Origin of the sequence: Phaeodactylibacter luteus, from assembly GCF_007993045.1 — a bacterium.
Taxonomy (GTDB): domain Bacteria; phylum Bacteroidota; class Bacteroidia; order Chitinophagales; family Saprospiraceae; genus Phaeodactylibacter; species Phaeodactylibacter luteus.
Genome location: NZ_VOOR01000003.1, coordinates 57388 through 115058, shown reverse-complemented (window position 1 = coordinate 115058; position 57671 = coordinate 57388). Strand labels below are relative to the sequence as shown.

At 54.2% G+C, this 57671-nt stretch carries 40 protein-coding genes (1 of these 40 running past the window's edge); 16 read left to right on the top strand and 24 right to left on the bottom strand.

Going from position 1 to position 57671, the window contains the following annotated elements:
- The 8 genes from FRY97_RS02230 to FRY97_RS02195 all read right to left on the bottom strand — a co-directional run.
- On the bottom strand, window positions 1–966 hold the 5' portion of the coding sequence (locus FRY97_RS02230; protein WP_170254463.1) for a lamin tail domain-containing protein. The gene continues 132 nt to the left of window position 1, outside the view; 966 of the gene's 1098 nt are visible here — the first part of the coding sequence; it begins with the start codon at window positions 964–966; its stop codon lies off the left edge, out of view.
- A gap of 142 nt (window positions 967–1108) precedes the next feature.
- Entirely contained in the window at window positions 1109–3823 is a 2715-nt protein-coding gene (locus FRY97_RS02225; RefSeq protein ID WP_147165792.1) for a valine--tRNA ligase, read from the bottom strand.
- Between the two features lie 93 nt (window positions 3824–3916).
- Window positions 3917–5173: a diaminopimelate decarboxylase gene (gene lysA / locus FRY97_RS02220; RefSeq protein ID WP_147165791.1), complete on the bottom strand. Its 1257-nt coding sequence runs from the start codon at window positions 5171–5173 to the stop codon at window positions 3917–3919.
- A 105-nt stretch (window positions 5174–5278) separates the two neighbouring features.
- Window positions 5279–5752, bottom strand: a complete 474-nt coding sequence (locus FRY97_RS02215) for a helix-turn-helix domain-containing protein (RefSeq protein ID WP_170254462.1) — start codon at window positions 5750–5752, stop codon at window positions 5279–5281.
- 488 nt (window positions 5753–6240) lie between these two features.
- Window positions 6241–6552 (bottom strand): GNAT family N-acetyltransferase, encoded by a 312-nt coding sequence (locus tag FRY97_RS02210; RefSeq protein ID WP_147165789.1) that lies wholly within the window; start codon window positions 6550–6552, stop codon window positions 6241–6243.
- Between the two features lie 17 nt (window positions 6553–6569).
- Window positions 6570–7934, bottom strand: a complete 1365-nt coding sequence (locus tag FRY97_RS02205) for an NAD-dependent succinate-semialdehyde dehydrogenase (protein ID WP_147165788.1) — start codon at window positions 7932–7934, stop codon at window positions 6570–6572.
- 47 nt (window positions 7935–7981) lie between these two features.
- Complete coding sequence (locus FRY97_RS02200; RefSeq protein WP_147165787.1) at window positions 7982–8860, bottom strand: mechanosensitive ion channel family protein; 879 nt, start codon at window positions 8858–8860, stop codon at window positions 7982–7984.
- A gap of 18 nt (window positions 8861–8878) precedes the next feature.
- The gene (locus FRY97_RS02195; RefSeq protein ID WP_147165786.1) at window positions 8879–9262 is read right to left on the bottom strand and encodes a hypothetical protein; all 384 of its coding nucleotides are present in this window, start codon (window positions 9260–9262) and stop codon (window positions 8879–8881) included.
- A 754-nt stretch (window positions 9263–10016) separates the two neighbouring features.
- Here FRY97_RS02195 and FRY97_RS02190 point away from each other — a divergent pair.
- A complete protein-coding gene (locus FRY97_RS02190; RefSeq protein ID WP_147165785.1) occupies window positions 10017–11648 on the top strand; it encodes an ArnT family glycosyltransferase in 1632 nt (543 codons plus the stop codon).
- A 322-nt stretch (window positions 11649–11970) separates the two neighbouring features.
- Here the strand turns inward: FRY97_RS02190 and FRY97_RS02185 are convergent, their stop codons facing one another.
- The gene (locus FRY97_RS02185) at window positions 11971–12687 is read right to left on the bottom strand and encodes a glycosyltransferase family 2 protein (RefSeq protein ID WP_147165784.1); all 717 of its coding nucleotides are present in this window, start codon (window positions 12685–12687) and stop codon (window positions 11971–11973) included.
- Window positions 12688–13231: 544 nt separating this feature from the next.
- Here FRY97_RS02185 and dnaG point away from each other — a divergent pair.
- Window positions 13232–15256 (top strand): DNA primase, encoded by a 2025-nt coding sequence (gene dnaG, locus FRY97_RS02180; RefSeq protein ID WP_211356789.1) that lies wholly within the window; start codon window positions 13232–13234, stop codon window positions 15254–15256.
- Between the two features lie 513 nt (window positions 15257–15769).
- On the opposite strand, the gene fbaA is transcribed toward dnaG, so the two are convergent.
- On the bottom strand, window positions 15770–16852 hold the full coding sequence (gene fbaA / locus FRY97_RS02175; protein WP_147165782.1) for a class II fructose-bisphosphate aldolase: 1083 nt from the start codon (window positions 16850–16852) through the stop codon (window positions 15770–15772).
- 155 nt (window positions 16853–17007) lie between these two features.
- Window positions 17008–17952, bottom strand: a complete 945-nt coding sequence (gene trxB / locus FRY97_RS02170) for a thioredoxin-disulfide reductase (protein WP_147165781.1) — start codon at window positions 17950–17952, stop codon at window positions 17008–17010.
- Window positions 17953–18173: 221 nt separating this feature from the next.
- Here trxB and FRY97_RS02165 point away from each other — a divergent pair, with 221 nt between their 5' ends.
- On the top strand, window positions 18174–19787 hold the full coding sequence (locus tag FRY97_RS02165; RefSeq protein ID WP_170254461.1) for an ArnT family glycosyltransferase: 1614 nt from the start codon (window positions 18174–18176) through the stop codon (window positions 19785–19787).
- Here the strand turns inward: FRY97_RS02165 and FRY97_RS02160 are convergent.
- A complete protein-coding gene (locus tag FRY97_RS02160; protein ID WP_147165779.1) occupies window positions 19784–20554 on the bottom strand; it encodes a YdcF family protein in 771 nt (256 codons plus the stop codon). The genes FRY97_RS02165 and FRY97_RS02160 overlap by 4 nt on opposite strands.
- A gap of 81 nt (window positions 20555–20635) precedes the next feature.
- Window positions 20636–22141 carry an XRE family transcriptional regulator gene (locus FRY97_RS02155; RefSeq protein WP_147165778.1) on the bottom strand — a complete coding sequence of 502 codons (1506 nt, stop codon included), beginning with the start codon at window positions 22139–22141 and terminating at the stop codon, window positions 20636–20638.
- A gap of 160 nt (window positions 22142–22301) precedes the next feature.
- On the opposite strand from FRY97_RS02155, the gene pckA reads away from it, so the two are divergent.
- Window positions 22302–23918, top strand: a complete 1617-nt coding sequence (gene pckA, locus FRY97_RS02150) for a phosphoenolpyruvate carboxykinase (ATP) (protein WP_147165777.1) — start codon at window positions 22302–22304, stop codon at window positions 23916–23918.
- A gap of 450 nt (window positions 23919–24368) precedes the next feature.
- Window positions 24369–25028, top strand: coding sequence for a DUF2461 domain-containing protein (locus FRY97_RS02145; protein ID WP_147165776.1), 660 nt, complete (start codon window positions 24369–24371; stop codon window positions 25026–25028).
- 13 nt (window positions 25029–25041) lie between these two features.
- Here the strand turns inward: FRY97_RS02145 and FRY97_RS02140 are convergent, their stop codons facing one another.
- A complete protein-coding gene (locus tag FRY97_RS02140; RefSeq protein WP_147165775.1) occupies window positions 25042–27171 on the bottom strand; it encodes a Tex family protein in 2130 nt (709 codons plus the stop codon).
- Window positions 27172–27421: 250 nt separating this feature from the next.
- On the opposite strand from FRY97_RS02140, the gene FRY97_RS02135 reads away from it, so the two are divergent.
- A complete protein-coding gene (locus FRY97_RS02135; RefSeq protein WP_147165774.1) occupies window positions 27422–30673 on the top strand; it encodes a reprolysin-like metallopeptidase in 3252 nt (1083 codons plus the stop codon).
- Window positions 30674–30974: 301 nt separating this feature from the next.
- Here the strand turns inward: FRY97_RS02135 and FRY97_RS02130 are convergent, their stop codons facing one another.
- Together FRY97_RS02130 and FRY97_RS02125 are read right to left on the bottom strand one after the other, a co-directional pair.
- On the bottom strand, window positions 30975–31304 hold the full coding sequence (locus FRY97_RS02130; RefSeq protein WP_147165773.1) for a tetratricopeptide repeat protein: 330 nt from the start codon (window positions 31302–31304) through the stop codon (window positions 30975–30977).
- A gap of 114 nt (window positions 31305–31418) precedes the next feature.
- Complete coding sequence (locus FRY97_RS02125) at window positions 31419–31892, bottom strand: Dps family protein (RefSeq protein ID WP_147165772.1); 474 nt, start codon at window positions 31890–31892, stop codon at window positions 31419–31421.
- A gap of 561 nt (window positions 31893–32453) precedes the next feature.
- Here FRY97_RS02125 and FRY97_RS02120 point away from each other — a divergent pair.
- The 8 genes from FRY97_RS02120 (at window position 32454) to FRY97_RS02085 (ending at window position 41324) form a co-directional block, all read left to right on the top strand.
- Window positions 32454–33194, top strand: a complete 741-nt coding sequence (locus FRY97_RS02120; protein WP_147165771.1) for an electron transfer flavoprotein subunit beta/FixA family protein — start codon at window positions 32454–32456, stop codon at window positions 33192–33194.
- Between the two features lie 69 nt (window positions 33195–33263).
- A complete protein-coding gene (locus FRY97_RS02115) occupies window positions 33264–34226 on the top strand; it encodes an electron transfer flavoprotein subunit alpha/FixB family protein (protein WP_211356788.1) in 963 nt (320 codons plus the stop codon).
- A 375-nt stretch (window positions 34227–34601) separates the two neighbouring features.
- Window positions 34602–34886: a 30S ribosomal protein S15 gene (gene rpsO / locus FRY97_RS02110; RefSeq protein WP_147165769.1), complete on the top strand. Its 285-nt coding sequence runs from the start codon at window positions 34602–34604 to the stop codon at window positions 34884–34886.
- A 331-nt stretch (window positions 34887–35217) separates the two neighbouring features.
- The gene (pnp, locus tag FRY97_RS02105) at window positions 35218–37377 is read left to right on the top strand and encodes a polyribonucleotide nucleotidyltransferase (RefSeq protein WP_147165768.1); all 2160 of its coding nucleotides are present in this window, start codon (window positions 35218–35220) and stop codon (window positions 37375–37377) included.
- A 385-nt stretch (window positions 37378–37762) separates the two neighbouring features.
- The gene (locus FRY97_RS02100) at window positions 37763–38635 is read left to right on the top strand and encodes a sigma-70 family RNA polymerase sigma factor (RefSeq protein WP_147165767.1); all 873 of its coding nucleotides are present in this window, start codon (window positions 37763–37765) and stop codon (window positions 38633–38635) included.
- 360 nt (window positions 38636–38995) lie between these two features.
- Window positions 38996–40075 (top strand): SH3 domain-containing protein, encoded by a 1080-nt coding sequence (locus tag FRY97_RS02095; protein WP_147165766.1) that lies wholly within the window; start codon window positions 38996–38998, stop codon window positions 40073–40075.
- A 10-nt stretch (window positions 40076–40085) separates the two neighbouring features.
- On the top strand, window positions 40086–40766 hold the full coding sequence (locus FRY97_RS02090) for a hypothetical protein (RefSeq protein WP_147165765.1): 681 nt from the start codon (window positions 40086–40088) through the stop codon (window positions 40764–40766).
- 126 nt (window positions 40767–40892) lie between these two features.
- Complete coding sequence (locus FRY97_RS02085) at window positions 40893–41324, top strand: NUDIX hydrolase (RefSeq protein WP_147165764.1); 432 nt, start codon at window positions 40893–40895, stop codon at window positions 41322–41324.
- Between the two features lie 354 nt (window positions 41325–41678).
- Here FRY97_RS02085 and cmk read toward each other — a convergent pair whose 3' ends face one another.
- From cmk to FRY97_RS02045, 8 genes are all read right to left on the bottom strand, one after another.
- Window positions 41679–42344 carry a (d)CMP kinase gene (gene cmk, locus FRY97_RS02080; RefSeq protein ID WP_147165763.1) on the bottom strand — a complete coding sequence of 222 codons (666 nt, stop codon included), beginning with the start codon at window positions 42342–42344 and terminating at the stop codon, window positions 41679–41681.
- Window positions 42345–42422: 78 nt separating this feature from the next.
- Window positions 42423–43934, bottom strand: coding sequence for a hypothetical protein (locus tag FRY97_RS02075; RefSeq protein ID WP_147165762.1), 1512 nt, complete (start codon window positions 43932–43934; stop codon window positions 42423–42425).
- Between the two features lie 198 nt (window positions 43935–44132).
- Entirely contained in the window at window positions 44133–44354 is a 222-nt protein-coding gene (locus tag FRY97_RS02070) for a DUF2795 domain-containing protein (RefSeq protein ID WP_147165761.1), read from the bottom strand.
- Between the two features lie 295 nt (window positions 44355–44649).
- Window positions 44650–45861 carry a hypothetical protein gene (locus tag FRY97_RS02065; RefSeq protein WP_147165760.1) on the bottom strand — a complete coding sequence of 404 codons (1212 nt, stop codon included), beginning with the start codon at window positions 45859–45861 and terminating at the stop codon, window positions 44650–44652.
- A 218-nt stretch (window positions 45862–46079) separates the two neighbouring features.
- Complete coding sequence (gene queA, locus FRY97_RS02060) at window positions 46080–47144, bottom strand: tRNA preQ1(34) S-adenosylmethionine ribosyltransferase-isomerase QueA (protein WP_147165759.1); 1065 nt, start codon at window positions 47142–47144, stop codon at window positions 46080–46082.
- Between the two features lie 301 nt (window positions 47145–47445).
- Window positions 47446–49716 carry a translocation and assembly module lipoprotein TamL gene (gene tamL, locus FRY97_RS02055; RefSeq protein ID WP_170254460.1) on the bottom strand — a complete coding sequence of 757 codons (2271 nt, stop codon included), beginning with the start codon at window positions 49714–49716 and terminating at the stop codon, window positions 47446–47448.
- Entirely contained in the window at window positions 49709–54667 is a 4959-nt protein-coding gene (locus FRY97_RS02050) for a translocation/assembly module TamB domain-containing protein (RefSeq protein ID WP_147165757.1), read from the bottom strand. The genes tamL and FRY97_RS02050 overlap by 8 nt, the downstream gene beginning before the upstream one ends.
- A 260-nt stretch (window positions 54668–54927) precedes the next feature.
- Window positions 54928–55347: a nucleoside-diphosphate kinase gene (locus FRY97_RS02045; RefSeq protein ID WP_147165756.1), complete on the bottom strand. Its 420-nt coding sequence runs from the start codon at window positions 55345–55347 to the stop codon at window positions 54928–54930.
- A gap of 216 nt (window positions 55348–55563) precedes the next feature.
- Here FRY97_RS02045 and FRY97_RS02040 point away from each other — a divergent pair, with 216 nt between their 5' ends.
- The gene (locus tag FRY97_RS02040; protein ID WP_147165755.1) at window positions 55564–56577 is read left to right on the top strand and encodes a DHH family phosphoesterase; all 1014 of its coding nucleotides are present in this window, start codon (window positions 55564–55566) and stop codon (window positions 56575–56577) included.
- Window positions 56578–56677: 100 nt separating this feature from the next.
- Entirely contained in the window at window positions 56678–57571 is an 894-nt protein-coding gene (locus FRY97_RS02035) for an FKBP-type peptidyl-prolyl cis-trans isomerase (protein ID WP_147165754.1), read from the top strand.
- The last annotated feature ends 100 nt before the right edge of the window (window positions 57572–57671 follow it).

Genomic DNA, 57671 nt, shown 5'->3' with positions numbered 1-57671 from the left:
GTTTATGCACCCGTTCAGGCCAGTGAGGAGCAACGTGCTGCCTTCGGGGGCGGGGCTGCCCCATTGCAAGTGCACCTGTGTGGTGGCAAAGGTGGGGTAGGCGCTCAGCTGAGCGGGCTCAGATTGGGCTACTTGTACCTGCACCGGGCCATAATAGGCCAGCTGTCCATCAAAGTCAGCTTGCCGCAAGCGGTAGAAGTGCAGCCCCGGCCGGGGCAAAGGGGCTGAAAAGTAGTATGCCTGTGGCGCTTGGGTGGTGCCCTGGCCTTGCACCCGGCCGATCTCTGAAAAAGCCCGGCCGTCAGTACTGTGTTCAATAGCAAAATAGTCGTTGTTCAGTTCTGTTGCCGTTGCCCACTTTAGAGCAACCTCCCCTGCCACTGCCCTGGCACTGAAAGCAGTTAGGGCGACCGGGAGCATCGTATTCCCCGACTGCGCAGGTGAGCCCAGGTTGTCCTGAGCATAGCCAATGTACTGAAAAGATGCGGTCGCAGCCTGGTAAGCCGATTCTACGGTAATCCCGGCAGCCTGGCTGTTCACGTCGGTGAGCTCCATGGCTACGCCTTCCAGCTGCCCGTTGGTATAGAAGGTCTGTGCAATGATTTTCCCATTGCAGATCAGCTGGATCTGGTCGCCGCCAAAGTTGTTGAGGTTAAAAGGGGGAGGGGAGGAGGGGAAATAAAAAGCTGCATCCGGTACAGCGCTCCGGCCGAGTACTGCGAAGGACTTCCCGGGCACTAGCACGAACTCATCAATGGTGACCATAGTGGCAGACCCATCGTGTAGCGTACACCCTTGTAGGGAAAGCGGGAAATCGGTACGGTTGTAGACTTCGATGTATTCGCCCTGCTCATCTGGGGCACCGGCTGGGTTGGCCATGTATTCTGAAATGACAAAATCGCCCGGAGACTGGGCAGGGGAAGTAAGGGCCAGGCATAGCAGGCCCAGGGTGATAGGTGTTCTCATCGTTTTCTGGGTTGGTGTCATATAGATAGTCGCAGCATGCTGCTCAATTCCATAAGTTTAGCCCAGAAAAGAAAAAAAAAGCCCTGCGGCACGCTGCTGATCGCGTTGCGCAGGGCTGTCAAAGGCCTGTCAAGGGGCGCAGTTATGCGCAGCCCATAGCGGCAAGCTCCTCTTTGAGGTTCTTGATTTTGGCCTCTCCATCGGCCAGCTTCTGCCGTTCGCGGGCGACCACCTGCTCTGGGGCGTTGTTGACGAAGCGCTCGTTGCCCAGTTTTTTCATGACCTGAGCGACAAAGCCTTCCTGATATGCCAGTTCTTTGGTGAGGCGTTCGCACTCTTCGGCGGTGTCCACTTCCTGGTTGAGCTCGAGGAAAAACTTGGACTGTCCGGAAAGGAAGGATACGCTGTTGGGCACATCCTCTCCCGTAACTTCGAGTTTGGCCAGGTTCGCCATTTTTACGATCATGGCCTTCAGCCCATTCAGGCTTAGAAGGTCTTGGCTGCTCTCGTCGTTCTGCGCAAAGAGGTTCAGTTCGTCCTTCATCTTGATGCCCTTGGCGTTTCGGGCCTCCCGCACGCTGGCAACGATGGTTTTCGCTTGCTCTACCTGCCCGATCATGGCTGCATTGTACGGAGCAGAAACCGGGTAGCGGCTCACTACGCAGTCTTCGCCTTCAGCCCGGCTCCGCAGCTGATGCCAGATTTCTTCGGTGACGAAAGGCATGAAAGGGTGCAGCAGCGTCATCAGCTGTTCGAAAATCCGTACAGTAGCCTCTACGGTCTGTGCACTTACCGGGGCGCCGTAGTCTGGCTTCACCATTTCCAAGTACCAGCTGCAGAAGTCGTCCCAAATGAGTTTGTAAGTAGTCATCAGGGCCTCAGACAACCGGTATTGCGCAAAGAGCTGTTCCAGCTTTTCGGTGGTTTGCAAGAGTTTGTGCTCCATCCACTGCGCTGCCAGTTGGCTGACCGCATCAGGCTCGTCATCGGCCAGTTCCCAGCCTTTGATCAGGCGCAGGGCGTTCCACATTTTGTTGCAGAAGTTCCGGCCTTGTTCGCAAAGTTTGCTTTCGTTCAGGACTTCCTTGGTCTCTTTATCGAAGGGCGCATCAAAGATGATGTCGTTTCCAGCAGAGGCGCTCGAAAGCATGCCGAAGCGGACGCCATCCGCCCCGTAGCGGTCAATTAAGGCTAGCGCATCAGGGGAATTGCCCAGTGATTTGCTCATTTTCCGGCGTTCCTTATCCCTGACCATCCCCGTGAAGTAAACTTCCCGGAAAGGCTGTACGCCCTCTGCTGCTTTAGCTTCTCCAAGGAGCTCGGGCGCGTATTCGTAGCCCATGATGACCATGCGGGCCACCCAGAAGAAGATGATATCCCAGCCGGTTACCAGCACGTTGGTTGGATAGTAGTAGCGCAGCGCTTCCGGGTTTTCAAAGCCATCAAAAACGGAGATCGGCCACAGCTGGCTGGAGAACCAAGTGTCGAGCACGTCCTCATCTTGCTTCAGGTCCGTTAAGGAGAGGTTTTTGCCAGTCGCTTCCCGGGCTTTTTCGAGCGCTGCTTCCGCTGTCTCTGCTACGAAAATCTGGTCTTCATAATACCAAGCCGGGATGCGCTGCCCCCACCAAAGCTGACGGGAGATGCACCAGTCGCGTATGTTGTCTTCATTGAGCCAGCTGTGGTACATATTGTAGAAGTGCTCTGGGAAGAACTTTACTTCGCCGGATTTTACTGCACGGAGCGCTTGCTGCCCAAAGGCTTTCATTTTGACAAACCACTGCAGGGTGAGCCGGGGCTCGACAATAGCATTGGTCCGTTCCGAACGCCCTACCTTATTGCGGTAATCCTCTGTTTTGGCCAGGTGGCCGGCTGCTTCAAGCGCTTTGACGATCAGCTTGCGGGCGGTAAAGCGGTCTTCGCCTACGAATAGCTGTGCTGCTTCGCTCATCGTGCCATCGTCGTTGAGCACATCAATCACTTCCAGGCCATGGCGCTCACCGATTTCGTAATCGTTCATATCGTGGGCAGGGGTGATCTTGAGGGCCCCGGTGCCGAATTCGGTATCCACGTAGCGGTCTGCGATGATAGGCACAGGCCGGTTGATGAGGGGCACAATAGCCCGTTTGCCGACCAAGTGGGCAAAGCGCTCATCGTCCGGGTTAACCGCGATAGCCGCATCTCCCAAGATGGTTTCCGGGCGGACGGTCGCAATGGTTATCCAGCTGTCCGTTTCTCCTTCTATGGCATAGCGCAGGTAGTATAGGCGGGAGTTTTCCTCTTTGTAGAGCACCTCCTCGTTGGAGAGCACGGTGAGGGCTTCGGGGTCCCAGTTGGTCATCCGCAGCCCACGGTATACTTTGCCTTTGTTGTAGAGGTCTACAAAAACCTTGATGACAGCATCAGAAAGCTTAGGCTCCATAGTAAACCGGGTGCGTTCCCAATCACAGGATGCCCCCAGTTTTTTAAGCTGATCAAGGATGATCCCTCCGTATTTGTCCTTCCACTCGAAAGCATGTGCCAAGAACTCTTCCCGCGAGAGGTCTGATTTTTTGATGCCCTTTTCGCGGAGCTGCTTCACCACCTTGGCTTCGGTGGCGATAGAGGCGTGGTCGGTGCCAGGCACCCAACAAGCGTTTTTGCCTTCCAGGCGCGCCTTGCGGACGAGGATGTCCTGAATGGTATTATTGAGCATGTGGCCCATGTGCAGTACCCCGGTCACATTAGGCGGCGGGATGACAATGCTATAAGGCTCCCGGTCATCGGGTTCTGAGTGGAAATACCTTTTGTCCATCCAGTGGCCGTACCACTTTTCTTCCGTTTCTTGTGGGTTGTAGCGGGTGGAAAGCTCCGTCATGGGGATAATTGTTCTTTTTTGCGTACAGAATGATGTAGCAGAGGTAACAACAAAAAGATGCCGGACCGTGCCCGGCATCCCGTTTTTTTATGATTAGGCTTCGGTAGATGTGGGTTCGAAAATCCCGGCATCTACCTGCCGGCGCATCAGGTCTTCCATGTTTTCCCTTTCCCGTATCAGGTAGGCTTTGCCTTCGTGCACCATTACTTCTGCGGGCCGGTAGCGGGAGTTGTAGTTGGAGGCCATGGAGAAGCAGTAAGCCCCGGCATTGTGCATGCAGATGATGTCGCCTTCCTGCAGCTCCGTCATTTGGCGGTTGATGCCGAAGGTGTCGGTCTCGCAAATGTAGCCCACTACCGTGTAAAAACGGGCTTTGCCCTTGGGCCGGGAAACATTGGTCATCTTGTGGTAGGCGTTGTAGAACATCGGGCGGATGAAGTGGTTGAGCCCAGAGTCTATGCCTGCGAATACGGTAGAGGTCGTCTGTTTGATGACATTGACCTGCGCAAAGAAGTACCCAGCTTCGCTCACCATAAATTTGCCTGGCTCGAACATGAGCATGAGGTCGCGCCCATACTCTGTGCAGAAGCGGTTGAAGCGTTCCGAAATCCGGGCGCCCAGCTCTTCGATATTGGTCTCCACATCGCCGATTTTATAAGCGACTTTGAAGCCGCTGCCAAAGTCGACATAATCCAGGTCGGGAAATTCTCTGGCAATGTTCAGCAAGATCTCTGCCCCGCTCAGGAACACCTCCGGGTCGAGTATATCAGAGCCGGTATGCATGTGCACGCCTTCCACTTTCAGCCCGGTGGCCTCCACTATGCGGTGCACAAGGGGCATCTGATGGAAAGAGATGCCAAACTTGGAGTCGATATGGCCTACGGAAGTTTTGACATTCGCGCCCGCCATGATATGGGGGTTGATGCGGATGCAGACCGGCACGTCAGGGAAAGCCTGCCCAAACTGCTCTAAGATGGAAGTATTGTCAATGTTGATTTTGACACCGTACTCCACGGCCTCTGCTATTTCTTCCAAGCTGACACAGTTGGGCGTGAAGATGATGTCCTGTGGGTCGAAGCCAGCGCGTATGCCCAAAGATACTTCCTGCACAGACACCGTGTCTAGCCCAGCGCCCATGCTGCGGAAAAGCTTGAGGATGTTGATATTGGAAAGGGCTTTGCAGGCGTAGTTGAGCCGCAGGCGTTTGACATTCATGGCATCAGACATGCGTTTGTACTGCCGTTTAATGATGGCGCTGTCATAAACATACAGGGGGCAGCCAAACTGCTCTACCAATTCAAGCGGGTCTATTCCTCCGCTAAGGACGTAACGGTCGTTGTCTAAAACCATGATAAAAAGGATGTGTGCTAAAATGACGGGCAAATATACGCCTCTAGGTTGGGTTTTCAACCTAGTGCAGGTGTAAATGCAGGGGAGATGGGGCAACCTGTGGGCTTAAAGCAGGCTTTCCCCCTGATTTCGGGTGATGGACTCCATGAATTCCCAGTTGGTTTGGAGCAGCTGTGCAATGATGGCCATGAGGGTTTCCAGGTCTTGCTGTTTGTTGGGGGCTGTGGGGGAACTGTTGGGAAGGCTGTAAAATTCTTGAAAGCCCTCGAATACTTTCTGAAGGTCTTCTGTACCTTGGGCAAACCGGTTGAGGCGGACATTGAGCTCGTGCCCGTACCCGGGGGTGTCATCTGCTTCGGGAAGCAGCCCTGCCGCTTCCTCTTGAAGGAGCGCCCTTGGGCTGACACCAAAGAAGAGGGCCATTTTGATGAAGTTCAAGGGTTTGGGCTCTACGATGCCTGCCTCATAAGAAGCGATGTTATTGCGTTTGAGGCCTAACTGCTCAGCCAGTTTCTGCTGGCTCAGCCCGTGGCTTTTCCGCAGGAATTTTAGATTTCTAGCCAGGTTGTGATCTGCCACTGTCGGTTTAAGCGGTAAAAGGTCAGAAAATAGTGGTTTGGTCCTGCTAACGGCCTGGAAAAGCCCCATGCTGCTTAGCGGGCCCCATCAGCTTTGCACACCAGAGTAGGGCGCCTTTGGCGGGCATCTGCTCCTGTTGCTGAGGGACCAACCCGCAAGTTAACGTATTCTTTTTATAAAAGGAGCGTAAAACCCACAGGTCTTTAGCCTGTGGGATGCAAGCGGCCAATGTTGTATATCTGCACGGTCAGTATAAGACATTGAAACCTCGTAAGGTGCTTGCGAGTACACGGGTGGAGCGACAATAAGACTTCTAACTTCTCAGGAGGCAGTAAGCAAGTTGCTGTGAAACCGGAAGCCCATTTGTCTTTAGCAAAAGGGTAGTTCACATCTGGCACAAAAAAGCCAAGCTGCGGCCGCAGCTTGGCTTTTTATCTGTTTCCCTCCCAACGGCACTAGCCACGATAAGAGGGCCGGGCAAAGGTTTGCTATTGAGCTGCCCTCATATTGTTGAATTCCGGGTGGCGGTTGAGGTAGCCAGACATGAACGGGCAAGTGGCTTTAATGCGGTAACCCATTTTATCGGCAAAGCGCACAGCCTGAAGGGCCATCGCTTCCTCTATGCCTACGCTCGACAGTACATCGGGGACGTAGGTCTTTTGGATGTCTAAAACATTGGGGTTGGGCTTGGTCTTTATGGCATACTGCATGAAGGCATCCTCATCGCCTTTCATGTCAAACCTAAATTGTTCTCTTGCAGTATCCTGCTTAATGTCTAAAGCTGCTGTCGTAATTTCCATGGTAACGTAAATTCGGTTTATTCAATGTAAACGGTCTTAGGGTTGGTAAACTCCCGGAGCCCGTAATGGCTAAGCTCTCTGCCGTACCCGCTGTTCTTTATGCCGCCAAATGGCAGGCGCGGGTCAGACTTAACCATCTCATTTACAAAACAGGAGCCTGCCTGTAGATGTTCGCGGGCCAGCCGTTCCCCTCTTTCAAGGTCTTGGGTGAAAATGCCTGCGCCCAGCCCAAAAAGGGTATCGTTGGCTAGGCGTACAGCTTCGCGCTCGTTCTGTGCTTTCATAACGCTGGCCACGGGCCCGAACAGCTCTTCATGATAAGCAGGCATCCCCCTTTGGACTCCGGCAAGGATAGTAGGCGGATAATAGTAGCCTTTGCCTTTTGCCTTTTTGCCCCCGAGTATGATCTTAGCCCCTTTTTTCCGGCTTTGTTTCACTTGGCTGTGGAGCTGTTCCCGCAGGTCAGCCCTTGCGAGGGGCCCAAGCGTAGTCTGTTGCTCTAGGGGGTCGCCCAGTACCGCTTTTCCCATTTCAGCTCTGAAGGCATCCAAGAAGTCTTTGTATACCGGCTCCAGCACGATAAACCGCTTGGCCCCTATACAGCTTTGCCCGTTGTTGAGCAGCCGGCTTTGGGCACAGGTTCTTGCAGCCTTGGCAATATCCGCGTCCTCCAGGATGAGGTAGGGGTCGCTGCCGCCAAGCTCGAGCACCGTCTTTTTTAAGGCTTTGCCGGCCTCGGCTGCTACGGCCCGCCCTGCACCTACGCTCCCGGTGAGGGTGACACCGCGCACCAGGCGGTTTTTGATCAGGCGCTTGACCTTTTTTTGAGGGATGAGCAAGCTGTTGAATACCCCCTTGGGATAGCCCGCTTTTTCAAATATGGAGGCAATGGCCAAGGCACAGCCCGGCACGTTTGGGGCATGCTTGAGCAAAATGGTGTTGCCCGCCATAAGATTGGGGGCAGCAAAGCGGAATACCTGCCAGAACGGGAAATTCCACGGCATGATGGCCAAGAGCGGGCCTATCGGGCGGTAAGCGATGTAGCTCTTGGCGGCGTCTGTCACCACAAATTCGTCCCGCAGGAAGCGCTCTGCGTTCTGAGCGTAGTAGAGGCAGGTCCAGGCGCACTTCTCGATTTCGGCCTGAGCCGCTTTTATCGGCTTGCCCATTTCCCGGGTGATCAGCATAGACAGCGCTTCCTTTTCTTCTTCCAGCACTCTCGCTGCGTTCCTTAGTTTGCGGGCTTTCTCGTCTAGCGCTACCAGCTGCCAGTCCTGATAGGCGGTATCCGCCGCCACAATGGCTTTGTTCAGCATTTTATTGCCGAGCTCTTCGTAAGAACTGATGGTGTCCCCTGTGGCAGGGTCTATTGCTTGTTGCATAGGTGTATTTTTAGTGGGTTGAAAAATGTTGGGCTTAAGGGGCTGCTTCAACTGCCTGCAGAGCGGGAAAGCAAGGGCGCGTCTTGATAATTCTTGACCTCAAGCACTTCGCCCGGCAGGTAAATGCCAGCGCCAGACAAAACCCCCAGTACCTCTTCTACCGCTTGGTTCCGCACCGCCACGCCAGAAACCGAAGGCTCAAAGGTGTCGAGCCAGTAGTATACCGTTAGGTTGAGGGCAGAGGCGCCCAGGTCTTGCACCATGACGGAAGGCGGCCTGTCGCCTTTCAGAATGCCAGGTATGCGCTCCAGTGCCTGCAGGATGAGCACTATAGCCTCGCTGGCTGAAGCGCCGTAGTCTATGCCCACGGTAAACTCTTGCCGGAGGAAGCCGTCAATGGTGTAGTTGATGATGGGGTTTTTCAGGATTTGGCCGTTGGGGATGTACACATCTTTGCCATCAAAGGTCTTTACCTGAGTATCGCGCAGGGTCAGGCCTGTGACTTTCCCTTTGATGCTCCCTGCTTCGATAATGTCGCCTATGCGGAAGGGGCGTTTGAACGCCATCAGTATACCGGCCAGGAAGTTTTCCCCGATATCCTTGAAAGCAAAACCGATGACAAAGGCAGATATGCCTGCGCCTGCCAATAGGGAGGACGCCGCTTTGCCCAGCCCAACAACCTGCAGCAGGCCCAGCACGCCCAGCGTGATCAATGCGGCCCGGGCCGCCTGCCCCAGAAAGTCCGCTAGCAGTGGGTCGTCAATCCTTCGGAAAAGGCGCTTTTGCACCAGCCGTTTGGCCTGGGAGCCGATGAGCCAGAAAAAAGCCATGACGGCAAGCCCCAGCACGAGCTTGGGCAATAAGGCGACTAAAGTGTTGTAGTAAGACAGGATGTAGTCGGCTACATCCCCAATAAACTGCTCCATATGCGTTCGGTTTGACAATTAAAAAGGCTGCCCCAAGGCTTGGCTTACCTCCAGCAGCTCGACTTCTAGCGCGCCCTGTTGGGAAAACCACTGCCCGAGGATGCTGTCCTGTTCCAGTACTTGCGACCGGGCGTTCAGCTGTTGGTAGTACTTCTCGAGCTGTGCAGCTTCTGCCCTGAGCGCTTTGGCTTCCCGGCTGCCCACACTGTATGCTTTGCGCTCCAGCATTTCTGAGCGGCGGTTGATGGCCTGCTTAGCTTCCCCCAGCCTGAGCAGCAGCACGTTCCTGATGCTGTCGCGCACAGCAAAAACATCTTCACTGCCGGGCGGCTGCCTGTTGTCGATAGGCGCACAGGCCAAAGCTATTGCGACGGCTATGAAGGTGCCAAGGCGTATTCTCATGTATCCTGTAGTTTTGGTGGTTATGAAGCTACCGAATTTTCAGGAACTCCAGTTGGGGGGCGACAACTTTCCTTGCCGCCCTAGTGGTCTGTCAAGGCTAAAACTAGGGGTTGCCTGCGGCGGCTTTTGAGGCTACTCTTCGTTGGACAACCCCTTACGTAGCGCTGCTATGCGCGGGAACATCCGCCTTGATTAGCCTCAAAATTCGCTCCCACTCAACCCATAAATTAACACTTGACAGGCCACTAGCTGCTTTGGGACAGGTTCATAGGCTATTGATTTATTATGCAACGGCAAGGGCGTCAAACATGTTTGTTCGGGGCTTGGCGCTAGGGCGCAAACTAGAACCCCAGCAAGCTCATATGCTTTTCGGGCTTTAGCCTGGCATTGGCCTAGCGCTGCGGAGGGGTGTAAGAGCTAGTTAGGGTTTTACACTTCGGGCTGCTCTTGCCGAATTTTGTCCTGCTCTTCGTTGTTCTTCGGTCACGTAGCTAAGGCTATGTTCCCTCAGAACGCCTCGATCAGGGCAAAATTTGGCTGCGTTCGCTCCAAAAGTAAAATCCTAACTAGCTCTAAGCCCGTTAGGGCCGAGCGGACAGCGAGCCCCGCAGCATAGCGGCACCTGCCACCGGGCAGGGGCAGGCTCCTCATCCTTATGTCAGGGGCAGGCAAAAAAAAACGGCAATCTGATGCCAGTGCGGAGTGGGTGCTGCTTTAGCCCTTGTATTTTTCAGTGTTTGTTTAGCTTTGGGCTATGGATAACTGGAAGCAACCTTTCAAGAGGCCGGAATGGAAGTGGCCGGGCTTGTTTTTTTTGCTCTACCTCGGCCTTGGGCTAGCCCTGTTTGGCGATTACGGAATGTCGTGGGACGAAGAGCTGCAACGTCAGCATGGGCTGGTAGCTGCACAGTACATCAAGCAGCGAGCGGGCACAGAAGGCCCCGCCTATGACTGGCGGGAGCTGTCTACTTATCAGCACCGCCACTACGGGGTCGTTTTTTCCCTGCCCATGGCCTGGCTGGAACGGGCTATGGGGCTGGATACGCCAAGGCAGCAGTACCGGATGCGCCATCTTGGGGTATTCCTGCTGTACTGGCTGAGCAGCCTGGTTTTTTACCAAATTGTCCGGCAGCGGTTCGGGCATTGGTCATGGGGGCTTTTGGCAGCGGGGCTGTGGGTACTTAGCCCAAGGCTCTTCGGGCATGCCTTTTTCAACCCTAAAGACATCCCGCTGTTGGCCCTATACGTGTCGAGCACTTGGACGCTCTACCGGTTTTGGCTCAGGCCCGGCCCGGGTGCCGGGCTTATGCATGCCCTGGCTTGTGGCGCGCTGATCGGCATGCGGGTGCTGGGGGTGTTTGTGCCCATGCTCACCTTGTTTTTATTTGCAGCCGATGCGGTTTTAGGCAAGCGGGGCACTTTGCCCTCCTGGCAAAGGCGCACAGCGGGGCTCCTGGTTTACCTGCCCGCCCTGGCTGGAGCTACGGTACTGTTCTGGCCGTTTTTATGGGAAGCCCCGCTCGCCCGGCTGGCTGAGGCGTTTTCCATTATGGCAGATTATCAATGGCCGAGCAAAGTCCTGTTCATGGGGGCATTCTACACAGGGGCAGAAGTCCCTTGGTACTACCTGCCCACCTGGCTGGGCATTTCTGTGCCCTTGTTGTACTTGGCATTGGCAGCAGCCGGGCTGGCCGGGCTGGCCAGACGTGGGCTGGCGGGCTTGAAGGCGCATGGTTTTGCCCTTTGGGATACCGCTGCAGACCGCAAAGACTGGGCCGCTTTGGGGCTCTTCCTCGGCCCGCTAGTGGCCATCTGGGCCTTGGGCGCTGTAGTGTACGATGGGTGGCGGCATGTGTTTTTCATCTACCCCAGCCTACTGTACCTGGCAGTGCTGGGCGTTTATCAATTGTGGCACCGCAAGGGGGAAAGCGCCCTTTGGCGGCGAGCCCTGAGGGCGCTTTTGGCTGGGCAAATGCTTTTCCTTGTTTTTTGGATGGCCCGCAACCACCCGCATCAGCAGGTATTCTTCAACGCTCTGGCCCGGGGCAATCAGCTCGGGCATTTCGACTTGGACTACTGGGGCACCGCCTACAAGCAAGGGCTGGAGTACCTGGCCAGTCAAGCTGAGGGTGGGCCGGTCAAAGTGGCTTATGCTTCCTACCCCGCTACGCTGAACCACGCCTACCTCGAGCCTAAGCTCCGCAGCCGCATCCAATTGGTAGAAGAGGCTGAGAAGGCGGATTTTTATATTTCTGACTTTAGGCTATGGGAAAGCGGGCTGCAGCAGGCCCTGCGCAGATCAGGGCCCTACGCAGGAGAGGAAGTACACGCCATCTACGTCGGGCAGGCCAAAGCGTTGGGCATTTACAAGCTGCATGGCCAATGAGCAGGGGAGGATGAGGGGGCTGCCCCTGCCCTCAGGTTTGGGGTAAGTTCATAACAGCCCCCTAAACGCGCTGACAAAAGCCTAAAAACTTTCTTAGAGAATTAGGTATAGAAAAACGAGTGTTTCGGCCCCATCTTTCCGGCAGGGGCTGGCCCTAAAAACAAAACAATGTGTAGTTTGTCTAAATGGCTCATTTTCCCTGCGGTACTGCCCCGATGCATCAAGTCCATTGTTTTTTGGTTCTTAACGGATTGACTGATTGGGGTAAGTTTAGGGCACGACGCCAATCAGCCAAGAAAGGTACAGCATCAAGGTTTACGCCCTAACGGAAGAGGTTGTATTTCAAGATACAGTAAATGGCACGGAAGCCGTCCCGCCAATTGATTTTCTTGCCTTCAGCGTAAGTGCGGCCGTAGTAGGAAATGCCCACTTCATATATGCGGATGCCCGGGATGCGGGAGACTTTGGCAGTGACCTCGGGCTCAAAGCCAAACCGCTGCTCATGGAGCTGCAAGCCTTGAACCGTCTCTCGGCGGAACAGCTTGTAGCAGGTCTCCATATCGGTCAGGTTGAGGTTGGTCATGGCATTAGAAAGGAAAGTCAGGAATTTATTGCCGATCGAGTGCCAGAAGAATAAGATACGGTGCGGGTTGCCCCCCATAAACCGGGAGCCGTACACTACATCTGCTACCCCGCTGAGCATTGGTTTGAGCAGGATGTTGTACTCTTCCGGGTCATACTCCAAGTCGGCATCTTGGATGATAACGTAGTCCCCCGTCGCTTTGGCAATCCCAGTGTGCAGTGCAGCGCCTTTGCCTTTGTTCACTTCATGCCGGTAGTATTGGATGTTCAGCCCAGGGTTGCCTTCCCGGTAGGATTGAATGGCCTGCTCCGTAGCGTCTGTGGAACAGTCATTCACGATGATCACCTCTTTGCCAAGCCCGCCATCCAATTCGACTGCTTTCACTTTATCGAGGATAAGGTGGATGGTGCGGGCTTCATTGTAAGCCGGGATGACGATAGAAAGGTAGTGTTGCATGCGCCGATTTGCTTTAACCCGGTTTGCCGGAAGGCGCAAAGGTAGTTAAATCCCGGTAAGCTTCTAAAAAGGGGGAGGGCAGAGAAGGAAGAAAAAACCCGCTGCTAATTTAAAGGAAGGTGCAGCGGGCTCACTAACGCGCTCTCTCTGTATGTTCAAAGATACAGTCTTTTGAGCTTTTTGTTTAGTGATCTGCTTAAAAATCAACAGCAGAAGGTCATATTCCTGTAAAAGGAAAAACGCTGCCCCGGTACGCCCTTCCGGGCGCCGGGGCAGCTCACACTATGAGAACACCCATTAATTTTGCAACCCCTCAGCCGCAGCTTCATCGGCATTGCGCATACAATACGAGCTAAGGGCAAGGTATATTACATTGGGCTTTGTTATAATATTTCACAAGTGTTAAAATTGAATTTATGATATTGATTTACAGGGCTTTGGGTAAGGTGGGTGTTGTGGTTAAGGCGTTGTTAAAATGTGAGGCAGGGCAAAAAGAGTCCTAAGCGCCCTGTCTTTTATCCCTTGAAAACCGCTATTTTTGAGCATGATCAAGCAAAAGACGATAGACGATATCATGGAGACCGCCCGGATAGAGGAGGTGGTTGAAGACTTTGTCAGTTTAAAGCGGCGCGGGGTTAATATGATCGGGCTGTGCCCTTTTCATAATGAGAAAACGCCCTCCTTCACGGTCTCTCCTGCAAAAGGCATTTACAAGTGCTTTGGCTGTGGGCAGGGAGGGGACTCCGTCCGTTTCATTATGGAGCACGAGCAGATGAGCTACCCCGATGCCTTGCGCTACCTGGCTAAGAAGTATGGCATCGAGATCGCAGAGACGGAAATCTCTCCTGAAGCCCGCCAAGAACAGCAGTATCAGGAAAGCCTTTACTTGATCAATCAGTTTGCGCGCGATTTTTACCAAGAGCAGCTTTTTGAGACCGACCGGGGCAAAAGTGTCGGCTTGAGCTACTTCAAGCGCAGGGGGTTTCGGGAAGAAGTGATCCGGAAGTTTGGCCTTGGCTACGCCCCTGCGGGCACGGACAAATTCACGCTCACAGCTGTCCAAAAAGGGTACGAAGCGGAGTCTTTGAAAAAGCTGGGGCTGACCTCACAGTACGGGCGGGATTTCTTCCGGGACCGGGTGATGTTCGCCATACATAACCTCTCGGGCAAAGTTATTGGCTTTGGTGGGCGTATCCTGGCGCAAGACCCTAAGGCGCCCAAGTACATCAATACGCCGGAGACCGACATCTACAATAAGAGCAAGGTGCTGTACGGTGCCTTTTTTGCCAAAAAAGCCATTCGCAAGGCAGACGAATGCATCCTTGTGGAAGGGTATACAGATGTGGTCTCCCTGCATCAGGCTGGGGTGGAAAACGTTGTTGCTTCTTCTGGCACTTCCCTCACTGTCGGGCAGATCGGGCTCATCAAGCGGTATACAGAAAATGTCAAAATCTTGTACGATGGGGACAAGGCGGGGCTGAAAGCAGCTATGCGTGGGCTGGGGCTGGTGCTCGAGCAAGGGCTCAATGTCAAGATTGTAGTACTGCCAGACGGGGAGGACCCCGACTCCTACGTGCAGCAGCTGGGGGCGGAAGCTTTCCGAACGTATATCGATCAGCAGGCCAAGGATTTTATTATGTTCCAAGCTGGGCTGCTGCAGGAGGAAGCGGCAGGAGACCCCGTGCGCAAGTCCAAGCTGATCCGTGAGATCGTCGCCAGCATTTCCAAGATCCCGGACCCCATCAAGCGGGCCCTTTACGTGCGGGAATGCGCAAGGGTGATGGAGGTGTCGGAGGAGCTCTTGGTAGGCGAGGCGAACAAAGCGGTCACCAGCCGGATGCAGCAGCAGGCTAAAGAACAGGAGCGGGAAGCGCGTCAGCAAGCCCGCAGGGGGCGGCAGGCAGGAGGGGAGGAGCCGCCTTTCCCTTCCGAAGAGCCGGCCGGGCTGAACGAAGTGCCCATAGAAGACCTGCCGCCTCCCGAATTGCCCCCTATGAAGGGGAAAGAGGCGCCTTCCGGCGATGGTTTTCAGGAAAGGGACATTACGCGCATCTTGATGACAGGGGGCGATCAGGTCTTCGACCCGGATGAAGGGCTGACGGTGGCGCGTTACCTCATCGATAATGTAGAGGATGTCCTGGCAGAGTTTGACCACCCCTTGTACCAGCGCATATTCGAGATGGCCCGGGATGCGATGTTGGCCGGGCAGGAGGTCGGGCCTGCTTTCTTTTTGCGCCATCCTGACGCGGAGGTGCAACAGCTGGCTATCGATTTCTCCGCCCTGCCTTATGAGTACAGTGAAAACTGGGCCAACAAATGGGAGATTTATCTCAATTCCCAAAAGATGCCGGATGAGAATTTCCGAAAGGATAGCGAATCGGGGCTGAAGCGTTTCCGCCTGCGCAAGATCAACCGGTTGATCCTACAGAACCAGGAAGAGCTCAAGGCCCACGCCGCCAACAAGGACGATGTGGAGGTCATGGTCTGCCTTAAAATTGACCAAAAGTTGAAAGAGATGAGGAATCAGCTCGCGGCGGAGCTCGGGACAGTCGTATTCGGGGGGCAATGAAAAACGGGCAGCTGCCGGCAGGCAGTGCCCGTATCCAGGATAGCCGCAGCTTCCTTATTTTCAGATCTGATGCTTCGGGGGCGGGCCAGATGGCAGTTTTTTTTGAAGCCTACCTAGCCTGACGGGATGGGGCCTGCCCCTGCCTGTTGGCAGGTGCCGCTATGCTGCGGGGCTCGCTGTCCGCTCGGCCCTATCGGGCTTAGAGCTAGTTAGGATTTTACTTTTGGAGCGAACGCAGCCAAATTTTGCCCTGATCGAGGCGTTCTGAGGGAACATAGCCTTAGCTACGTGACCGAAGAACAACGAAGAGCAGGACAAAATTCGGCAAGAGCAGCCCGAAGTGTAAAACCCTAACTAGCTCTTACACCCCTTCGCAGCGCTAGGCCAATGCCAAGTTAAAGCCCGAAAAGCATAAGAGATGCTATGTTAGCATAGCATCTCTTCATTCCTGAGCAAGCCTTTGGGGATTTGAAACCGCTCATTCCCACACTGCACGGGCTTGGCGCATCAAGCCTATTGGTTTTTGCCAATGCAGTTCAGGTCTTCAAAAGCCTGCCGCAGGCGCGCCTGCAAGCTCTCTTCTGCCGCACGCAGCCACTTGCGCGGGTCGTAATATTTCTTGTTAGGCTTGTCCTCCCCGTCCGGGTTGCCGATCTGTGCCTGAAGGTATCCGTGGTGCTTTTGGCCGTACTGCCGTACGCCGTCCCAGAAAGCCCATTGCAGGTCGGTGTCTATGTTCATTTTGATGGCACCGTATTCGATAGCCTCGCGGATCTCTTCCCTTGAAGAGCCGGAGCCGCCGTGGAATACAAAGTTGATGGGGTTGTCGCCTGTGCCGTATTTCTCCTTAATATGCTCTTGGGAGTTTTTCAGGATAATCGGCTTCAGCTCTACATTGCCGGGCTTGTACACCCCGTGCACGTTGCCAAAGGCAGCGGCAATAGTAAAGCGGTTGCTTACTTTGCTCAGGGCTTCGTAGGCATAGGCTACTTCTTCCGGCTGGGTATAAAGGCGGGCACTATCCACGTCGGTGTTGTCCACCCCATCTTCTTCCCCTCCGGTCACGCCGAGCTCTATTTCCAGGGTCATGCCGATTTTGTCCATGCGCTCGAGGTACTTCACGCAGGTTGCTACATTCTCCTCCAAGCTCTCCTCGGAGAGGTCGAGCATGTGGGAGCTGTAAAGCGGATAGCCCCGCGACTCATAGAATTTTTCGCCCGCGTCGATCAGCCCATCTACCCAAGGCAAGAGGTTTTTGGCACAATGGTCGGTATGCAGGATGACGGTCACGCCATAGGCTTGCGCCATCGTGTGCACATGCATAGCTCCAGAAATGCCGCCTAGCACAGCAGCGCGCTGCTGCTCATTTGAAAGGCCTTTGCCTGCAACAAAGCTTGCCCCGCCGTTGGAAAACTGAATGATGACCGGGGAGTTGGCCTCCCGCGCAGTCTCCAATACAGCGTTGATGGAGTTGGTGCCGACTACATTGACAGCAGGCAGCGCAAAATTATTTTCATTAGCGTAGTTCAGCAGCTCCGTTACTTCATCGCCGTGAAGCACACCGGGGCGGAATCGGGTTGCAGTTCCAGTTGACATAAATATTCAGGTTCGGTTTTGATACTAAAATGGCTATATCACCACAGCGTGGGCAATATAGCCATTTATTTCCGTTCAGTAAAAAGCGCTTGGGCCACAGATCGGGGCAATTACGACGCCTTAGTGTGTTTTGTACACTAAATTAGCGTTCGGCCCTAGATGATACCGGCCTCAGTCAGGTAGCGCTCAGCATCTAAGGCTGCCATGCAGCCGGTGCCAGCTGCAGTAACAGCCTGCCGGTAGACATTGTCTTGTGCATCACCGCTCGCAAAGACCCCTTCGATATTGGTTTTGGTAGACTTGGGCTTGGTGATGAGGTAACCGGTGCCGTCCATGTCCAGCCAGTCTTTGAAGATATCAGTATTGGGCTTATGGCCGATGGCCACGAAGAACCCGCTGATGGGGATTTCGGTACGCTCCTGTGTCTGATTGTTCACCACGCGCATGCCCGAGACCTCCTCGTCGCCTAGTATCTCCTCCGTTTCGGTGTGCCAGTGCACCTTGATGTTTTCGGTTTTGAGCACCCGTTCCTGCATGATTTTAGAGGCCCGCATTTCGTCGCGCCGTACCAGCAGGTGGACAGTAGGGCAGAGCTTCGAGAGGTAGAGGGCTTCTTCGGCGGCAGTATCTCCGCCACCTACGACTGCAACCTCCTTGCCACGGAAGAAGAAGCCGTCGCAAACTGCGCAGGCAGAGACGCCTTTGTTGGTCAGCCGTTTTTCTGATTCCAGCCCGAGCCATTTCGCGCTTGCGCCGGTAGAAATGATGACGGAGTGTGCCAGGATTTCTTCCCCAGATTCGGTCCAGGCTTTGTGCACAGGCCCGGACAGGTCTACTTTGGTGATTTTCTCGTAGCGGACATCCGTCCCGAAGCGCTCGGCCTGTTTGCGGAAGTCTTCCATCATTTGAGGCCCCATGATGCCATCCGGGTAGCCCGGATAATTTTCCACATCAGTGGTGATCATGAGCTGCCCGCCCGGCTCGGGGCCAGTGTAAAGCACGGGGTCCATGTTTGCCCGGGCGGCGTATACTGCTGCGGTATAGCCTGCAGGGCCAGAGCCGATAATGAGGCATTTGAGGGTTTCCTTATCTGTTGCCATTTGGATAGTTATATTTTATTCTTTTGAATAGACTTGGGCTTGGGCAGCGCTTCAGCAGCTGCACGCGGGCAAAAATAAAAAGATTGCTCAAGCCCGGCTGTAACCTTAATCACACTTTTCCGATGGGGTTTGGGCTTCAGGAAAAGGAAACGCTATGACCGTGGGCGAAGTTGAGGCCTACAGACGAGGGGTATGTTGAAATTGAGCAAAATCGTGCATCTTTGTGCTTTTTCCTGGCCAACGCTACGACTAACAGCATGGATACTGCCCGACCGCCCGCTTTCCCCACCCGTATTTTCTACCTTGCCGCAGTGCTCTATGCCATCAGCCTGTTCGTGAAGCTGGGGGAGCAGCCGGTATACCTGGAAGAGCCTCGCCGTGCCCTCATTGCTATGGAAATGGAAGAGGCTGGCAACTGGCTGGTGCCCCGTCAGTTGGGCGCTTTCTACTACCGAAAGCCCCCCGTTTTCAACTGGATGGTCATGTTGTCGGCCAAGGCCACCGGCGGCTATGGGCGCTGGGCTTTGCGTTTGCCGACGGTCTTTTCCCTACTGGCTACGCTACTGCTGCTTTACAGTATCGGCAAGCGCTACGAAGGGCCAGAGTTTGGCCGGGTTTGGGCTGCCCTCTATGCTGGCAGCGGGGCTATACTATTCTATTTTTCCCTCTTGGGGGAAATCGACCTGTTCTACAGTTTTGTGACCTTGGGCAGCATGCTGGCTTTTTTCCATTTTTACCAGCAGAAGCGCTATACGCAGATGTTCGGTTGGAGCTATGCCCTGGCTGCCGTGGGCTTGTTGACGAAAGGGCTGCCCGCCATCCCCTTTTTAGGGCTGACCGTCCTCGCTTGGCTGGCTTATGAAAAAAGGCTGAAGCTGCTTTTGGCCTGGCAGCATGGGGTAGGGATTGGCGCTTTTGTGGCCATAGCTGGAGGCTATCTGCTCGCTTACCATCAGTACAATAGCTTGGACAATTACCTGGCCGACTGGCTTACAGAATCGGTAGGGCGGACTGCCGTTGGCAATGAGCTGGGGCGCACGATTGGCCATCTGGCCACTTTCCCGCTCGATACCCTTAAGGATATGCTGCCGGGGAGCCTGCTGTTGCTTTTGTTTGCCACCCGGCGCGATATTTGGGCGAAAGCCCGCCAACACCCGCTCGTAGCGTTTGGGCTTGTCGTTTTTGCTGCCAATTTCCTCGTCTATTGGTTTTCCCCCGGTGCCCGGCAGCGCTACATCTATATGTTGTACCCGCTGTTGTACAGCGTTGGCGTTTTGGGCTGGCAGTACCGGGGCGAGGCACCGGCTTGGCGGGAAGGGGTTTTCGGGCATATCGTATTGGGGCTGATGGTGGCCCTCTGCCTGGGCAGCCTTGGGCTGAATGCCGTCCCTGCTTTCGATTTTTTGGAAGGACGGCTGCTGATCTCCCTGCTTGGCGCGCTGGCATTTGGCGGCCTGGCTTTTTTGGTTTATCAAGACCGTAGCCGTTCCCTTTGGGCCCTATTCTTTGGGCTGATTGCGGCAAGGCTCCTTTTTGCGTTCACTGTGCTCCCGCAGCGGTCGCAGGACAGCGCCGGGCAGCGCAATACGGATATCGCCACCGCCATATACGAAATCGTAGGGGAAGAGCCCTTGTGCTTGTACGAAGGGGGGCGGGTCTCCTATACTGTGATTTATGAGCTGGACCGCAGAAGGGAGCGCACTGTAGTTTTTTGCGACACCCTTGTGCCCGGGGCGTTCATCATGGTGCCGGCCGATAGTTTCCCAGCTTACCGTGGGCTGGTCGATATCCCTTTCCATGACGGTGACTTTAGGCTTATCGAGGTGCCCCGTTAGATATAGCCTTTCAGGCGGTAGGCCAGCAGCCCTATCCATTCCTTGAGCAGCCGCTCCCAGCGGTGCAAGGCGCCGGCATCGGGCACGATCAGTTTTTCGGGTGAGATGCGGCCGCCTTCCGACATATAGTCTACCCCAAAGGGCGTGGCCTCCATGCCTGCTTTTTCAAAACAGCGCCTTGCCCGGGGCAGGTGCCAGGCGGAGGTGAGCAGCAGGAAGGGGCCTTCGATGGAAAGAGAGTCGATCAGCTGTTTGCTGAAAAGTGCGTTTTCATGGGTGTTCCGGCTTCGGGGCTCGAGCAAGATGTCTTCTGCCCTGACGCCCATCGTCTCAAGGAAGGGGCGCACTGCTTGGGCTTCTGCGGGGTGCTCTTGTGTCAGGCTGCCCTGCCCTCCGGTAATCAGGATTTTTTTGATCTTGCCTTTGTGGTAGAGCTCAAGGGTGTTCACCAGGCGGTTGCCGGTCTCGCTGAGGTTGTAGCGGTCGTGAGCTGGGGTGATATTGAGGTTGGAAAAGCCGCCCAGCAAGATGCCAACAGGATAGGGGCGCTTTATCTGATCGGCAGTGATGGTCTCAGGCTCCCAAGCCTTTACCACAACGTTGAGCAGGGCGGCGTTGGAAAAAAAGAAAAACAGCAGCAGGGCAACAGCCAAGCTCCGCCCTTTCCTTTTGGGTATGCCAGAATACCAGCTGTAGACCAAGAGGGTGGCGATCCAGGTGGTGGGCCGGAGTAGAAAGATGAGCAGCTTGGAAAAGATAAAGAACATAGGGCTGGTTTTGTACAAAAGTACGGCCTGATTTGGTGAAAATGGGCAATATGCAGCCGTCGGAATAGGCGTAAGGCTTTATCAGGCAGAATGGGCAGTGGATTGCTCCATGTATGCAAGGCTCTCTTTGATTTTCTGTTTTAGCTTTTTGTGCTGCAACGCGATGGGCGGGGTCGCCCGTGCGCCACAGTCCGAGATCCCGCAGCGCTCACAGGTGGTATGTACATCTTTGGCAATGAGGTTGGGGTCTTTGAGGAAGCGGAAAAGCCGGCGGAGCTTGTCATTGATGAGCAGCCCAATGGTGACGCTGGAGTTGTGGTCGGGGTTGCTGGTAGCGGATTTAGCAATCGTGATGCAGAGGTAGGCGTTTGGGGTCCCCCAATACCTGGAGATTTGTGCATCGGCTATAGGCCCTTCGGTATTGTCGATATCTTGCATGGCCTTGAGCTTCCGGATCAGGTTGATGGAGATCCACCGCCGGCAGTAGTGCTCGTCCAGCTGATTGGCGTGTGGGTTGTGCAATTGGGAAAGGTGCATCTCTTTGGTCATTTCGAACTTCTGCAAGTCTGGGCGGGCAAAAAAGCGGAGGAAGAACAGGTCTTGAATATCAAAATGCCGGGGCAGGATATTGGCCAGCCGTTGGATGAGCATTTCGGAAGAGACGTTGTATTTGGCGAACAGCTCGAGGAAGGCTTCCCCGTCCCAAGTGCGCCATTGGGCCATTGTTTCTACATCTGCGATGATGGCTTCCTCGTCCATCAGCAGGGCTACCGAAAAATAGGAAGCCTTGAAATTGTTGAGGAGCTTTTCGAAAGAATCTACTTCTGTCATGCGGGTTTCCAGTGGGCGCTCGGCCAGCCCCAGGTACTGAAAGCCCAGCTCCTTGGCGAGCAGGAAGTTTTCTTGGGCGCTGCTAAGCCCCTGATTGAGGAACAAGGTGCGGGAAGCCGGCGCAAAGAAGGAACGGATTTCACCGAGGTGGGGCTGTTCTGCCAATACGGTGCGGTCGGCTTGCACCTGATACGACTGCTGCAGTATGCCTTCCAGCACCTCTGTGCCCGGCAGGGCAGCAGGCGGAAGGTGGTGCTCCAGCTTGAACTGCTTCACTGCGGCCTCGAGCTCCGGGAAATAGTTGTCGTTGAGGTCTTGGTAAGACCGCAGGGCGGCCTTGTAGAAGTCTTCCCCCTGCAGGTGGTGGTTGCGCACAATTTTGATGACAGTGCTGATGAAGGCGTTGACCTTGTCGGGGGTTACAGACAGCAGCTCGATCAGCTTTGGGGTGTTGATCCCGAAGAGCTCAAGGGGGAATACTTTTAGGAAATCAGAGTGGATGAGGTCGATAATCGGCTTTAGGCGCTTGTCGGCATCAAGGGAGACGAGGTAGTTGTAATCGGTGCCCAGCGCATTGGCCAGGGCCAATATTTTATCTGCTTTCGGGTATTTTTTGCCCTTTTCGATATTGTGGAGGTAAGAGATGGCCAGGCCAGTCTTTTCCGACAGCTGCTGATAGGAAAGATCCTGCTCTTGGCGCAGTTGGTGGACTTTGAGCCCGAAGATCAGTTTGACGGTATCGATATCTTTTAACATGGTGCGAATTTACAAAAACGAAAAAAAATCCACCAGAGAAATTTTCTCTAACGTAGAAAAACAACTTAATTTGCATCATGTTCTTCAAATGAAGCAAAGCCGGCAATTATCAAAAGCCAGCGCTGCACATTTTTCTAGCAACAAAACTAACCTTCCTCTTATGGAAAAGTTTGGCATCAAAAATCCTGCTGCAACCTTGCAAACACTTGGGCTAAAGGACCACGAAAACGCACATTGGAACCTGAGCCCTGAAGCGCTTACCGAGCGTGCGCTGCAGCTGGGGCAGGGGTTTATCACCGATTTAGGGGCATTGGCCATCGAAACCGGTGAGTTTACAGGCCGTTCCCCCAAAGACCGGTTCATTGTTAAGGATGAGGAGACCGCGGGCACTGTCGATTGGGGGGCTATCAATCAGCCCATCAGTGCGGAAAGCTTTTATCGGCTCCGCGATAAGATAGTACAGTACTTGGACGGCCGGGAGGTATTTGTAAGAGATGCTTACGCCTGCGCCGACGATCAGTACCGGTTCAATATCCGGCTGGTGAGCGAATACCCTTGGAGCAATCAGTTCGCCTACAATATGTTCCTCCGGCCTACAGAGGCTGAACTGCTGTCCTTTGACCCTGAATGGACTATCCTCTGTGCACCTGGCCTGCATGCAGACCCCGAAAAAGACGGTACCCGTCAGCACAACTTTTCCGTCATCAATTTCACGGAAAAGCAGATCCTGATCGGTGGCTCTGGGTATACTGGTGAAATCAAGAAGGGGGTTTTCTCCGTCCTCAACTACGTACTGCCGAAGCACAGGGGCGTGCTGTCTATGCACTGCTCTGCCAATGTGGGCGAGAAGGGGGACACAGCGGTGTTCTTCGGCTTGAGCGGCACTGGCAAGACGACGCTCTCTGCGGACCCCGAACGCGGGCTGATCGGCGATGATGAGCACGGTTGGTCGGACAAAGGCGTTTTCAACTTTGAGGGCGGCTGCTATGCGAAGACCATCGACTTGACTGAAGAGAAAGAGCCGGAAATTTACCACGCTATCCGGCACCGCGCTATCCTCGAGAACATCAAGTGTTTCCCTGGGACACGGACGCCTGACTTCGAAAATAGCGAAATCACCGAGAACACACGGGTATCCTACCCCATCTATCATATCGAGAACGCCTTGCAGCCTTCTACGGGCGGGCACCCGCAGAATATTTTCTTCCTGACCTGCGATGCTTTCGGCGTGCTGCCCCCGATCAGCAGGCTCACCCCGGGGCAGGCGATGTACCACTTCATGTCGGGCTATACCGCCAAGGTAGCAGGCACAGAAGCAGGTGTTACGGAGCCGCAGGCTACTTTCTCGGCCTGCTTTGGTGCCCCTTTTATGCCTTTGCACCCGGCAGAGTATGCAGAAATGCTCGGGGCAAAGATGCAGGAGCACAACGTAAACGTATGGCTGGTCAATACGGGTTGGACCGGGGGAGCCTATGGGATGGGCAACCGCATCAAATTGAAATTCACCCGTGCGATGATCTCTGCCGCCTTGAAGGGCGAACTGGAAGAGGTGGCTTACAAGGAGCACGAAGTGTTTGGGCTGCAGATGCCGCTGAGCTGCCCTAACGTGCCCGATGAGGTGCTCGATCCGCGGCAGACTTGGGCCGATGGCAGCGCTTATGATGCCAAAGCGGCAGACCTTGCTGCTCGCTTCAACAAAAACTTCGAAAAGTTTGAGGCCAAGGCTAGCGATGAGATTCTTGCGGCCGCGCCAAAGGTGCTGGCCAGCGCAAAGTAAATATTTAGCAAACTGTGAGTTGGGCAGGAGGCCATGTCCTGCCAGCTTATAGCTATATCTGATGGTTATATGACGGGGAGGCTCTGCGGGGCCTCCTTTGTGTTTTGCACACGGCTCTGCGAGGGCATTTCGCGAGCAGGCTAAGGTTGCTGCTGATAGGCAACCCTTTGAGAAATCCGCCACTAGCGCTGCGAAGGGGTGGGAAGCCCGATAGGGCCGAGCGAGGAGCGAGCCCCGTAGCATAGCGGCCCTCAGCCGACAGGCTGGGGGAGGGCCCAAAAAAATGGCAAACCGGTTTTCATCCGGAAAATAGTTGGCTTGATTTGTACCTTTATGAGGGTCAGGCCCTTCGGGCAAGCTAGGAGGCTACAGCCTTGCGAACGCTTTCTGCATGGCGCTATCCCTTATAGCGCCTCAGCGGGCTTTTTTTGACCAACCCAATTTAATGCTATGGATTTCAAAGCCCTTTACCAGTTTCTGGAAGACTTGCGAGACAACAACCACAAAGCCTGGCTCGATGAGCACCGGCCCAGGTATAAAGCTTTGCGGGAAGATTTTATAGCCTATGTCAGCCAGCTCAATGATGAAATAGCGGCTAGGGTGCCAGGCTATTTGCCCAAACCGGCCAGGGAATCCATAAGCCGGATCAACAATAACTTGGTATTCAAGCCTGATGCCCCTACTTACAAGGACCATTTTTCCGCAGGGCTGGGCAGCGTGGATGCAGCAGCATCTATGTACCTGCACATCGGCTTGGGCGAGAATATGATCGCAGGAGGGTTTTACAAACCGCCATCCAACCTCCTCAAGCGTATCCGGGCAGCTATTGATTACGATGGGGAAGTCTTGCAGCGCATTATCGATGATAAGGAATTCCTTGAAGTGTTCGGTGGGCTGTACAGCACCGGGGCGCTAAAAACCGCCCCCAAAGGTTATGCTTCAGACCATCCGCACATCCACCTGCTCCGGGAGAAAAGCTTTGCGGTCACCCGCACCTTCTCCCGGGAAGCGGTTTGTGGTACAAGTTTCACCAAGGAGGTCATCCGTTCAGTCGTAGCCATACAGCCCTTCCTTCAGTACTTGAACAGGGCTGTGAGCGTAGAAGCTTGAGCCAATTGGCGGTTTACAGGCCCTTCATGGAGAGCTGTACCCGCCCGCGTTTAAGGTCGACTTCCATGATACGGACTTGTACCTCTTGGTTCAGGCTGACCACATCGGCTGGGTTTTTCACAAACCGGTTGGCCAGTTGGCTAATGTGGACTAGCCCGCTCTCTTTGATCCCAATGTCCACAAAGGCACCGAAGTTGGTGACGTTGTTGATGATGCCCGGCACGACCATCCCCGGCTGTAGGTCTTCAATAGATTGGATATTGGCAAACTCAAATTGTTGGGCGGAGCCCCTTGGGTCAAGCCCGGGTTTTTCCAGTTCTTTCAGGATATCAGTAAGGGTAGGCAGCCCAATCTGTTCGGTGACATAGCGTTTGAGGTCAATTTTCTGGCGCAGCGCAGGCTGCTGTATCAGGTCAGCAACGGTACAGTTGAGGTCTTTGGCCATTTGGGCTACGATGGGGTAGCTTTCCGGGTGGACGGCTGTGTTGTCGAGCGGGTTTTTGCTTTCTCTAATGCGCAGGAAGCCCGCTGCCTGCTCGAAGGCTTTGGCCCCCATCCTGGGGACTTTGAGCAGCTGCTGCCGGCTTTGGAAAGGCCCGGCTTCTGCCCGGAAGGAGACGATGTTCTGGGCTAGGGTAGGCCCAAGCCCAGAGACGTAGGTCAGTAGGTGTTTGCTGGCGGTATTGACATTGATGCCTACCGAGTTGACACAGCTTTCGACGACTTGGTCCAGGCTTTCCCTAAGCCTTACTTGGTTCACATCATGCTGGTACTGTCCGACGCCAATGCTTTTGGGGTCGATTTTGACCAGCTCTGCCAGGGGGTCCATCAGCCGCCGTCCTATGGATACGGCCCCCCTTACGGTCACATCTTGGGCAGGGAACTCTTCCCGGGCGATTTCGGAGGCAGAGTAGATGGATGCCCCGGCCTCATTGACAGAAAAGATGGGGATGCTCCGCCCAAAATCAGTGCTGCGGCAAAGGCTTAGGGTTTCGCGCCCTGCAGTGCCATTGCCCACCGCTATGGCTTCTATTTCGAACTGCTGTGCTAGTTGTGCCAGGGTTTGTTTGGCCTGCCGTTCGTCCTTTTGGGGCGGATGGGGGAAGACCGCAGTGTGGTGCAGCAGGTTGCCCTGTTCGTCCAAGACAACCACCTTGCAGCCGGTGCGGAAGCCGGGGTCGATGGCTATTGTCCGCTTTTGCCCAAGGGGCGCGCCAAGGAGCAGCTGCCGGAGGTTGTTGGCGAATACGCCTATGGCCTCCTCATCGGCTTGGTCTTTGGAGATGTTGCGGAATTCTGTTTCAATGCTGGGGCTCAGCAGCCGTTTGTAGCTATCGGCCACAGCTTCCCGGACCTGCCCGGCTGCGCTGCCGCTGCCATTTGCCCACTGTTTTTGAAGGCGGAAGACCGTTTCTTCTTCATCAGGCGTGACATAGACTCTAAGGATACCTTCTTCTTCCCCACGGCGTATAGCGAGCAGGCGGTGGGAGGGGCACTTTTTCAGGGGCTCCTCAAATTCAAAATAGTCGCTGTACTTGGCGCCCTCTTCTTCTTTGCCCCGGGCCACTTTGGAGCGGATGGTCGCCTGCCGGCGGAAAGCCCCTCTGACGAGGTTGCGGCTCCGTTCGTCTTCATTGACCCATTCTGCGATGATGTCCCGTGCGCCCTGCAAAGCTTCTGCCGTATCGGGCACTTCTTGGGAGATGAACTTTTGGGCTGCCCGCTCTGCGTTTTCCTGAGGCTGTTTGAGCAGTAGCTCTGCTAAGGGCTCCAGCCCTTTCTCGCGGGCTACGCTGGCCCGGGTTTTGCGCTTGCGCTTGTAGGGAAGGTAAATGTCTTCCAGCGCTGTTGCATCAAAGGTATCCGCTATCCGTTTGCGGAGGGCATCGGTGAGCTTCCCCTGCTCTTCTATGGAGGCCAGGATGCTCTCTTTGCGCTTGGCGAGGTCTTCCAGTTTTTTGTGCTCCCGTTGGACATCGGCAATTTGCACTTCGTCCAAAGAGCCGGTCGCCTCTTTTCGATAGCGGGCGATAAAAGGGATAGTGGCCCCTTCAGACAGTAGCGAAAGGGTGTTGGCGACTTTCCGCTGTGGGAGGCCGGTGCGCGCTGCGATCAGCTTAAGGTGGGTATCCTGGTCAGGCATCTGTCTGTATTTTGGTCGTGCGGGGGGCAAATGTAACAACTGGAACGAGAACAGGGCGTCAGGCAGGAGCTGAAAAAATACAAAAAACAGCAAAGGCTTTGTTAGGGGCTCGACAAATGTCCGGAAGCCGAACAAAAAAGCGTTTTTCCTTCTTTAGCTTTGGCGTGCTGAAAAATCAAACCGCTGCGGGGAGCTTCTTCCGGCAGGCGGCACTTGCTGTAAAGCTAAATCATCAAACTTTGGACTTCGTATGAAAGTAAAAGCTATCCTCACGGTATTGCTCACATCCTTTGCTATATTGACAGCTGCGGCACAGCAGCGGGCGCTCTGGCAGGAGGCAGATCTGCCCGCCGAGATAAGCCCTGAACGGAAAATCGTTCCGGAAAAAGCCCGGGCCATCTCGATGGACCGAGCCGGCTTGGCAGCCTATCTGCAGCAGGCGCCTATGGAATCTCCCGATGGGCTGCATGGTGGAGGGCTGTTGCTGCACCTGCCCACTCCTGATGGCGGAGAGGAGGCCTTCCGGGTTTTTCAGGCGCCCATTATGGCCCGGGGGCTGGCCCGTCAATTCCCTCAAATAAAAACCTTCAATGGCTTTTCAACAAAAGATGCCCGTCGGTACCTGCGTATGGATTTGACGCCCAAGGGTTTCCATGCCATGGTCATGGCGGGGGAGGAGACCTATTTCATCGATCCACTCTATCACGATGACCGGCAGAGCAGCCTGCATCAAGCTTATTTCAAAGCGGACTATGCATCGGCAGAGGCTTTTGTCTGTGAAGTAGAAGGCCACCATCAGCTCGGCAGGGCAGGGGGGCGCACCCAGGCTGCGGTAGTGGGCGAAGAGCTGCGTGTTTACCGGCTGGCCGTAGCCGCAACGGGCGAGTATACGCAGTATCATGGAGGGACTGTAGAAGATGCCATGGCTGCCATCGTAACGACTATGAACCGCGTAAATGGCGTGTATGAAACCGATATTTCTGCCCGGATGATGCTCATCGACAGCAACCAGCTCATTGTGTATACGGATGCAGGGGCGGACCCCTACTCCGGGAGTTCTGGCAATCACCTGGGGCAAAACCAGACGAACCTTGATGCGGTCATCGGGAATGACAATTATGACATCGGCCATGTTTTCCATCAGGCTGGCGGCGGCGGGGTGGCTTTCCTGCGCTCCCTTTGCAACCCCAACAATAAAGCTCGCGGGTTCACATCTCAGAGCAACCCTGTGGCCGACCCGTTCGATATTGATTATGTAGCCCACGAGATAGGCCATCAGTTTGGGGCCAACCATACGCAGAACAACAATTGCAACCGGGTGCAAGAAACTGCAATGGAGCCCGGCAGTGCCAGTACCATCATGGGCTATGCGGGCATCTGTGCGCCCAACCTTCAAAACAATAGCGATGCCTACTTTCATGCCGTCAGCCAGGAAGAAATGATAGACCATACTGTCTTTGGCGGTGCCAACGGCTGTGCAGAAAAGCTGCCCACTGGCAATACGCCGCCAGTAGTCGAGGCGGGCGAGAACGGGCTCTTCCTCCCGGTGCTTACTCCTTTCGAGCTGACGGGCACAGCCACAGACTTAGAGGGAGACTCCCTGACGTTTTGTTGGGAGCAGTATGATGTAGGCCCTTCCGCTCCGCCCAACCAGCCACAAGGCAATTCGCCTATCTTCCGGAGCTTTTTTCCAACCGCTGACTCCACGCGTGTTTTCCCGCGTTTGCAGGACTTGGTGAACAGCACAACAACCATAGGAGAGCATCTGCCCGATTACAACCGTGGCTTGCGTTTCCGGCTGACGGTCCGTGACAATCACGGCTTTGGCACTGGCATTGCATTCGATGATCGGACGTTCAACGTCACAGAACAAGGTGGGCCTTTCCTCGTTACTTCCCAACAGACTGCTGAAACCTGGACCGGAGGTAGCCTGCAAACCATTACCTGGCAGGTTGCTGGAACAGATGTCGCGCCAGTAGGCGCACCGGCCGTGGATGTTTTCCTTTCCGTAGATGGAGGTTTTACCTACCCTTTTCAATTGGCAGACAGCATACCCAATACTGGCAGCGCATTGATCGTTGTGCCTGATACTTTGGAGACGGCACAGGCGAGAGTGAAAGTGAAAGGCCATGGCCATGTATTCTTCAACATCAATAGCCAGGATATTGCCATTGAGGCGCCTGCCGCACCGGGCATTGCCGCAGTAGCGCAAACAGCAATGGCTACGGTTTGTGCCGGCTCCACAGCTGACTTTACCCTTCAGGCTGTACCGGTTTTGGGCTTTGATCAGCCGGTACAAGTTTCGGTGGAAGGCCTGCCTGCGGCGTTTACAGCTTCTTTCGAGCCAGAAATCACGCTGCCGGCAAGCCTTGAGCTGAGCATCGCTGTGCCGACAGGCCTGGAAAGCGGCAATTACCCCTTCTCCGTTATATTGTCCGGGGGCGAGGAGGTAGCCGATACGGTTGACCTTAGCTTGGCCTATTTTGCCGGTGCGCCCGCTGCCCCTCTGCTGCTGGGGCCGCTCACTGGCAGTGAAGACGTAGCAGTGACGCCTGAGCTGACCTGGGAGATGCTGCCTGAAGCAGAATCGTACGACTTGGACATTGCAATGGATGCAGGGTTTACGGATATCGTCCTTTCCGAAACCGGGCTGACAGGCAATATTTACAATGTAGAGAATGCTCTTCCAGACAGCACGCTGGTGTTTTGGCGGGTGCGTGGGCAGAGCTCTGCTTGTGGAGCAGGGCCTTACGGCACGGGAGCCTTTGCCACAGAAATAGTCCGGTGTGAAATATTCCAGCCCGAAAACCTGCCCATTAGCCTGGACAATACTGGCAGCATCATCACTTCGGTCATCTCGGTAGAAATTGACCGGCCGGTGCGCGATGTGAACATTCTGAACCTGACCGGGGGCGCAAATCCGTTATCCGGGCTAGATTTCCGGTTCAGGGGCACCAATAATGAATTCATAGACCTCCTGACCGAAAACTGTAGCAGCGGCTTTGTTTTTGACTTTTCCCTTGATGACGCTGCAGGCGCAGACATCCCCTGCCCGCCAACGGGCGGCAATAGTTACCGCCCGGAAGACCCTTTGTCTGTTTTCCAAGGCGCTTCTACTGCCGGCAACTGGCGGTTGATCTTATTTAAAAGTGGGAATGTCAGTGGCTCCATTTCCAACTGGGAGCTGGAGCTTTGCTACAGTGTAGACCGTGCAACAGCTGTGGCTGAGCCTCAGGTGCTGGCGGAGCGGTCGCTAGTCGTTGCCCCCAACCCCTCTTTGGGCGATATCTCACTGAGCTGGGCCGGCCAGCCGGCGCCTGGCCAGCCTGCCCAAGTACAGCTTTTGAACTTGAATGGACAGATCGTACATCAAGCTGCTTGGGCTGCAGGGCAGAGCGCTATGCAGATGGATGTCCAAGCGTTGCCTGCAGGCTTGTATATTGTGCAGGTTCAGGCCGCAGGCGGGCAGCTGTTGGGTGTATCCAAGGTAGTGAAACAGTAAGAGGGGCGCAAACCAAAATGCCGCAGTCGTTTAAGCTTCTCGGGCTACAGGCGGGCATTGGCCTAGCGCTGTGCAGGGGTGGCCGAAGGCCAGACCCGAGGCCTGTAGGGCGAGGGGCCGAGCGGATAGCGAGCCCCGGAGCATAGCGGCACCTGCCCGTTGGGGCAGGGGCAGGCCCCCATCCTTGCGGAAGGGGCAGGCAAAAAAAGACAATCTGGTTTGCGACCAGTAAGATTTCCAATTAGGCTCTAAGTTAGGCCTTTGGCCAATAAGGGAGGGGGCGTGGATTGCGCCCCCTTTTTTACTCAAAATCCTCTTCGTCTCCCAGGGCTAGCCTAGCCCCTGTGAGCTCGCTGAGGGCATGTTGGTCGCCAACCGACTTGGCCGCCTCCATGCCAGTGGTGTAAGACCGGAAAGCAAGGGCTGGCTCGCCAAGGCTTTCATAAAGCTTGCCCAGGTGGTAGTAGGTGCCGATGTATTGAGGGGACTGTTCTTGTAGCTGTAGGTACCACTTTAGGGCATCCTCCTTGCGCCCGTACTTTTCATGCTCTTTAGCGATGGCAAAACGGAGGAACTCATCCTTGGGGCTTTGCTGATGCATTTCTAAAAGTTGTTGCAGGCGGTCTGACATAGCGTTCCGTTTTGCCAGAATTAACCCGCAGCGATGGGAAAACGTTTAGGGCGGCAGCCCAAAAAAGGAGGGCCAACAGCTGAGGCCAAGGCCACAGGGGCTTTCATGCCGCCCTTACCCCAGATAGGCGGTATACATCCAAACCAGTTTTTCCTGTTCGCGGATGTAGTCGCTCATTAGCGCGTTGGTGCCTTCGTCTTCTGCTTCCCCAGACAGTTCAAGCAGCTCCCGCTGTTGGCTGATGAGCGCAGACAGCGACTGCTGTATATTGCGCACGGCTTCGTCCCCGTCAGTGATTTTCGGGCTTTCTGTGATGCCGGATTTCTCTTGGTAAAGGGAATAGCGGTGCTCAGGGGAATAGCCCAGTGTGAGGATGCGCTCGGCCACCTCGTCGATTTTTACGAGGAGGTCGTTGTACAGCTCTTCGAATTTGAGGTGGAGCTCAAAAAACTTCCGGCCTTTGATGTTCCAGTGAAAGCCACGGACGTTTTGGTAAAAAATACCATAATCAGCTAACAGTATGTTGAGTTTTTCTGCCAGCTGCTCTGCAAGTTCTGGCTTCACGCCTATCAATTTTGCTTGTTCCATAAGGTACTGCTTTTTTGGTACTGTTGATGGGGCAAAGGTGCAGTAAATAGCGCTGCGGTGCAGTGACATGCCTCACGTAAGGCAGCCATTTTCGCAGCAGTCCGTCAACTTTTGTATGGGATGATTGTTTTTCATAAGTGTTTAGCGAATTTTCGCTAGCGTAAATATAGATGTCGTTAAAAGTGAGTATGTTTACGCTCCGAAATAATCAGAAAGCCCGGCAGGCTTTCCCCGCCTTGGGGAAGGTTGCGGTCCGCCAACTCAAAATTTATGATCTCTGACCTGCTGTTTTTCTACCTCACGGCGCCCGCCTGCGTACCGCAGGTAGGCAGGTTCAAAAGCCCCACCGGCTTTCCCGTTGGGCCTTTTTACCAGGCTTCGTGCAGGCATGGCCTGCATTCCGCTCCGCGCCCACTTCGTGGTTTTGCCCCTGCTTGCCCGGCAGCCCCTGTTAGGCAGTTTGGCAGCTGAAAAACAGCTTCGCCATAATTTCATAAGTTTTGAATCGTGGGGCCTATAAGCGAGAAGCCCTGCCAAGAAAACCAATTAAAAATATACTTCATGAAGCTACTGGTTTGTGTCAGTAAGACCCCTGAAACAACGGCCAAGATTGCATTTACCGATGGTGACACTCAATTTGATGCCACTGGCGTTCAGTTTATTATGAACCCATACGATGAATGGTACGCACTAGTGCGCGCCTTAGAGCTGAAGGAAGCTCAGGGCGGCTCGGTTACCGTGATCAATGTAGGCCCTGCCTCAAACGATACCATCATCCGTAAAGCTCTGGCTATAGGCGCGGACGAAGCGGTCCGTGTGGATGCAGAGCCCTCGAGCTCAATGTTTGTGGCACAGCAGATTGCCGCTTACGCTAAAAAAGAGGGTTTTGACGCGGTATTCCTGGGCAAAGAAACGATCGACTACAACGGCTCCGAAGTGGGTGCGATGGTTGCAGAGCTGATGGAAGCCCCCTTTGTTTCTTATGCTTCCCATATGGAAATGGACGGGGATACAGCCACTATCACCCGCGATATTGAAGGCGGCAGCGAAACAGTAGAGGTGAAAGCGCCTTTCGTCCTCAGTGCGGCCAAAGGGCTGGCCGAGCAGCGCATTGCTAATATGCGGGGCATCATGATGGCGAAGCGCAAGCCGCTGAAGGTGGAAGCACCTGTAGAAGCGGATGACCTTGCGGTAGCGGTTCACTATGAGCTTCCTCCTAAAAAAGGCGACGTCAAGCTGATTGACCCTGAAGACATGGACGAGCTGGTGCGCTTGCTCCACGAAGAGGCTAAAGCCATATAAGCGCCAAACAGGTGCTAAGGCAGCTGCAGATTTTCTTTATTCTCTGAACCTTCGAAATCGAAATATATAATGGTATTAGTATTAGCAGAAACGCAGAACGGGCAGTTCAAAAAGGCAGCCTACGAGCTGGTGCACTATGGTTATCAAACCGCTCAAGCTATGGGCACAAGCTGCGCAGCTTTGGTATTGGGCACGGCTACAGGTGCTGAAGTGCTGGGCAAATACGGTGCGTCAAAGGTTTACCATGTCTCAGATACCGCCTTGGATCAATTCGATAGCCAAGTATATACCGCTGTGATCGCGCAGGTGGCTGAAAAGGCAGGCGCAGGCACTATCGTTGTTGGCCATACTTCATTGGGCAAATCTCTGCTCGGGCGCTTAGCCGTACGGCTGAAAGCAGGCTCTGTGCCTGCGGTGAATGCTGTGCCGGTAGTTGATGGGGGCGTTTTCAAAGTGCGCAAGCCGGTATTCTCCGGCAAGGCATTCGCCACTTACGAAGTCCGGTCAGATAAAAAAGTATTGTCTCTTATGGGCAACTCCCTACAGCCGCAGGAAGTGGGCAGCGAGGTTGCTGTGGAAGCGCTTTCTGTAGACGTGCCTGCGCCCAAGGTGACGGTGAAGGAGGTAAAGCGGATGGAAGGCCGTACCCCTCTGCCAGAAGCTGAGCTCGTGGTATCTGCAGGGCGCGGCATGAAAGGGCCCGAAAATTGGAATCTGGTGGAAGACCTGGCCGAGCAGATGGGGGCGACTACAGCTTGCTCCCGCCCCGTAGCTGATGCAGACTGGCGCCCGCACCACGAGCACGTTGGGCAGACCGGAGTTGCTATCCGCCCGAACCTTTACATCGCGATCGGCATTTCGGGGGCAATTCAGCACCTGGCCGGGGTGAACAGCTCCAAGACCATCGTCGTCATCAACAAGGACCCCGAAGCTCCGTTTTTCAAGGCGGCAGACTATGGCGTAGTCGGTGACCTGTTCGACGTTGTGCCCCGCCTCACGGAATCGATCAAGAAGTTCAAGGCTGCGAACTAGGCCAGCTGCAACACCACCAAGATGATCGGGCGCAAACCAGAGTATCGTTTTTTCCTGCCCAGCCTGCTTCGCGGTATGGGCCTGCCCCTGCCGAAAGGGCAGGTGCCGCTATGCTACGGGGCTCGCTATCCGCTCGGCCCCTCGCCCTACAGGCTTCGGGTCTGGCCTTCGGCCACCCCTTCGCAGCGCTAGGCCAATGCCCGCCTGTAGCCCGAAAAGCATAAACGACTGCGGCATTTTGGTTCACGCCCAGATGATCCTGACAGGGGAGGAGCTGATTAAATGCAGCTGCTCCCTTGTTTAATTCAGGAATTCCCTTACCTTTGCGCCGCTGTAACTGATTTTCGTAATCACTAACGGTCTTAAAACTTAATCATGGCAGAATACTTATCTAAAGACAAAAAGGCTGAAATCTTCACAGAGTTCGGCGGTTCTGACAAGAACACAGGATCAACAGAGGCTCAGATTGCCCTGTTCACTTACCGTATCAAGGAGCTTTCTAAGCACCTGAACGACAACAAAAAGGACCACGCTTCCCGTAAGGCCCTCCTTACTTTGGTAGGCAAGCGCAAGCGCCTGCTGAACTACCTGGCGAAGAAGAACCTTGAGGGTTACCGCGCATTGATCGAGAAACTCGAAATCCGGAATATCCGCCGATAAAAGCAACAAGAAGCACTTCTCTAACGGGAAGTGCTTCTTGCGTTACAGGGAGCTTCTATTTTTTAGTTGGAATAGCCGCTAATCCTCAGAAAATATTTATATTCGCTCCCGACTAAAAAGGAAAAGAAAATAGAAAGATTACGGAAGTTGGGCCGAAAGCATGTGCCGGCCGCGAAGGATGATGACCTCCTGCCATTCACCGCAATAATGATTCCTCCCTCAAGCGTTGTATCCACTTGCCAGCTAACTGCGAGTTGCCGGAACATAATGAACTCAGCCCTGATCCCGTTCAATCTCCATTGATCACGTAGCAAATTAACTTAATTTAGAAATGGGACAACAGATTCCAACCACCACGTCCTTTGACTTGCCCGACGGCCGCACCGTTATTATCGAAACGGGCAAACTGGCCAGTCAGTCAGACGGCTCCGTCGTTATCCGCGTAGGCGATACCATGCTTTTCTGCTCGGTTGTATCCGCCAAAGAACCTAAAGAAGGGCAGAGCTTCTTCCCGCTCTCTGTAGATTACCAGGAGAAGTTTGCCGCTGCGGGCCGCATCCCGGGCAACTTCTTCCGCAGGGAAGCCAAGCTGTCTGATTATGAAGTGCTGATCTCCCGCTTGGTAGACCGGGCCATACGCCCGCTTTTCCCTGATGGGTATATGAACGAAACACAGGTCATCATCAACCTGATTTCTGGCGAGCCTGAAGTCCTGCCCGATGCATTTGCGGCTCTTGCTGCTTCTTCGGCCCTGGCTGTTTCAGACATCCCCTTTGCCGGCCCTATCTCTGAGGTGCGCGTGGCCCGCATTAATGGGCAGTACATCGTCAACCCATTTAAGTCTGACTTGGAAAATGCTGACCTCGATATCATCGTTGCAGCGACTATGGACAACGTCATGATGGTGGAGGGCGAAGGCAAAGAAGTGCCTGAAAGCGCGTTGGTCGAAGCCATCAAGGTCGGCCATGAAGCGATCAAGGTACAGTGTCAGGCACAGTTGGCATTGGCAGAAAAAGTAGGAGAGAAAGCCACTGTCAAACGCGAATTTGTATCGCCACAGGCTCCTGATGAGGTGAAAGCCATTATCGAGAGCGAGACTCGGGATAAAATCCACGCTATCGCAGCGGGCAATCTCGATAAAAAAGAACGCAACACCAGCTTTAAAGCCATCATCGAAGAACTGCTCGCTAAGCTTGAGGAAGAGCGGGGAGAGGAGTTTATCGAAGAGCATGGCAGCTGGCTCAAAGAATATTACAACAAATTTAAGAAGGAGGTCATCCGCGATATGGTGCTCACTGAGAAGCGCCGCCTTGATGGCCGTGCCTACGACGAAGTACGCCACATTTGGTGCGAGGTGGATTACCTGCCTGCAGCCCACGGTTCTGCCGTTTTTACCAGAGGTGAAACCCAGTCGCTGACTTCCCTTACTCTGGGCACTAAGCAGGATGAACTGATGGTGGACAAAGCTATGGAGCATGGCTTCTCCAATTTTATCCTGCACTACAACTTCCCTGCTTTTTCCGTTGGCGAAATCAAGCCAATGCGCGGCCCGGGCCGCCGTGAAGTTGGGCACGCCAACCTCGCAGCCCGCTCCCTGAAGCAGGTCCTGCCAGACGAGATGCCTTATACCCTGCGTATCGTATCCGATATCCTGGAGTCCAACGGTTCTTCCTCTATGGCTACGGTTTGTGCCGGTGCGCTTGCGCTCATGGACGGCGGTATCAAAATCAAGGCCCCTGTAGCGGGTATCGCTATGGGTATGATTTCGGACGGCAAACGCATTGCTATCCTTTCTGATATCCTTGGCGACGAGGATGCCCTTGGCGATATGGATTTCAAGCTCACGGGCACTGAAAAGGGAGTGACTGCCTGCCAGATGGACATCAAAATTGATGGCCTGCCTTATGAAGAACTGGAGAAAGCGCTTGAGCAGGCGCGTGCCGGCCGCCTTCATATCCTCAATGAGATGAAGAAGACCCTCGAAGCGCCGCGCGAAGACCTTAAGCCGCATGCTCCGCGCATCGTGGAAATCCGGATTGACAAAAGCTATATCGGCGCTGTTATCGGGCCGGGCGGCAAAGTCATTCAGGAGATTCAGGCCGAGACCGGCACCGTCATCAATATCTCAGAAGAAGGAGACGAAGGGGTGGTCAGCATTGCCAGCGAAAACAAAGAGTCTATCGACAAGGCGCTCGAGCGCATCCGCCGCATCACTTTCACGCCTTCTGTAGGCGATACCTATGACGCAGTGGTGAAAACGGTCATGCCTTATGGCGTCTTTGTCGACTTCATGGGCAAAAGCGGCCTGCTGCACGTTTCTGAAATCTCCCACTCCCGTATCGATAAAGTGGAAGATGTCTTCCAAGAAGGGGACGAGGTGCGTGTGAAGCTCATCGGCGTAGACAAAAAAACAGGTAAAATCCGGCTGTCCCGCAAAGCTCTCCTGCCACGCCCGGGGCGTGAGGGTGGCGACCGCAACGACCGGGATTAACCGGCCAGCCTTTTAGCAAAGGCTTTGTGAAAAAGAGCAACCGGGCGCTCCTTTAGTTAGGGGTGCCCGGTTTTGCTTATGCGCCATCTTGAGGCACTAGGGCAAAAAATTTAGTGGGAACCTTTTTGAACGCATACTTGTATTTTATACGGATACCTCCTGAACGGGGTTTTTCCGCTAACCGTCAAGTTTTTTTCCTTTGGGCAACTTTTCAGCTAATTATTCCGTATTTTAACAAAGGAGAAAGCAGTATTACCGGAGACCGAATCCCGGAATTACCGCCTGCGTATTGTACACTTTGTTGACAAACAAGGCACTTCCGAGCCACCGGGGCGTCCTCTGCCCGCTGCTTTTTAGCCGGGAAGTACCCTAAATATCGTAATGTATGCGTCAGTTAAAAATTACTAATAAAATTACTGCCCGGGAGAGCCTCGCCCTGGATAAGTATCTCAACGATATTGGCAAAATCCCAATGCTTGCCCCGGAAGAGGAGGCTGAGCTGGCCCGCCGTATCCGGCAAGGGGATCAGGAAGCCTTGGATAAGCTTACCCGTTCAAACCTCCGCTTCGTCGTTTCGGTGGCCAAACAATATCAGAATCAAGGTTTGTCGCTCAGCGATCTCATCAACGAAGGGAACGTAGGGCTGATGAAAGCTGCCCGCCGTTTTGATGAGACCAAAGGCTTTAAATTTATTTCTTACGCGGTCTGGTGGATCCGGCAATCTATCTTACAGGCCATTGTTGAGTACTCCCGTATCGTCCGCTTGCCCCTGAATAAGGTGGGCTCTTACAACAAAGTCAATGAGGCCTTCCTTTCTTTTGTGCAAGAATTCGAGCGGGAGCCTACGCATGAAGAGCTGGCCGATTTGCTGGGCATCAGCCCTAAGGAAATTTCTAATATGCTTAAGGGCAATGGCCGCCACGTTTCAGTGGATGCGCCGATGAGCGGTGAAGACGGAGACTCCACAATGCTGGATGTGATCTCAGCGGATGAAGAGGGCTCTGCTGCCCCGGATGGCTCTCTGATGGAACAATCGCTTAAGGATGAAGTGCAGCAAGGCCTGTCTATCCTTTCCCCAAGAGAGGTAGAGGTGCTGTCTTCCTACTACGGCCTCAATGGGCACAAATCATTGACGCTGGAAGAAATAGGCGATTTATATGGCCTGACCCGCGAACGGGTCCGGCAGATTAAAGAGCGTGCTATCCGCCGCCTGCGCAAGTCTTACAACCGGAATGCACTGAAGTCCTATTTGGGGTAGCTTTAGTGCCCCGCAGAGGAGTTGGGCTTGCTGGGCGTAAACCAAAATTCGCAAGCGTTTGTGCTTTTCGGGTTATAGCTTGGCGTTGGCCTAGCGCTGCGAAGGGGGGTACGCCCGATAGGGCCGAGCGGATAGCGAGCCCCGTAGCATAGCGGCACCTGCCCGCTGGCAGGGGCAGGGCCCCATCCTTGCGACAGGGGCTGGCCTCATTCCGCGAAGCAGGCTGGGCAGGCAAAAACGATAATCTGGTTTATGCCAGCTTACTTGCCCCGCTCGTCTGAAGTAATGTGGATAAAAAATCAGGCCCGTTTGCCATTGCAGATGGGCCTTTCTTTTACAAAAAACACAATCCTCTTTTTTATGGCCCGTCAGCATTTCTGTCTTCTTGCCATCTTTATGCTTTTAGGCTTTGGGCCGGGCTGTTCGGGTGATGGGCCCGAGCCGGATACTACAGCACAGCAAAAAACGGCACCACCTTCTGGCCGGCCTGCGGTAGTAGAGATGCCGTTCAGCCAGGTCAGGAAAGGCCCTGGCACCATGCAGGAAGCAATCGCTACACTTTCTGAAGGGGATACCCTTTGGCTGAGCGGTGAGATAGGGCAGGAGCTCACCCGGGTCAAGGTAGGGCAACGCACTTACGAGATGCCGTGGGTGCACTGCTACCTGAAGGATGGAAGAGAAGGGTGGGTGCACCCAACTGCTATCCGCAATAGCCTGCCGGTAGAAGAATGGGTTGCGCTGGCCGCAGGCGCCGATGAGGCCCAGATGGTGAGGGCGTACGTAGCAGCCTTCTCGCAGCGGCAGCAAAGCGCTGCTGCAAACATCACCGCCCTGTTAAAAGGGCAGGAGCTGTGCAGAGCGCTCACGCAAGCCGCAGCGCAAAAACCGGAAGCACAGTTTGCTTTGCTCAGAGGGGCATTGCCTGCTGTCGTACCTTCGGCTGGCCCTAACGGGCAGTTGTCCTTTTATCTTGACTATCGGGTTTTCGGGGGCGCGGCTATGCAGACCTTGGAGTCAGCTGATGACGATATGCTAGAAGTTTTTTTCTGCGCTTTCCCTGTTGACAGCATTGGCTATGCGCTAGGCAGCTGGCAGCTGGAGGACGGCGCGGGCAGGGTGTTCAGCCTGCTGGGAAGGGGCAGGCATCTGCAGCTCTTGAAGCTTTTGGACGAGGCGGCAGGGCAGTCAGATGAAGCAGGGGAGGAGCTCGGCCGGCTGAAAGGGGCGATTTTCAACGATGTTATTGCTCCGGGTGTTTTATATTGGGAGCCAAAAGAAAAAGCCCTAGCGGAGCTGACAGAAATATACCACGCACCGCTCTCAGTTGTCCACCCTGCCGATACTGCGATCATCGGTGGCGTTCTGCGTTCATGGGCTGCCGCTCCGGATGGAGATCAGCGATTTAATCATCGGGCAGGCGTTCTGCTGCCTATGGAATGAAAAAAGGCTTATGGGATTTTTTGCACTCATTACGTTATTAGCGGTCCTTGCTGGGGTCTTGCTGTTGTGGCGGGCATTATCGAACTTGCCTCCCGGAGAGAAAAAAATGTTCAAGGACCTGGAAGAACTGCGTATGGAAATGCAGGATTGGATAGGGGGAAGGGAGCTAGTCCCCCTCAAACGGGAAGAGATGGACGCTTTTTCTCTCAATCAGGTGGAGCAATCCTTCAAAAAGCGCTCGGGGAAAAAGGGGCGCGGCATTTTCACCACCATCTACCACGAGCCGGTCATGGCATATAGCTTCCGAGAATACAGCGGCAACAGCGGTCAGGGCCTATTGTTTGTGCAGACTGCGGAGAAGAGCTACTCTTTCGTAAAAGGCAAAAATGGAGTCCGGATTGCTGCAGGGAATACCGAATTAGGCACCCTTAAGGCAGATGATATTTTATATAGTGCAAAGAACGGCAAGCCGCTTGCTCGTCTGGGGCAATCTGCCAATCAGCTGTTGCCCGTCGTATCTGAAGAGCGGGAGCTCGGGAGCATCGTCTTGCCGATGGCAGGCAATGCTGTGGGCAAAGAGCTGAGCGAGAGGGCTTTCCAGTTTGTGCCGGATAATTTGTCTGAAGAAGAACGGGACGTATTCCTGTCTTTGGCGGCGTTAGAGCTCGTAAAACAGGCAAGGGGCCAATAGCCTGTATTTGGCAATGTAGCTGGAATGGCCTAATTTGCGTGATTATGTTGCTGCAGGCCAAAACCAATCAGCAGCATTTTTGTTTCTAAGCAAATTCGCGGTTGACCGCCGCCCAACGCTATAGTTATGAGTTTATCTAAAAAAGCTAATCTGATCATTTACCGCTTCCGCGAAAAAGGCCTGGAGGTGTTCTTGGTCAATGATGACAAAAGCGGGCAAGAAGAGTCTTGGGGCATCCCCCAAGGCGAGGTAAATGACAACCGGTCTCGTTCTCTAATGGAGGAAGACCGCCTCATAGAGCTTGACCCTGTGGCTCAGGAAAGCGGAGATTTGGAAAACGCTATGGCTGTCGAAGGCGACTGGCATGAAATCCCTTCCCTCAAAGCGATGCTTGGAGAGGATGCTCAATATCTTAAAGACAAACTCCGTTCTATGGAGGAGAAAGGCACTTATTTCGTAGTGAAGGAAGCTTTCAAAAAAGTCCTTCCTCATCAGTATAAGTTCCTGAAAGAGCTAAAAGACATTCTTGCGGACCGCAATTCTGTTAAAGACATCTAGATGTTTTCGGGGCTTTACCTTTACAGGCCGGCCGGAAAGCTTAGCGCTCTCCGGCCGGTCTTCGTTTTAGGCTGGCCCGCGAACTTGGGCCTTTGGCGTTTCAAGAAGGCTCACCAAAGTATTTTGGGCGCAACCCCGATTGTCCTTTTTTTAAAGGCCTGCCCCTACACGATGTAATGGGGGCCTGCCCCTGCCTGATGGCAGGTGCCGCTATGCTACGGGGCTCGCTATCCGCTCGGCCCTAGCGGGCGTACCCCCCTTCGCAGCGCTAGGCCAATGCCAGCCTAAAGCCTGGAAAGCATAAACGCCTACGGCATTTTGGTTCACGCCCAGTATTTTTTGCTTCCCAAAAGCCTAAGCCGCCCCTGCCTGCCGAGCCAAAGCTATGGCTTGTTGCAATTGCGCATCCCGGTCAAGGCTAGTGTTGTCGATCACAACTGCATCTGCCGCTTTACGGAGCGGACTGTCTTCCCGGGTGGAATCGATGTGGTCGCGGTGCTGTAAGTTTTGGGCTATATCCTCAAGCGTAGCAGGCACGCCTTTGGCCTGCAGCTCATCGTACCGCCTTTTGGTACGGATTTGTGCAGCCGCAGTTAGGAAGATTTTCAACTCTGCCCTAGGGAAAACCACGGTGCCAATATCCCGGCCGTCCATTACAATCCCCTTTTCACTGCCCATTTCCTGTTGCTGTGCTACCATTGCCCGGCGCACTTCTGGCACAGCTGCTACTTCGCTCACATAATTTGATACCCGCATCTCCCTGATTTCCGACTCGACCAGTTCTCCGTTGAGCAAGGTGCGGTTGGCCAGGTCAAACCGGATTTGGATTTCACCCAATGCGCTTTTGACCCGTTGGGCGTCTTCTACAGCGATGCCGTGGCGTAGAAAATAAAGGGTGACCGCCCTGTACATTGCCCCCGAATCGATATAAGTATAGCCGAGGCGCTGAGCCAAAGCTTTTGCCAGGGTGCTTTTTCCACAGGAAGAATAGCCATCAATGGCGATAGTAATTTTATTCACAGTTCATTGCTTTGCCGGGGCCGAAGATACCGAGGAATACCAAAGATGTAAAATCGCTCCAGCTAAATCCCTCCCCAGTCAGAGAATATAAGTCTGAACCCTTTCCCAAATGCGCTCAAAGGGAATGACTTCGAGGTTGTCTATAGTGCCGTCGTAATTCATAGGGTGCTCCCGGAGCAGTTGTAGGTTTTTAGCGCTCGAAGTGACCTCTTCAGGCTGAAAGCCAGCTTTTGCGTATTTTTGTAACAGCCGTGCAAATTGCAACGGGCGGTAGTAGTCATCCTTGCGCAATTGCCGGCTGGCAAATTTTTTGAGCTGCTCGATCCGGTCGCCTGCTTCCCCAAACTTTCGCCTTTCCAGCAAAAACAGCACCTGAAGGGCAAGCATATGCAAAGTAAGGACTTTCTGCTCGCGGGGGTATATGGCAGGGTGGTCTAAGACTTTAGAAGCCCGGTAGGCCTTATCTTTTTGCATCAACAAGATTTTATTGCGCTTGCCCTCCGCCTCGATGATGTAGTTGACGTACCCATCGAAGATATGCCATTTATCTTGTACCGCAGCTGAGAGTTTCCTGAACCGGGAATGGCCAAAGCACTCCCGGAAAATGGCGACCGCCTGGGTAAAGTTCTCTGTGTGCATGGCGAGCAGGAAATAGTACTCCATAAAAGCAAACCACTCTTCGCTGCCTTTATCGAGGTCCTTAAGGCACTGTTCTGCCGTAGTCCGCCCGTCCCGGAAATTTTGCAGGTGCAGGAAAGCCGACATTTTTAGTGTATGGAAAGCAATGAGCTTCTTATGCTGTTTGTAGACCGGGTTGTCATTCACATATTGAATGCCCTGCCGGCAGACTTCTATCATTGCTTCGTACTGCTGCTGCAGCTCATAGTAATGAATCCACACCAGGTACATATTGAAGCGCACCACAGGGGAGTGCTGCTGTTCGGTCAGTTTGACCAGCTGTTCTCCATAAGATCTGATCTCTGGCAGCTTTGTCAGGGCATCCACCTTTGGGAGTTTCATCATAAGGGAGACCTTTTGGAGAAGCTCTTCTGAGGTCAGCTCGGCCTGCAAAACAGGAAGGTAGGCGTCAATATGAGCCTGATACTCTTCAAAGCTTTTGAGGTCGCCTTCGGCTGCGCTGTGCTCTCTCAGTATCCGGGCGCTGTTCACGATAATATCGGCAAACTGGTATTTCAGGCTGGCGGTCAGGATTTGCCGGGCCAGTTGTAGGGCAGAAAGGGGGGCATCGTACCACAACAGTGTTTTGACCAGGGTCCAATCTTTATGGCAGGAATAATAAGCCCGGTCATAGTCAGCGGTTTTAGGCAAGTTGATATCGAGAAAGAAAAGCGTATTGAGGAGGCGTTTGCGGAAGCGCGATTTGAGCTGCCGGTACTTCGCATCTGTGGGGCCACAGCCATAAAGGGCTTGGGCCGCTTCCCGGTCGTTTTTGAATTTTTGATCCCTCAGCGCTTCGTAGAACTGATTGAACATACTGTTCTTGTGCTTCAGGGAGTGGTCGTCAAAGATTTCAATTTTCCGCACTTTCCGTTTAGTTACGACCCGCGCAATTTCCAGTAGGTTTTTCATTTTTTGGCTGTTGTGGTACAGTGAGGGGAGAATCTCCCCTTTCTGCTTAAGAAAGGAACTAGCCTACCGGCTGACACCATTACCGGTAATTTGTGACAGTGAAGTTGGGGAAAAATGTGTGCAATCCCAAATAAAAAAGGTTTTGCAGTACACTGCAAAACCTTTTTTTAGGGGCTATAGCCTGGGGTTGCGAAACAGCTAGTATTCGTCTTCGTTGAAGAGGAAGTCATCTTTGCGGGGATAGTCTGGCCAGATTTCTTCTATGCCTTCGTAGACTTCCCCCTCGTCTTCCATTTGCTGCAGGTTCTCGATAACCTCAAGGGGTGCACCTGAACGGATGGCGTAGTCAATGAGTTCATCACGAGTGGCTGGCCAAGGTGCATCCTCCAAGTGGTACGCCAATTCAAGAGTCCAGTACATATATCGGATTATTTATGTGTTTTCCTAAAACATTCAGAACGAGGGGCGCGGCTTTATCAGGTTTTCCCCTGTCTTCCTGTGCATTGCATCAATGAGACAGGGGCATCATAAGCTGCTGCTGCAAGCGGCACCCACTAACGAACGGCAAAAGTAAAAAACCTGCCCTACTAACCAAATACTGAGCGATTTATTTTTCGCCGGAGCAGTAAATATTTTACCCAGCTGATAATGAGCAGTATGCCCTGCGGACAGCTAGGCTGCGGCCAGCCTCCTTTTTTGCCATGCGGTATCCTAGTCAAGGGTAGGCTTTCAATATGCGGAAGGGGCTTTTCTCATAACCTTGGGGCACGGTCCCTATGGATTGGGAATAGGCCGGCCCGGTCGGGTCACAGAAATAATAGTTCCTGTTTTCATAACGGACAGCCTCCCCCTTTGTTTGCGGCAGCGCAACGGCCAGGGTGAGGTGGTCAGGGAAAGCGACGACGAGCATAGGGAGCCCAAGCAGGTGCTTGCTGAGCTGCACGTAAAGGGCAACCCGGTCTTCGCAGTCGGAATAAGGGTGCAGCAGCACTTCTTCGGCTGACATAGGGCGGCTGTAGCCAAACTGTGCGTGGTCTTCTTGGTAAGCGAAAGCAGAACGGGTGAAGGCTGCCAGGAAAGCCGCTCGCTGTTGTGGGCTTTTCCCCATCATTAGCTGTTCCAGCTGGGGGATGAGTGTGCGCTCCAAAGCTGCTGAGAGCGGTATGTCAAGGTAAGCGGTTTCATCCAGCTGAGGGTATTGCTCCATTAGCATCTTCATGGTAGCATCTACGGTCACCTCTAGGTGCTGCCATGCTCCGTCTGCCAAAAACTTCAGCTGCTGTTGTTCTGGCCGGGGGCGCAGCAGGGGCAGGCTCTGAAGCCCAAAGCGGAAAGAAGCGCCATTGGGGTTGGGCTGGAAGAGTATAAAATACAGCGGTGCCCCGTCTTCCTGCACGGCCTGGCGTTGAGTGCTCAGATTGAAATAGGTGCGCCCGCCGTCATTTACGAGCGGTACCCTGAAGAGGTGCTCATCGCTATAGGCATAAAGGTAGACTTCCTTGGCGCGGTAGCCTATGCGTACGTCCATGCCGGATTGTGCCAGCAAAAACCAGACGGTCAGTGTGCGGTCAGCTTTGCTGCGGTGGGAGAAAGTCTGCTTTATAGCCGCTTCTATCAGCTGGTAATAGAGCCAGTCGTTGAGTTTTAGGGTCCTGCGTACTTGCCGGAGGCTGTAGAGCAGCGGATGGTAGTTGCTTTTTGCAAGCTGATGATAAAAGTGGGGTATGCCATGGTCATCGATGGCAGCTGGGGAGGGCGGCAGGAATTGGGCAGGGTAAGAAATACGGATGTGCTCCCCCCAGATCGGGACAAGCACTTCTTTGATAGGATCCGTACTGCCGGGGGTAGCCCCACAAAGGAAAATCGGCAGCAGTAACCCAAAGGCAAGGCTTGGGAATATCCGTGAGTAGGGGTGTCCTTGTTGCATAGTTCAGTGCTGAAACAGCTCTTGAAGCTGGTGTAAAGTTTGGGGTTTACACAGGATAATAAGCAGCAAGGGTTAAAGCCCGAAATATGCCGGGCTTAATGTTCTTTGTGGGCAGCCTTCAGTTCGTAGGCTTAGCGCTCTAAATATGCTTTGAGCAGAAGCAGTGTGGGCACCCTGCTGCCGGGCAGCAGGGCCAAGATAGCGCTTAAATTCACAGCTTACAGGATCAGCATTGCGTCTCCGTAGGAAAAGAATCGGTAGCCTTCTTTCAGTGCTTGTTTGTAGGCCTCCATGATCAGGTCATACCCTCCAAATGCGCACACCATAATCATAAGGCTGGATTTTGGCAGGTGGAAATTCGTGACCATGGCATCGGCTATGCTGAACTCGTAAGGAGGGTAAATGAAAAGGTTGGTCCAGCCTTCCGCTTCCTTCAGCAAGCCTTCAGCCGAAACCGCCGACTCAATGCTCCGCATCGTTGTCGTGCCTACGGCACATACCCTATGCCCTTCAGTCTTGGACCGGTTCACCGTGTCTACCGCTCTGTCCGTTATCCGGAAGTACTCCGCGTCCATTTTATGCTTAGACAAATCCTCCACGTCGATACTCCGGAAAGTGCCCAGCCCGATATGAAGGGTCAGCTCAGCAAATTCAACGCCTTTGATTTCCAAGCGCTTCATCAGCTCTTCGCTGTAGTGAAGGCCCGCAGTGGGCGCTGCAACAGCCCCTAATTCTTTGGCGAATACCGTCTGGAAACGGTCCCGGTCGGCGGGCTCCGCTTTCCGGCCGATCTCTTTGGGCAGCGGGGTAGTCCCTAGGCGGTTGAGGTCGCGCTGAAAAGCCTCGTCCGAATCTTCGTAAATAAACCGGATGGTCCGCCCACGGGAAGTGGTATTGTCGACAACCTCTGCTACGAGGACTTCATTGCCGTGCTCGTCGCAAAAGTAAAGTTTGTTGCCAACGCGTATCTTCCGGGCGGGATCTACTAGTACATCCCAAAGACGGGAATCGCTGTTGAGCTCCCGCAACAGGAATACTTCTATATCCGCTCCAGTCTTTTCTTTCTGCCCGTAAAGGCGTGCAGGGAAAACCTTTGTATTGTTGAAGATCATGGTATCTCCCTCGTCAAAATACTCCAAGATGTCCTTGAACTGGCGATGTTCGATTTTGCCACTATCTCTGTGAATGACCATCAGCTTGGAATCATGCCTGTTTTTTTCGGGGTGCTTGGCAATACGGTCTGACGGCAAGTCAAAATCAAATTGAGACAGTTTGGTCCTCATGCTTAAAGTGCTTTTTCGGATTTGAGTTCAGAGGCAGTAAGGCGGGGCCACTAAGAAATGGCTGCCGATAGCGCTGGGGATGCCCCCCCGATATGCGGCTGCTGTTTGGTTGGCCTGCTCATGCCCTTGCTCGCTTTGCTAAAGATTATTTCAGCGGATTATTCCGGCAATGATACTAAAAAATAACGGTTTGACGGATGTGTTCCGACATAACAACAGCACGAGCCAGAGAATTGCTTAGCCGGGAGCAACTATTTCTGCACGGAATTGATTGGCTATAGCGTTGCCCCCCTTTTTGGCGCTAAAACGGATAGCCCAGCGCCAAGTTGAAAACCAGGTTTTGGGCCCTCCAGCTTGCGCGGCGCGGCGCCATTTCGTCAAATACCCAGCGTTGCCCTGCTGGGCGGTAAGGTTTCCTGAATGGCGCAGCGATATCCATGCGGAGGACGAAGTAGGTTACATCCAGCCTTAGCCCGGCCCCTCCGCCCACTGCGATTTGCTCCGGGAAGCGGCTCCAGTTGAATACAGCCTCTGGCTCGCTTCCTTGTGCCAGCCAGATGTTGCCTGCATCTACAAAAAGGCCCCCCTTGAGGTAACTGAACAGCGGGAAGCGGTACTCTATATTGGCTTCCAGCTTTATGTCCCCGGTCTGGTCCTGAAAATTGCCGGCATCTAATGCTTCGACGGGGGTCGCCCCGGGCCCTAATGCCCGGATTTGCCAGGCCCTTATGCTGTTGCTCCCCCCCACGAAAAACTGCCGGATGTACGGGATGGCAGAGGCATTGCCATAGGGCAGGGCTGCTCCTATGTTCAGCCGTGCTGCCCATTCGTCTTTGCGGCCAAACCAATGCTGTGTAATGGTGCCTTCTGCCCTGAAAAACTGTGCAAAGGGCAAGCCCAACAGCTCAAAAGGGGCGTCTTGTGGGCCGGAAGCCGCACGCCTTGCCAGAAAAGCCAGATTGCCAGCAGGCTCTACCACTGCATTCATGCGCAGGTAGTTTTGGCGTTTCCCGGGCTCCTCTTCACTGTAGCTGTACTCAAATTGGGTGCTCAGGATGAGGTTGTTCTGAAAACTGGCTTGCAGCCTGGGCGTTGCGGCAAGGCGCTCATCAAAGGCAGGGGTACTGCTCAGTAAATTGGTCTGTGTGAGCTGAAATGGCAGCCAGCGGTACCGGTGCAGGCGGCCAGGCTGCCATTCGTAGGCCCAGCTGCCAGAAGCTGAAAAGACCGAGAAGAACCCGGTCCGCCGCTGAAAGTCTGCTTGTACGCTAGCGGTGGTTTTGGCTTGCCAGGCTTGCTCTGTCCCCAATAAGCCAAAAGGGGCGATAAGCCCGGGCCAGGAAAGGCCAGCCCGAGCGCTCAGGTTGATGCTGTTGATGAAGTCTACTTCCTGCCCAAGCTGTGTGGCCGCATTGGCCGAGCCCCTGAGCTGTAGCTGCTCCGCATTGCCAAACAGGTTGCGGTGGGTATAGTCTAGGCTCAGCCCTGCGTTAATGGAGCTGCTTGCCGTGCTCAAGGTGCTGGCTTCAAGCTCTGCGGAAAAATCCTGCGGCAAGCCAGGGGTTAGGTAAAAGTAGCGGTCTACTAGCAGGCTGTCCCCTGCTCTCCGGGTATCGTATTTAAGGTTGGCAAATTTATAAGGGCCCAGGCCTAGCAGGCGGTTCAGCGATTTCTGTTGCAGGGGCTGCCTGAACAGTGTTTGCTCTCTTTGCAGGACAGAACGCGCGATGGCCTGGCTGCTCACAAACTGCTGTTGCTGTATGAAGATTAGCCCATCGTGGTACGTAGTATCTGCGCCGCTACTTTCTTCTCCCAGCTGGTAGGTAGGGAATATATAGGTGCGCCCAAGGTAGTGTTTTTGAAAAGGCTGGCCTTGCGGGGGAGGGGATAACCGAAGGCTTACGATAGCGCTCTGCTGCCCAGGGAGGGTATCTACGTAGTAAAAAAACTGTTGGCGGCTAAGCCCAAAGAAGCCCGCATCTTGCCCGGCAGCAGCCAATTGCTCTCGGGTGGCGTTCAGGTCTCTTATGCGATATGGGCGGCCAGGCTGTAGGGGGACTTCCGAGCGCATGGCCAACAGCAGTTGGGATATGGCTCGGGTATCGGTAGGCCAGCTGACAGAATCCACCCTATACCTAGGGCCGGGGTAGAGCTGATAACTGACTTCTACACGGGCTTTTCGGACGGCAGTGTCCATCTGTGCTTCGGCTTGAAGGAACCCTTCGTCCTGCATCCATTTTTCTAGCCTCAGCCGGTCTAGCTCTGCCCGGTCGGGGTCAAAAGTAACAGGCGGTTGACCGAGCTTCTCGCGTATCCATTTGCCTATGCCCTTTTTCTTGTCGTGAAAAGCGTTGTGGATACCGAGCCTAGGGTAGGTGCCCAAGAAAGCTGCATTGGGGGATTGCCTCAGCTGTGCGGCAGCTTCCCCCTCATTCAGGCCCTTGGCAGGGGCTGCTGTCTGTATGCCCACTCCGGTCAGCAACAGCTCTCCTTCTGAAAGCCGGCGGGCCGGTTGGCAAGCAAAGAGGAGGCTCGCTGCCAGTAAAGCTATAAAAATCTGCTTCTCAGTCATGGCGCTCAGGATTTGAACTGCGGGCAGTGTCTTGGGCAGGGCTGCCAAACGATTTGCGGAACAGCAGGCTGGCGCCAGTCCGGGTGCCATTGGTGAAAATATCGTAGCCGGGGCGGCGGAACACCCGCAAGCGGTAGCGCCCATCTTCCGTAATCCTGTATTCGAGCAGGAAATCGCCCGCGAGCACAGTCTGCTGGCCAGAGGCTTGGCTTTCGCTCACCCCCACGTTGCCGCCAACCTCCACGGAGATGCGGTCGTTGAACAGCTGCTTGGACAAGCCGAGGTTGAGCTCGGTAATGGTCTCCCCAGAGCTGATGCCCCCAGTATTGTAAGAGTCGATGCCAACGTTGAGGTCGACACCGTCTACGTATTGTTCGGCCAGCCGGTTGAGCTGATTGGTCAACATACTGCTGACGCTGGACAGGGCGATGTTCTCCCCAGCAGCGGCCAGGCTGCCGTCGCTTTGCCCGCCTAAAAAGGCATTGAAGAGCAGCAGCCCAAAAACCTGTTTGTTCAGCTCTGTCTCTTCATCTGCCAGCTGGTTGAATTTCTGTTGTATCAGCTCAGCCAGGTTGCCTGATACCTTTTCGCCTGCGCTCAGGCTGAAGTGTATCTCAGGTGCTTCCAATGTGCCGGTCATGGCCATTCTTACCGCAACAGGCTGCCGACGCCTCGCAGCTTGCTCCTGGTCCGCAGTCAGGGTGGCTTCTTGCTGTAGGATAGGCAGGACGGGCGCCTCCGTCCGGTAAATGGCGGCGAGGTCAAAGCGTGCCCCAAGCGGGTCGCCTGGCAGAAAAATGGTGCCGCCCGGGGCAACCTCAAATTTCCTTTTCACCAGGCCTTCATAGTTGAGCTGGTAGCTGCCTTTTGTGATTTCAATTGTGCCGGTGGTGCTCAGGTTGCCATTGGGCAGGAGCTCCACTTGTATGTTGGCTTTCCCTCGTGCGGTAAGCTGATCTCCGGTAGCGGGGTCGATGATGGCTATGATTTCTGCTTCTGGCGTCAGGTTCAGCTGTAGGGAGATGTTATAGCCAGCAGGGGCTATCTGATAAAGGCTATCCGCGGTGGCGGCTTCACGTATTTCCGGGTTGCCAAAAATGATGTAGTCCTCTTGGGTGACGGCTTCGGCTTCGGTAAGCGGGAGTACCGTAAGCTTGGTGCCTGGCATGGTGGTCGCTTGGATGTCGATCCTCAAGTCATCTGGGCTGCCGGACAAGCGGGCGGTCGTGCCCAGCTGTATTTTGCCAAAAAACAGGTCGTTGTCTGCTGCCTGAGTGTTCATGACCTGGAAGTTAGGAGCGTCGAACAGGAGGTTTAGCCTAAACTGTGAGAATGCTTGATGGGCAATGTCTCCGCTAAGGGAAGCCCGCTGCCCGGTTTCATCAACCAAAGGGACACGGCCCAGGAGGATTTGCCCGGGCTGGAAATTGATCTGGTGCTGTGGGATGGTGAAACGGGCCTGCAGGTAATCTATAAAGGTAGACAGGCTATCGGCTGATACGGTGCCTGTGACCTGTGGCAGGGCCTCGCCCGCAGGGGCAAGCTTGAGGTCGGCGCTTAGGTACCCCCTGCTGTCCCGTATGCTGCCCTGGGCAAAGAAATCGAACGGGCTGACCGGCATACGGTCAGCTTTGATTGTGCCGTTAGCCTGGCTGGTGTTGAGGTCATATTCCAAGTTGGCTATCAAACGGGCCTGGCTGCCGGACTGCAGCTTGGCCATCGCATTTATTCGGTTGCCTTTAGTGTCCGGCGCCCCTTTCAGCGTCAGGTCCCCTAGCTTCACCTTGTCAAGTGTCAGGTCGTAAATGCCGAGGTCAGCCCGGTAAGGCTGAAGGCTGTCGGCAGGGCTCACCGTTGCGCTCCCGTTCAGTTTCCCGCTAAGGTATCCAGCCTCGAGCCCAATGGCCTGGGAGAGCTCTTGCAAGCGGAAATCTTCGAAAAAGAGCCCTAGCGGGGGGATGGGCATTTCGGTGCTTGCACTATCGCTTTGGAGGGTGACGCGGTTGCCGTTCCGGGCTATCCCTACTTGGTGAGCATACAAGTAGCCTGGCCCAAACAGCAGGCTGTGGCGCTCCGGGATCTGCCACTCTTTGCCATTGAGGAAAAACGGAGGGCTTAGCCGGAGTTGGAACAAACTGTCTACCGCTTTTACATACATACCTGCTCTAAGCCTAGGGGGGGCGTCAGCAGGGCCGACAGAAAAAGCCCCAAATAAGCTGTCCCGGAGTAGTTCGCCCCCTATGCGGAGCTGTTGCGCTAATGTTGTGGTGTCTTGCCAGACTTTTTCTGCACTCAGCAGCTGCCTAATGCCCGCTGTGTCGCCATATACTGCCCAAGCCACGGTGTCAGCTTTGAAAAGGCCATATTGCAATGCTTCAACCGATAGCTCGGCATTGAGCAGCCTGGCCTCGCTGTCAAACCGAGCCTGAAAGGCGGCCCCTGCGGGCAGGCGGAGGGCAGGAAGGAAAAGGTCTGTAAAGGCCTGCGTATCTTTGAGCTTGATGCTGGCCTCGAAAGCTTGTGCAGGCAGGGGGAGGGTATCTGATTTGACATCCTGCCCTAGCAGCCGGCCGAGCGGGAAAAAAGTATCGGCAAAAGCCATCAAGTGCTTTGGGAAAACCCCCAGTTCGTAGCTGCCGGATAGGGTTGCGTCTGCAAAGGGGGAGGAAAGGCGTATCTCTCCGGGCTGTGAACCTTCCGGAGCCTGGGCTTGTAAGGCGATACGGTCTGCAACGAGTTGCTTTTCCTCCTGCACCAAGCGTAGCCCAAGCAGGAGCGCCTGCCCGTTAAGGTCATCGGGGTGGAGCCCTTGAATGTTGACAGATGGGCTGACAGACAAGGCAAGGGGGGCAGGGTAGAGGTTGAGCTGCTGCATATCAAGGTAGCGGATTTCCCCTTCAAGGGCTATGGCTGGCATAAGGGAGTCCGATCGGTATTGTCCAGTAAGGCTGAGGTCTGCAAGCGGATCGTCAGCAGAGATGCTTCCTTCGTAAACGCCTTGCGCTGCTTTGGCGCGTATTTGCAAGCCCCGATAAGTGTAGCCGTTGTATCCTGCCTGCTGAACATCCAGCTGCAGGTTGGCAATAAGGTTGTCGGGGGATGCCCCTGACCCTTCGAATCGGGCATTTAGGCTAACCTCCCCAAGTGTGGGGGCAGCAAGCACTTGCCCCAGGTTGAAGGAGGGCACGTTGAGGGAGCCGGAGTAGGCTATTGGGCCTACAAAGGACAAAGACAGGCTTGGCGCCAACTGGCCGGCGGCTGTTTGGAGCGAGCCATCGATAAAAATACTATCAGCATTGCCCTTGATGAGCCCAGACCAGTTTAAGGGGCCCATGCGCTCCAGCTCTGTTATTGTACCGATGAAAGGGCGTAGGTCTTCGGCTGAGCTTTGCAGGGCCTGGCATTGAAAGGCGTAGGCCAAAGGGCGGTTCTGTGAAGGGATATCCAGTTTTACCTGCCCCAGTAGGGAAGTTGAAGCTGCGGTTTTTAGCTCCAAAACCGGAATGTCCAGCTTTTCTAGGCTTCCTCTGAGCGTGGCGCTGAAGGCAAATCGCCCCCATTGCACAAGGCTATCTGGCAGGGCCCCTTTTTGCAACAGCGGCTTCAGCAGTGCAAAGTCTCCCTCTGCCCGTGTTTCCCCCTCATAAGATAGGAGGCCTGCCTGTGCAGGCGCGCTCACCTGGCCGGAAAGGTTTAGCGCAAATGCTTTCCCCGCCTGAGCGCTCACCTTGCCCTTGATCTGTGCAAGGCTACCGTTCAGGGTGGCTGTGCTGTTGATGGCCCAGTCTTTTTCATTGGAGATCACCGGCAAGGCCCCTGCCCAGTAGCTAAGGTCTTGGCGTGCAAGGGTGAGCTGAGGGACATCAAGAGACAGCCCAGTATTTGGCTTGAGGGCAGATAGGGCGTTTAGGTCATCAAATGAAAGGCTGGCGGTAGAGGGGGCCAGGCTAGAGTATGGCGTAGCGAACTGCAGCTTGGCCAGTTGGGCCGATTGAGGAGTAAGGTTTGCCTGAAAGCTCAGAGCCCTGAGCTCGAAGCCGTTCTGTTCGCGGAAAGCAAGCTGGGTAAGGCCTGCAGACAGCTGGGCCGAAGACCAGGATAATCCTTCGCCTTTTAGCGACAGCTCCTCCAGATGGATATGGGCTGGGTCGAAATTACCATAGGGCAAAGGAGGGCTCCCGAAGTCATCGAATGCTACGCTGAGGTTGGCCCATTCCATTTGCCCCAATGAGATATCCCATCCGGTGTAGGGCCAGGAAAAACCAGTAGCTTGCGCCTGGGCAGGCGTTTCTGCCACGCTCGGTTCTGACCTGACTTTGACTTCGAGGTAGCTGTCAGACCATAAGAGGTCACGGATAGCTATGGTTTGTTGCTCCAGGTCAAATGACTGGGCCTGTAGTTCCAGCTGCCCAATTTGGCTATAGTAGTAAGCTTCCTGCAGGCTGTCTGCGAAGGACAAGCGGATATCTCGGAGGGAAATATCCTTGAGGCCGATGGCCCACGGGGAAGTTTGGGCAGTAGTATCTGTGGGGGCATCAGATGCAAAGGCATCAACCAAGAATTGGTAGTTGAAGGTAGCATCAGTGCGGTTGTTGTAGACCCGCGCACGAGCATTGGATAGCGCGATATTGTCAACTGTGATCTGCTGTTGTAGAGGGGCGAAGAGGCTGAGCTGTACTTGCAGCCGGCCAGCATAGAGCAAGGTATCACCTTGTAAGTCTTCCAAGTAGAGGCCTTCCAGGGTCAGCTGGTTGAAAAAATCAATGTAAACCCGGTCGAGCGAGAACGGTGTGCCGAGCTTGTGCGAGAGGTAGCTGGCCGTTTCCCGGGCAATACGGTTTTGGACAGCAGGCAGCTGAAGAGCGCCCCAGAGCACAGCCAAGAGGATGAGCAGGGCCGCGAGCATGCGCCAGGTCCATTTCCACAATAAATGCAAGCGTTGGTTGGGCAAGGCGATGATGGTTGTTGTGCTGTTCAGGTTACGGAGCTAAGCGTGTGTCTGGGCCTTTTAACTAGTTGTTAGCCAGTTGTTTATGATTATGTAGAGCTATAGGGTAGGGGCTGTCGATAGTTATACAGGCTCAAGACTGCTCTAAGATAGGAACGGATGGGCAATCGGAGATGTTTGCGGGCAGTATAAAAAAACGCCAACCGGCAAATTTGCCAGTTGGCGCTTGTGCTGCATGCCCTTCTGGGTGGTGCAGCGGTTCGTTAGAACATTTCAGTAGCCGCGAAGTGGAAGCTGGCTTCCCGGGCTGCATTCTCGTCAGAGTCTGCGCCGTGTACTGCATTTTCGCCTATGCTCTTGGCATAAAGGGCACGGATAGTGCCTGGCGCAGCTTCAGCCGGGTTGGTAGCGCCGATCAGGGTGCGGAAATCTTCCACGGCGTTGTCTTTTTCAAGGACAGCCGCTACGATGGGGCCAGAAGACATGAACTCAACGAGTTCGCCATAGAAAGGGCGCTCCTTGTGCACTTCGTAAAACTCACCGGCTTTTTCAGTAGACAGCTTGGTCAGCTTCATGGCAACGATGCGGAAACCTGCGTCGTTGATTTTTGCAAGGATACCTCCGATATGCCCGGCTTTGACTGCGTCCGGCTTGATCATGGTGAAAGTTCTGTTTCCAGCCATTTTTTTGTTTTTTCTGGTTTTTAAAAAGCGCTGCAAAAGTAAGGAAAGCACTGTAAACCTGTGAACGGGCAACCTTATATTTTGGTTAAATTCACTTTTTTTGTCAACTTCGCGGACAAGCAGCGGGCAAGTGCTGCCAATTTGCCCTTGCCGGGGTGCTGCCGTCCTATTTATTTCAGACCAAAATACCCTCCCGGCCATAGCTTTTACCATCATATGGATAACATAAACGACCTGAAAGCGCTCTTGGGAACACCGCGCGATATTGTAATCACTACGCACAGGAACCCTGATGGCGATGCAATGGGCTCTTCTTTGGGCCTGTATCATTTTCTGAACAAGGGCGGGCATACCGTGCGGGTCATTACGCCTTCCGAATACCCTGAGGCCTTCGCTTGGATGCCCGATGCAGAGCGGATTACCATCTATGACTTAGACCCGGAGTACTCCGAAGAGCTGGTCGGCCGGGCCGACCTGATTTTTTGCCTGGATTTCAATGCCCTCGACCGCATTGACAAACTGGGGGAGCTGGTGGGGCCGGCTAAAGCCGAAAAGGTCATGATCGACCACCACCTGTACCCCGAAGGCTTCGCTGACTTTGTGCTTTCGGACACCTCCGCAAGCTCCACCTGCGAGCTGGTCTTTGATTTTGTCCACCTGCTGGGGCAGGAGCAGGAGCTGGATGATGTCATAGGCGCTTGCCTGTTTACGGGCATCATTACCGATACGGGCTCTTTCCGCTACAGCACTTCACCCAAGCTGTACCGTACGGTGGCCAATCTGGTAGAGCTGGGAGTTGATGATTACAAGGTGCAGGACTACATCAATAACAGCCTGCGCGAAAAGCACCTCAAGCTCCTTGGGCACTGCCTCAACAACCGAATGGAGATTTTGCCGGAGTACCACACCGGCATCATTTACCTGACAAAGAAGGATTACGAAGACTTCGATATTCAGCGTGGGGATACAGAGGGGATCGTCAACTATCTGCTGAAAGTCAAAGAAGTTAAAATGGCTGCTTTTATTACCGAGCAGCCGACGATCGTCAAGATTTCGCTGAGGTCTAAAGGCGACTTTTCTGTTCAGGAGATCGCACGTAAACACTTTAAGGGCGGGGGGCATCAAAATGCCTCTGGCGGCTTTTCTTTTCAGCCGCTGGAGGTGACGCTCAAGAGGTTCAAAGCGCTGTTGCCGCAGTACAAATCCAAATTGGAGGCGACTACCGTTTAGCACAGGTGAAAATGTAAAGGAAGCACCTTACCTTTGCCTGGCCTGCACAGGCAGCCACAACAGAATCGTATTCATCATATCTCAATTCAATAAATCCTTTATGAGAATCCAACATTTGCTCGTTCTGATCGCAGCCTTGGCTGTGGTTTCCTGCCAAAAGGAAGCATCCCGGCAAACTACTGCAAGCGGTTACGAGTATGTCGTACACACCGATAACGGTGGCCAAAAACCTATCCCAGGCGATTATGTCACCTTCCATGCGCAAATGCGCAACCAAGACTCCGTAGTCATCAGCAGCCGGGAGTCTGGCCAGGCCCCCTCTATGCAAATACCCGTAAACGACCTGCCCGGGCGCAACCCTTCCCCTGTTGAAGAGGTCCTGCGTCTGATTGGGGTCGGAGATAGCGCTACGGTCTTTATCAGGATAGATACGATGCCTAATAAACCGATGGGCTTCAAAGATTCAGATGAGATCATCTACGATTTGGTCCTGACCAAAATACAGTCGGCAGACGATTACATGGCAGAACAAAAAGAGAAGCAGGCCGCAATGGAAGCGGAAGCTGCTGTGGTCCGTGAGCGTGCTCCGGAGGTGGAAGCTATGGCTCAGGAGACCCTCGCCGCCTACAAAGCAGGAAGCTTGGAAGGCGAACTGCAGACTACCCCTTCAGGGCTGAAGTACATCATCCACGAGCAGGGCAGCGGCGCACAGGCTGAAGCGGGCAAGCTGGTAGGCGTACATTACTATGGCGCGCTGACTTCCGATGGCTCTAAATTTGACGGCTCTTTCTCCCGCGGCAACCCTATCGAGTTCCCACTTGGGCAGGGCCGTGTGATCCCAGGCTGGGACGAGGGCATCGCATTGTTGAAAGAAGGCGCGAAAGCTACTTTGTTCATCCCATCCGATCTGGCTTATGGAGCAGCAGGGTCGCCGCCGCGCATCCCCGCGAACGCTGAACTGATGTTTTACGTTGAATTGGTCAGCGCTAAGTAAGCGCTTTCATCCGGATAAGCACAACAGGCTGGTAAGGGGAAGCCCGCACCAGCTTTCATTTCTAATAACTATTGTGGAAAGCCCTCGGCTTTCCCAAACC

Bases quoted from the DNA above. Each gene is read 5' to 3' on its own strand.
- FRY97_RS02225 (WP_147165792.1), bottom strand. From the start codon at position 3,823: ATGACGGAGCTTTCCACCCGCTACAACCCACAAGAAACGGAAGAAAAG.
- lysA (WP_147165791.1), bottom strand. From the start codon at position 5,173: ATGGTTTTAGACAACGACCGTTACGTCCTTAGCGGAGGAATAGACCCG.
- FRY97_RS02210 (WP_147165789.1), bottom strand. From the start codon at position 6,552: ATGGAAATTACGACAGCAGCTTTAGACATTAAGCAGGATACTGCAAGA.
- FRY97_RS02205 (WP_147165788.1), bottom strand. From the start codon at position 7,934: ATGCAACAAGCAATAGACCCTGCCACAGGGGACACCATCAGTTCTTAC.
- FRY97_RS02200 (WP_147165787.1), bottom strand. From the start codon at position 8,860: ATGGAGCAGTTTATTGGGGATGTAGCCGACTACATCCTGTCTTACTAC.
- FRY97_RS02195 (WP_147165786.1), bottom strand. From the start codon at position 9,262: ATGAGAATACGCCTTGGCACCTTCATAGCCGTCGCAATAGCTTTGGCC.
- FRY97_RS02190 (WP_147165785.1), top strand. From the start codon at position 10,017: ATGGATAACTGGAAGCAACCTTTCAAGAGGCCGGAATGGAAGTGGCCG.
- FRY97_RS02185 (WP_147165784.1), bottom strand. From the start codon at position 12,687: ATGCAACACTACCTTTCTATCGTCATCCCGGCTTACAATGAAGCCCGC.
- dnaG (WP_211356789.1), top strand. From the start codon at position 13,232: ATGATCAAGCAAAAGACGATAGACGATATCATGGAGACCGCCCGGATA.
- fbaA (WP_147165782.1), bottom strand. From the start codon at position 16,852: ATGTCAACTGGAACTGCAACCCGATTCCGCCCCGGTGTGCTTCACGGC.
- trxB (WP_147165781.1), bottom strand. From the start codon at position 17,952: ATGGCAACAGATAAGGAAACCCTCAAATGCCTCATTATCGGCTCTGGC.
- FRY97_RS02160 (WP_147165779.1), bottom strand. From the start codon at position 20,554: ATGTTCTTTATCTTTTCCAAGCTGCTCATCTTTCTACTCCGGCCCACC.
- FRY97_RS02155 (WP_147165778.1), bottom strand. From the start codon at position 22,141: ATGTTAAAAGATATCGATACCGTCAAACTGATCTTCGGGCTCAAAGTC.
- pckA (WP_147165777.1), top strand. From the start codon at position 22,302: ATGGAAAAGTTTGGCATCAAAAATCCTGCTGCAACCTTGCAAACACTT.
- FRY97_RS02145 (WP_147165776.1), top strand. From the start codon at position 24,369: ATGGATTTCAAAGCCCTTTACCAGTTTCTGGAAGACTTGCGAGACAAC.
- FRY97_RS02140 (WP_147165775.1), bottom strand. From the start codon at position 27,171: ATGCCTGACCAGGATACCCACCTTAAGCTGATCGCAGCGCGCACCGGC.
- FRY97_RS02135 (WP_147165774.1), top strand. From the start codon at position 27,422: ATGAAAGTAAAAGCTATCCTCACGGTATTGCTCACATCCTTTGCTATA.
- FRY97_RS02130 (WP_147165773.1), bottom strand. From the start codon at position 31,304: ATGTCAGACCGCCTGCAACAACTTTTAGAAATGCATCAGCAAAGCCCC.
- FRY97_RS02125 (WP_147165772.1), bottom strand. From the start codon at position 31,892: ATGGAACAAGCAAAATTGATAGGCGTGAAGCCAGAACTTGCAGAGCAG.
- FRY97_RS02120 (WP_147165771.1), top strand. From the start codon at position 32,454: ATGAAGCTACTGGTTTGTGTCAGTAAGACCCCTGAAACAACGGCCAAG.
- FRY97_RS02115 (WP_211356788.1), top strand. From the start codon at position 33,264: ATGGTATTAGTATTAGCAGAAACGCAGAACGGGCAGTTCAAAAAGGCA.
- rpsO (WP_147165769.1), top strand. From the start codon at position 34,602: ATGGCAGAATACTTATCTAAAGACAAAAAGGCTGAAATCTTCACAGAG.
- pnp (WP_147165768.1), top strand. From the start codon at position 35,218: ATGGGACAACAGATTCCAACCACCACGTCCTTTGACTTGCCCGACGGC.
- FRY97_RS02100 (WP_147165767.1), top strand. From the start codon at position 37,763: ATGCGTCAGTTAAAAATTACTAATAAAATTACTGCCCGGGAGAGCCTC.
- FRY97_RS02095 (WP_147165766.1), top strand. From the start codon at position 38,996: ATGGCCCGTCAGCATTTCTGTCTTCTTGCCATCTTTATGCTTTTAGGC.
- FRY97_RS02090 (WP_147165765.1), top strand. From the start codon at position 40,086: ATGGGATTTTTTGCACTCATTACGTTATTAGCGGTCCTTGCTGGGGTC.
- FRY97_RS02085 (WP_147165764.1), top strand. From the start codon at position 40,893: ATGAGTTTATCTAAAAAAGCTAATCTGATCATTTACCGCTTCCGCGAA.
- FRY97_RS02075 (WP_147165762.1), bottom strand. From the start codon at position 43,934: ATGAAAAACCTACTGGAAATTGCGCGGGTCGTAACTAAACGGAAAGTG.
- FRY97_RS02070 (WP_147165761.1), bottom strand. From the start codon at position 44,354: ATGTACTGGACTCTTGAATTGGCGTACCACTTGGAGGATGCACCTTGG.
- FRY97_RS02065 (WP_147165760.1), bottom strand. From the start codon at position 45,861: ATGCAACAAGGACACCCCTACTCACGGATATTCCCAAGCCTTGCCTTT.
- queA (WP_147165759.1), bottom strand. From the start codon at position 47,144: ATGAGGACCAAACTGTCTCAATTTGATTTTGACTTGCCGTCAGACCGT.
- tamL (WP_170254460.1), bottom strand. From the start codon at position 49,716: ATGACTGAGAAGCAGATTTTTATAGCTTTACTGGCAGCGAGCCTCCTC.
- FRY97_RS02045 (WP_147165756.1), bottom strand. From the start codon at position 55,347: ATGGCTGGAAACAGAACTTTCACCATGATCAAGCCGGACGCAGTCAAA.
- FRY97_RS02040 (WP_147165755.1), top strand. From the start codon at position 55,564: ATGGATAACATAAACGACCTGAAAGCGCTCTTGGGAACACCGCGCGAT.
- FRY97_RS02035 (WP_147165754.1), top strand. From the start codon at position 56,678: ATGAGAATCCAACATTTGCTCGTTCTGATCGCAGCCTTGGCTGTGGTT.